We start from the raw sequence: 55,639 nt of genomic DNA, 5'->3' as shown, positions 1-55,639 counted from the left end.
GGTCCAGCTGCGCAAGGCGGGGGCTGCGGCCCGCGCCATGCTGGTCGCGGCGGCGGCGGAGCAATGGAAGGTCCCGGCCTCGGAGATCACGGTCGACTCCGGCACGGTGCGCCACGCAGCCTCGAACCGGCAGGCCCGGTTCGGCGCGCTGGCGGAAGCCGCCGCGGCCCAGCCGGTGCCGAAGGAGCCACGCCTCAAGGAGGCGAGCCAGTTCACCCTCATCGGCAAGAAGGTCCCGCGGACCGATTCGGTCGCCAAGACCGACGGCACGGCGATCTACTCCCTCGACATCCGCCGTCCCGGGCAGCTGACCGCGGTGGTCGCCCATTCGCCGCGCTTCGGCGGCACCGTGAAGAGCGTCGACGACAAGGCCGCCCGCGCGGTGGCGGGCGTGGTCGACGTGGTCACGATCCCCACCGGCGTCGCCGTGCTGGCCAAGGATACCTGGTCGGCCATGAAGGGCCGCGAGGCGCTCAAGGTCACCTGGGACGACAGTGCGGCCGAGACGCGCTCGTCGGACGCGATCCTGGCCGATCACCGGAAGCGCCTCGAGACGCCGGGCCTCGTCGCCTCGAAGAAGGGCGATGCCGCCGGCGCGATCGCCGGGTCGGCCAAGGTCCTGGAGGCCGAGTTCACCTTCCCGTATCTCGCCCACGCGGCGATGGAGCCCCTGAACGCCACCATCGAGAAGGCCTCGGACGGCACCTACGACGTCTTCGCCGGCTGCCAGCTCCAGACGATCGAGCAGGCCGTGGTGGCGGCCAATCTCGGGGTGACCACCGACAAGGTCCGGCTGCACACGCAGTGGGCCGGCGGCTCCTTCGGCCGGCGCGCGACCCCGAGCGCCGACTACTTCGCCGAGACCGCCTCCATCGTGCGCGCCACCGGCGGCAAGGCGCCCATCCATCTCGTCTGGACCCGCGAGGACGACATGGCGGGTGGCTTCTACCGGCCGATGGTGGTCCATCGCCTCCGTGCCGGCCTCGACGCCAAGGGCGGGATCACGGGCTGGGAGCACCGGACCATCGGCAAGTCGATCATGATCGGCACCGCCTTCGAGACCATGATCGTGAAGGACGGCGTCGACGCCACAACGGTGGAGGGCGCTTCGGACACGCCCTACGCGCTGCCCGCCTATCGCTTCGAGGTCCACAACGCCCGCGAAGGCGTGCCGGTGCTGTGGTGGCGCTCGGTGGGCCACACCCACACCGCCCAGGCAATGGAGGTGTTCATCGACGAGCTCGCCCACGCGGCCGGCGCCGATCCCGTCGCCTACCGCCTCGGTCTGCTGGGGGGCGCCCCGCGCCTCTCCGCCACCCTGAAGCTCGCCGCCGAGAAGGCCGGCTGGGATCCGAAGAAAGTCGCTGACAAGAATCGCGGTCTCGGCGTCGCGGCGCACGAATCCTTCGGCTCCTACGTCGCCATGGTGGCGGACGTGACGGCCGAGGACGCCAAGGTGAAGGTGAACCGCATCGTGGCGGCGGTGGATGTCGGCGTCGCGGTCAATCCGGACGTGATCCGCGCCCAGGTCGAGGGGGCCGTGGGCTTCGCCCTGTCCTCGGTCCTGCGCAACAAGATCACGCTCAAGGACGGCGTGGTGCAGGAGAAGAACTTCGACGCCTACGAGCCGACCCGGATGAGCGAGATGCCGGTGGTCGAGGTCCACATCGTGCCCTCCACCGCCGCGCCCACCGGAATCGGCGAACCCGGCGTGCCCGTGATCGCCCCGGCGATCTCGAACGCGATCTTCGCCGCCACCGGCCAGCGCCTGCGCTCGCTGCCCCTCGACCTCAGCGGCCTGAAGGGCGCCTGAGGCGGAGCGACGACACGGCCCCTCGTCCGTCGCGTCCGGTCTGCCTATCTCGGAGGGCATCATGCGCTCCGAGATCAAGCCGGCCGAGACGGCCTTCGACGCCACCGTGTCGCGCCTGCGCGCCTGCCGGATCTGCCGGGACGCGCCCCTCTACGGCGCGCCCCTGCCACAGGAGCCGCGCCCCATCGTCCAGGGCCTGGCCTCGGCCCGGCTCTGCGTCGCCAGCCAGGCGCCCGGCAACCGGGCCGACAAGAGCGGCATCCCCTTCATGGATCCCTCGGGCACCCGCCTGCGCGATTGGCTCGGCCTCGACGCGGCGGCATTCTACGACGCGCGCCGCCTCGCCATCGTGCCCATGAGCGCCTGCTTTCCGGGCTACGACGCCAAGGGGGGCGACAAGCCCCCGCGTCGGGAATGCGCCGAGCGCTGGCGCGACGAGCTGTTCGCCGGCCTGCCGAACCTCGAACTCATCCTGGTGATCGGGCAATACGCGCAGGCCTGGCATCTCGGCCGCTCCAAGGCCGGGCTCACCGACACGGTGCGGCGCTGGCGCGAGATCCTGGCGAGCCCCGGCACGCCGCGGGTTCTGCCGCTGCCCCATCCCTCCTGGCGCAACAGCGGGTGGCTCAAGGCCAATCCCTGGTACGAGGCCGAGCTCCTGCCGGTTCTCAAGGCCGAGGTGGCGCGGGCGATGGCGCCCCGTTGAGGGCGGTCCCGCCGGGCGGCCTCACCCGTTGACAGGAGCGGCCCCGCGCGGGATCGCTCGCCGCGAAACTGGAGAGCCTCATGACCGCATTGCTGGACCCGCGCGACCGCCTGATCGTCGCCCTCGACGTGGGCACCGTGGACGAGGCCGAGCGCTTGGTGGACCGGATCGGCGATGCGGCGACCTTCTACAAGATCGGCTACCGGCTCGCCTATGCGGGGGGCCTCGCCCTGGTGCCGCGCCTCGCCGCCGCCGGCCACAAGGTCTTCCTCGACCTGAAGCTCCATGACATCGGCAATACCGTGGAGGAGGGGGTGCGGGCCCTGACCGATCTCGGCGCCACCTTCCTCACCGTCCACGCCTATCCGCAGACCATGAAGGCGGCGGTCCGGGGCCGCGGTGCCAACGGCCCCCGGATCCTCGCCGTCACGGTCCTGACCTCCTACGACGACGGGGATGCGGCCGAGGCCGGCTATGGCCTCCCGGTGGCCGACCTCGTGGCCCGCCGTGCCGGGCAGGCGGCGGAGGCCGGGATCGACGGGATCGTCTGCAGCGCCGCCGAGGCGCAGGCGGTGCGGGCCCGGATCGGGGCGGACCGCGTCATCGTCACCCCGGGCATCCGCCCGGCCGGCGCCGAGGCCGGCGACCAGAAGCGCGTGATGACGCCCGGCGAGGCCCGCCGGATCGGGATCGATCACGTCGTGGTCGGGCGTCCCATCACCCAGGCGGCAGACCCCCGCGCTGTGGCGCAGGGCATCGTCGCGGAGATGCGATAGGGCTCGGGCCCGTCAGTTCGCGCGGCGCAGGCTTCCGAGCAGGAAGGCGATCATCGCGTCGAGGGGCGGGGCACCCGCATCCGGGTAGTGGCTGACCAGGGCGGGATGGCAGTAACGGATGATGGCGGTGTGGATGCAGGCCGCCGCGATCGACGGGTCGGCGACGTCGAATTCGCCGGCCGCCACGCCTGCCTGCACGAGTTCGCGCAGGACCGAGCCGATCTGGTCCACATGGGCGCGGCAGACATCCCAGCTCTCGGTGATGGCCGCTTCCACCATCTCGTGCAGGCGCGGGTTGGCCTCGCAACGTTCGACGCAGGCCTGGTGCATCACCGTGATGACTCCGGCGATGCGCGCCGCAGCGGTCCGGTTCGGGGCGACGGCGGCCTGCGCCACCCGCTGCTCGGTGTCGTCCATGAGGCGCTTGATGACGGCTTCGTGGATCGCCTTCTTCGATTCGAAGAAGCGGTACACGTTGGCTGGGCTCATCCGCAGCGTCTTGGCGATGTCGGCGACGGTGGTCTTCTGATATCCGACGAGCCGGAACGCCTCTTCCGCCGTCGCGAGAATGCGGCAACGCGTGGTCGGGGCCGCTTCGTCGGGGATGTCGCGGACGATGGCCGCTGCACGGGTCATGGCGATAAACTAGGCTGTTGCCTCGTCGGCGTCAAAAACGGCGCCGCGCCGTGCCGCGCGCCGTCGATGGCCTGACGACGCAGCGCAAAGCCCGGCATCGGACGATGCCGGAATGGTTCGCGTCGGATCTGGATCGGAACGGATCAGGATCCGAACTGGGAGCCGAGCTGCTCCAGGTACTCGGCCAGATCGACGCCGCCGATCCGCTTGCCGTAGTCGAAGCGCATACCCTGGCGGATGTCGACGCTGCTGCTCTTGGTCGTCAGCGTGAAGGGCTTCACGCAGACCCAGGCGCCATCGCGCCGATGTTCGAAGAAATTCAAGATCTCATGCTTGGCCATGAGGGCCTCCCCGGCTGTCTCTGCAGACAACGGGCCGAGGCAGGAACGGTTGCGCTCCCGGTTAACGAAGTTCGAGCTTGGCCGTTAGACTTCGCTGCCCCTGCGCCGCACTGTCCAATGGTGCGACGCAGCGCGTCTGGTCTTGCGGAGATTGCGGCCGCACCCGCGCCCGCGGCCGCCGGAGGGCTTGTCGCCGCCCGGCGCCGGGTGTTGCGCTTGCGCCCGGATCAGGCGGCGCTCTTCAGCGCGCCCGTGCTCTCGTGGAAATCCGGTCCGTTGACGGTCCGGGTCACGTAGCCGTCGCGGATCAGGTAATCGCCGAACCGCTCGCCGGCCTGCTTGTTCCGGGCATAGGCCTTGAAGAGCGGGTCGAGGAGGGTCTTGATCTCGGAGGCACTGACGTCCTCGGCGTAGAGCTTGCCGAGGCGCGAGCCGTCGAAGGCCGCCCCGAGATAGAGGTGGTAGCGCTCGGGGCCGCGGCCGACGAGGCCGATCTCGGCGATGAACGGCCGGGCACAGCCGTTGGGGCAGCCGGTCATCCGGATGGTGATCTCGTCGTCCTGGAGGCCGTGGGAGGCGAGGCTCGCCTCCAGCTCGTCCATCAGGCTCGGCAGGTAGCGCTCGCTCTCGGCCAGCGCCAGGCCGCAGGTGGGCAGGGCGACGCAGGCCATGGAGTTGCGGCGCAGCGCGCTCGCGCCCTTCATCATGCCGTACTGGTCCACCAGGGCCTCGATCTCGGCCCGCTTCGCGGCCGGGACGTTGGCGATGATGACGTTCTGGTTGCCGGTGAGGCGGAAATCGCCCTCGTGGATCTCGGCGATCCGGCGCAGGCCGGTGAGCAGCTGCGGGCCGTTCTCGTAGTCCTTGATCCGGCCCGAGGCGACGTAGAGCGTGAGGTGGTGGCGTCCGTCGTCGCCCTCGGTCCAGCCGTAGCGATCGCCGTTGCCCGTGAAGGCGAAAGGCTTCGGGTCGGCGAGCGGCTTGCCGACGCGCGTCTCCACCTCGGTCCGGAAGGCGGCGAGGCCGTAGCGCTCGATGGTGTACTTCAGGCGGGCGTTCTTGCGGACCTTGCGGTTGCCCCAGTCGCGCTGCACCGTCATCACGGCCTCGGCGACCTTCAGGGCATCCTCCGGCGCGACGAAGCACATCACGTCGGCGGTGCGCGGGAAGGTGTCGGTCTCGCCGTGGGTCATGCCCATGCCGCCGCCGACCGTGACGTTCCAGCCGGTGACCTGGCTCTTCTCGTCCAGGATGGCGATGAAGCCGAGGTCGTGGGCGAAGATGTCCACTTCGTTGGACGGGGGCACCGCCACCACGGTCTTGAACTTCCGAGGCAGGTAGGTCCTGCCGTAGATCGGCTCGATTTCGGCCGCGTCCTCGCCGCCGACCACGCGCTCGCCGTCGAGCCAGATCTCGCGCCAGGCGCTGGTCTTGGGCAGGAGCGAGTCCGAGATGTCCTTGGCGAGCTGGTAGGCGGCCTTGTGGGCCCCGGTCTGGGCCGGGTTCGTGGCCGCCATCACGTTGCGGTTGACGTCGCCGCAGGCCGCGATGGTGTCGAGCAGCGTCGCGTCGATGGCCGCCATCGTGCGCTTCAGGTTGGACTTGATGACGCCGTGGTACTGGAAGGTCTGGCGCGTGGTCGCCCGCAGGGCGCCGCCCGCATAGGTCGTGGCGATGTCGTCGAGGGCCAGCCACTGCTTCGGAGTGACGACGCCGCCGGCGATGCGCAGGCGGATCATGAAGCTGTAGGCCTTCTCGAGCTTCTTCTTGGTGCGCTCGGCCCGGATGTCGCGGTCGTCCTGCAGGTACATCCCGTGGAACTTCACGAGCTGCCCGTCATCCTCCGAGATGGCGCCGGTGGCGTGCTTCAGGAGGCCGTCCGCCAGGGTGCCGCGCAGGTAGCCGCTGGCGATCTTGATGTGTTCGTTGGCGGCAAGACCCGCCGCGCGCGCCGCTTCCGCTTCCGAGATCGGGCGGTCGGTGGGCGGGGTCTCGTAGGTGCGGGGGGTGGTCTTGTCGGCCATGGCGGGATTTCCGGTTCGGGAGCTCTCCTCCCCCCTGTGGGGAGGAGCTGGCGGTGGCGGTGGTGCGGGAGGCGCCGCGAGCGCTCGATCCTGCACCACCCCCACCTTCGGTCCCTCCCCACGCGGGGGAGGGAGGGGTCTCAGTAGACGTCCTGCTGGTAGCGGTGGGCGCGCTCCAGGGCGGCGACGGCGGCCTCGGCCTCGGCGGGGCTGAGCGCCTTCACGTCCTGGTAGGCCTTCACCACGGCGTTGCGCACGTCCTTGGCCATCCGGGTGGCGTCGCCGCAGACGTAGAAGCTGGCACCGCCGTCCAGCCAGGCGACGACCTCCTTGGCGTGCTGGGTGATCCGGTCCTGCACGTAGATCTTCTCGGGCTGGTCCCGCGAGAAGGCCACGTCGATCTGCGACAGCGACCCGTCCTCCAGGGCCTCCTGCCACTCGAGCTGGTACAGGAAGTCGTGGGTGAACTGCCGGTCGCCGAAGAACAGCCACGCGCGGCCGGGGGCCTCGACGGCGCGGCGCTCCTGCACGAAGGCGCGGAACGGGGCGACGCCGGTGCCGGGGCCGACCATGATGATGTCGGTGGCCGGGTCCTGGGGCAGGCGGAAGTGCCGGTTCGGCTTCAGCTTCACCCGCAGCTTGGCGCCGTTCTTGATGCGGTCGGCCACGTGGGTCGAGGCGACGCCGCCGCGTGCCCGGCCGTGGGTCTCGTAGCGCACGGCCGCGATCACGAGGTGGACCTCGTCGCCCACCTCCTTGCGGGAGGAGGCGATCGAGTAGGCCCGCGGCGGCAGGGGCCGCGTGATGGTGGTGAGGTGCTCCGCCGTCAGCGCCGCCGGGTAGGCGGTGATGAGATCGATGAGGTGGCGGCCCTCGATCCAGGCGCGCAGCTCGCCGCTGTCGATCAGCGTTTGCGCCTCGGCATGGCCCGTCGCCTTAACGAAACGCTCCACGGTGGTGGCCGACAGGGTGGTGATGTCGCGCTCGGCCAGCAGGGCCTGGCGCAGGGCCGCGTCGCCGGACAGGCCGGTGGCGTTGAGGATCTCGTCGACGAGGGCCGGGTCGTTTTCCGGATAGATCTCCAGGGAGTCGCCGGGCTCGTAGGCGGGGGCGCCGTCCTCGAATTCCAGGGCGAGGTGGATCGTCTCCTTGTCGGAGCGCGACGAGTTCAGGTTGACGTGGTCGACCACCTCCACGATCCGGGGCTCGCGGCTGGGCTCGGCGTCCTCGTCCTCGTCGCCGGCGGCGCGGGCGGCGAAGTCCACCGCCACGACGTTGTCGGCGCTCGGCGGCGGGGTGAGGGCCTTGAGGGTGTCCTTGATCCAGGCGGCGGCCGGCGTCTCGAAATCGAGGTCGAGGTCGGCGCGTTCGTGGGCCCGGGTCCCGCCCAGGGCCTCGAAGCGGGCGTCGAGCGCCTTCCCGATGGCGCAGAACTCCGCGTAGGAGGTGTCGCCGAGGGACAGCACCCCGAAGGACACGCCGTCGAGGCGCGGCGCGCCATCGGCCATCAGCTCGTTGTAGGCGCGCACGGCCCGGGCCGGCGGTTCGCCCTCGCCCCAGGTCGCCGCGATGGCGACGATGCGCTTCTCCTTGGCGAGGCTGGCGATCTCGAGATCGGCGAAGTCGACGATCTTCGGCTTGAAGCCGTTCTTGCGGGCGAGCTTGGCCATGTCGCCGGCGAGCTTCTCGGAGTTGCCCGACTCGCTCGCGAACAGGATCGTCAGCGGCTCGGCGGCCTTCGGCGGCGCGGCCGGGACGGCGGCGGCCTGCGGCGTGCCGCTGGCGTCGAGGCCGGCGAGGAAGCCCGCCAGCCAGGCGCGCTGAATCGGGGAGGCGGCGCCGAGGACGGCGTCGAGGCTCGCGCGTTCGGTGTCGCCGAAGGGAGCCGTACGGGGGATGATCGCGTGTCGTGCCATGTGGAAAGCCATGTCGTCCTGAGAGGCCGGCTGTCAACGGGGTTGTCCGTTTTACAGAACGACTTCACGGTAGAAGGAGCTGCCTGCGTGTGCAGGGCAAAAGAGAATTCTATTCCCCGGCCACCACCGACAGCGTCGGCGTGAAGCGTCCGTTGGCGGGCGGGACCGGGAGGGGCAGGGCCGTGGTGGATTTGACCTTTTCCATCGCGAACCGGGAGGTGACGTTCTTGAGGGGCAGGGTCGCGATGAGGTGCTTATAGAACGTATCGTAGGCGCGCATATCGGCGACGACGACGCGGAGCATGTAATCCACGTCCCCGGCCATGCGATAGAACTCGAGCACCTCCGGCATTGCCGAGACAGTCTCGGCGAAACGCTCCAGCCATTCACGCGAGTGATCGGCGGTCTCGATCGAGACGAAGACCGTCAGGCCGAGGCCGAGCTTCACCGGGTCGAGGACGGCGACGCGCCGGTCGATGACGCCGTCGGCTTCCAGCCGCTGTATCCGCTTCCAGCACGGCGTCTGCGACAGGCCGACCTTCTCACCGATGGTGGCGATGGACAGGGTGGCGTCCTGCTGCAGCAGCGCCAGGATCTTCAGGTCGATCGAATCCAAGCTGGCCTCGCGGGTTCGTGAGACGCGGGGATGTGCAGGTCAGCACATCGTGACCGCCCGATGAGAAGGAATTTCCTTCGTTGAGCAACAGAATGCCCCTGTGGCCCGTTTCGGCGAAGGGGTCGTCGCACCCGGGGGTTGCCCGGTATCGATAGCCGCCATGCCTTGACAGCGTTCGTTATAGCGAACATTTCAGGTGCCAGACAAGTCACATCGCCACGCTAGTCACATCACCACGCAAGTCCCGTCGCCACATTCGTCGCCACGTCATATCGCGAAGTCTTTCATGAGCTCTCAACTGGAACACGCGGCGCGGGACCTCGCGTCCGCGATGGCGGACCGCGACCTGAAGGGCCGGATCGCCCTGATCGAGGCGCAGGTGCCGGGGCGTCTGGTGTTCACCACCAGCCTCGGAATCGAGGACCAGGTGCTGACGCACGCGGTCGCGCTGCACAAGGGCCGGACCGAGATCGTCACACTCGATACCGGCCGGCTCTATCCGGAGACCTACGATACCTGGACCGAGACCGAATCGGCCTACGGCATTCGCATCCGTGCCTATGCGCCGGAGCGCGAGGCCGAGGAGCGCTTCGTGGCCGAGTCCGGCATCAACGGGTTCCGCCACTCGGTCGCCGCCCGGCAGGCCTGCTGCGGCTTCCGCAAGGTCGAGCCCCTGGGCCGGGCCCTGGCGGGCGCCGCCGGCTGGCTCACCGGCCTGCGGGCCGGGCAGTCGGCCAACCGGGCCGACACGCCGCTGGCCGAGGCCGACGAGGCCCGCGGCCTCATCAAGATCAATCCCCTGGCCGACTGGTCCCGCGCCGACGTCGAGCGCTTCGTCTCGGACAATTACGTGCCCTACAACGTGCTGCACGATCGCGGCTTCCCCTCGATCGGTTGTGCGCCCTGCACCCGGGCGATCCGCGTCGGCGAGGACGAGCGGGCCGGCCGCTGGTGGTGGGAACAGGCGTCCAAGAAAGAGTGCGGGCTGCACGTCCACGCACCCGAAGAGAACGTCGCCCCCGGCCAGGAAGCGGCGGCGTTCGAAACGACACAAACCTCAAACGCCCTGGAGATGGCCCGATGAGCGCCGCCCCCCTCACCACCCGAACGGGCACCAGCCCTGCGGCGAGCCGGTCCGCCCGGCTCACCCATCTCCAGCGGCTGGAGGCCGAGAGCATCCACATCATGCGGGAGACGGTCGCCGAGACCGAGAACCCGGTGATGCTCTACTCCATCGGCAAGGACTCGTCGGTGCTGCTGCACCTGGCGCTGAAGGCGTTCGCGCCGGGCCGCCTGCCGTTCCCGCTGATGCACATCGACACCACCTGGAAGTTCCGGGAGATGATCGCCTTCCGCGACCAGCGCGCGAAGGAGCTCGGTCTCGACCTCATCGTGCACACCAACCAGGACGGTCTCGCCCGCGGCATCGGTCCGGTGAGCCACGGCTCGGAGGTGCACACCGACGTGATGAAGACCCAGGCGCTGCGCCAGGCCCTCGACAAGCACAAGTTCGACGCGGCCTTCGGCGGCGCCCGGCGCGACGAGGAGGCCTCGCGCGCCAAGGAGCGCATCGTCTCCCTGCGCACGGCCCAGCACCGCTGGGACCCGAAGCGCCAGCGCGCCGAGCCCTGGCACCTCTACAACATGAAGAAGAAGCGCGGTGAGTCGCTGCGCGTGTTCCCGCTCTCGAACTGGACCGAGCTCGACGTCTGGCTCTACATCGAGCAGGAGCAGATCCCGATCGTGCCGCTCTACTTCGCCAAGCCTCGTCCGGTGGTGGAGCGCGAGGGCCAGCTCATCATGGTCGACGACGAGCGGCTGCCGCTGAACCCCGGCGAGACCCCCCGGCAGGTGTCGGTCCGTTTCCGCACCCTCGGCGACTATCCCCTGACCGGTGCCGTCGAGAGCGACGCCGCGACCCTGCCGGAGATCATCGGCGAGACCCTGGCCGCCCGCACCTCGGAGCGCCAGGGCCGGGTCATCGACAAGGACGGCGCGGGCGCCATGGAGCGCAAGAAGCAGGAGGGCTATTTCTAAGATGACGATCCATCAGTCACCCGAAGCCTTCGGCTACGACGCCTTCCTGACCGCACACCAGAACAAGGAGGTCCTGCGCTTCATCACCTGCGGCTCCGTCGACGACGGCAAGTCGACGCTGATCGGCCGCCTGCTGCACGACACCAAGCAGATCTTCGATGACCAGGTGACGGCCCTACAGCGCGACTCGCGCAAGCACGGCACGCAGGGCGCCGAGATCGACCTGGCGCTCCTCGTGGACGGCCTGCAGGCCGAGCGCGAGCAGGGCATCACCATCGATGTCGCCTACCGCTTCTTCTCCACGGACAAGCGCTCCTTCATCGTGGCCGACACCCCCGGCCACGAGCAGTACACGCGCAACATGGCCACGGGCGCCTCGACGGCGGACGTGGCGGTGATCCTGGTGGATGCCCGCCAGGGGCTCACCCGGCAGACCCGGCGACACGCGCTCCTGGTCTCCCTGCTAGGGATCAAGCGCGTGGCGCTCGCGGTGAACAAGATGGACCTCGTCGGCTGGTCGCAGACCAAGTTCGAGGAGATCCTGTCGGCCTTCAACGCCTTCGCCGCCCCCCTCGGCTTCAGCGAGATCCGGGCGATCCCGCTCTCGGCCAAGAACGGCGACAACGTCGTGCTGCCGGGCGCCGCCGCCCCCTGGTACACCGGCACCCCGCTGCTCCAGTACCTCGAGGAGGTTCCGGTGCGCGTCGAGGAGCAGGCGGCGCCCTTCCGCATGGCGGTGCAGTGGGTGAACCGGCCGAACTCGGAGTTCCGGGGCTTTGCCGGCCTCATCGCCAGCGGCCGCGTGGCCCCGGGCGACGCCGTCATCGTCGAGCCCTCGGGCCGGACCTCGAAGATCGCCCGCATCTTCACCGCCGACGGCGATCTGCCCCACGCGGTCGAGGGCCAGTCGGTCACCCTGGTGCTCGCCGATGAGATCGACGCCTCCCGCGGCTCGGTGATCGTCACCGCGGATGCGCCGATGCGGGTGACGGACAGCCTGGACGCCCGCCTGTTCTGGGCGGCCGAGACCGAACTGCTGCCGGGCGCCACCCTGCTCGCCAAGATCGGGACCGTGACGGTGAACGCCGTCGTCACCACGATCCGGACCCGGATCGATCCCGAGACCGGCAACCCCGAGCCGGCCGCGCGCCTCACCGCCAACGACATCGCCGACGTGACCCTGACCCTCGACCGGGCCGTGGCGGTGGATGCCTACACCGCCAACCGCGACACCGGCGGCTTCATCCTGATCGACCGCGAGACCACCGACACGGCGGCCCTCGGCCTGATCCAGGCCGATGCGGCGGCGGCCGCGGTCAAGGACGAGCCCGCGGAGGTGGGCGAGACGCCGCGCTCCGGCGGCGGCTTCCTCTCGAAGCTGCGCTGGGTCTTCGGCGGGATCTGACGGGCCCGGACCCGGCCCGAGAGCGCCGGGCAGAAAACCTCCTCGCCGGTCTCACCGCCGCGGCTCCCCCGGAGTCGCGGCGGTTTTCGTTCGTCGCAAGCCTTCCCTGGGTCGCAAGCTTCGCTGGGTTGCAGGGGGGAACGCCGCAGCAACGGCAGGTCTCCCTTGCCCGTGCGCGGCGGCGCGACTAGGGTCCGCGCCGCTCGATCCGACCTTCATACACTATACGGGAGTGACCCCCCATGGGCTTTCTGGCCGACGCCTTGTCCCGCGTGAAGCCGTCCGCGACCATCGCGATGACGCAGAAGGCGCGCGAGCTGAAAGCGCAGGGCATGGACGTGATCAGCCTCTCCGTGGGAGAGCCGGATTTCGACACCCCCCAGCACATCAAGGATGCGGCCATCGAGGCGATCCGGCGCGGCGAGACCAAGTATCCGCCCGTTTCCGGCATCGTGCCGCTGCGCGAGGCCATCGCGAAGAAGTTCAAGCGCGAGAACGGACTCGACTACAAGCCGTCCCAGACCATCGTCGGCACCGGCGGCAAGCACGTCATCTACAACGCCCTCCTCGCCACCCTGAACCCGGGCGACGAGGTGGTGATCCCGCGCCCGTACTGGGTCTCCTACCCGGAGATGGTGGTTTTGTGCGGCGGCACCCCGGTCTTCGCCGAGACCGACATGGCGCATGACTTCAAGCTGCAGCCCGAGGAGCTGGAGCGGGTGATCACGCCCAAGACCAAGTGGATCATCCTCAACTCGCCGTCCAACCCCTCGGGCGCCGCCTATGCCCGGGACGAGCTGAAGAAGATCACCGACGTGCTGATGCGCCACCCGCAGGTCTGGGTGCTTACCGACGACATGTACGAGCACCTGACCTACGGCGACTTCGAATTCGTCACCCCGGCCCAGATCGAGCCGGGCCTGTACGAGCGCACGCTGACCATGAACGGTGTCTCCAAGGCCTACGCCATGACCGGCTGGCGCATCGGCTACGCCGCCGGCCCCGAGCACCTGATCAAGGCGATGGACTTCGTCCAGGGCCAGCAGACCTCCGGCGCCTCGACGATCTCGCAATGGGCCGCGGTCGCCGCCCTCGAGGGGACGCAGGCGCACCTCGCCGAGTTCCGCAAGGCCTTCCACACCCGGCGCGACCTCGTGGTGTCGATGCTGAACCAGACCAAGGGCCTGAAGTGCCCGACGCCCGAGGGCGCCTTCTACGTCTATCCGTCCTGCGCGGAGACGATCGGGCGCAAGACCCCGGCCGGCAAGACCATCGCGACCGACGAGGACTTCGTGGTCGAACTGCTCCAGGCGGAGGGCGTCGCCGCGGTCCACGGCTCGGCCTTCGGCCTCGGCCCCAACCTGCGCATCTCCTACGCCACCTCCAACGCCGCCCTCGAAGAGGCCTGCACCCGGATCCAGCGTTTCTGCGGCTCCCTGAGCTGACAGCACCCCGGGTGACGCCCGTTCTCCGGGCCTGCCCCTTGCATCCCTGAGCGACCGCGCCCCGGCCGAGAGCCGCGGCGCGGTCGTTCGCATTTCGGAAGGCGCGGGCTCATGACGACGATCGCCATCCTGGCTGCCGGCGCGATGGGGAGCGCGCTCGCCGCGCGCCTCACCGTGAACGGCGCCGATGTCCTGACGCTCCTCGACGGCCGCAGCGCCGCGACCCGGGCTCGCGCCGACGCCGCCGGCATGACCGAGACCGACGCCCCCGGCCTGATGCGGGCCGACCTCCTGCTCTCCATCGTCCCGCCCGCCGACGCCGAGGCGCTCGCCGTCTCCCTCGCCCCGGTGCTCGCGGCCGCGACCCACAAGCCCGTCTACGTCGATTGCAACGCGGTGAATGTCGAGACGGTCCGACGCATCGCCGGGATCGTCGCGGCCACCGGTGCGGCCTTCCTCGATGGTGCGATCATCGGCCTGCCGCCGAAGCCCGGCACCCCCGGTCCGCGTCTCCACGTGTCGGGCGACGCGGTCGAATCCGCGCGACCTCTTCGCGACCTCGGTGTCGACCTCAGGCTGAATTCCGGTGGTATCGGCGCGGCCTCGGGCCTGAAGATGGCCTATGCGGGCATCAACAAGGGCCTCACCGCCCTGGCCGCCCTCATGGTGCTGGGGGCCGAACGGGCGGGCGCCGGCGAAGCCCTCCGGGCGGAACTCTCCGAAACTGAGCCGGCTCTCCTCGCGCGCTTCGCCCGCGGCCTGCCCGACATGCTTCCCAAGGCCCAGCGCTGGGTCGCCGAGATGCACGAGATCGCCGATTTCCTCGGGGACGATGCCGCCGGGCGTCAGGTCTTCGCCGGCGCGGCGGACCTCTATGCGCGCCTGTCCGGGGCGGACGAGGCCGGCGACGGCGCCTGCCTGACGGCCTTCGCGGCGGCGTGCGGATCGTCGCAGCCGTCATGACGCGGGCGAAGCCGGTTGCCGGCTCAGTCGCCGCCGCCTACATCGGCGGTCCCTGCTGCCGAGGCGCCCGATGGTTTCGCGAACCCTCTCGGGCTTGGCATGGTGGCGGGGCTTGTCGTGACGGGGCGGTGCGGACCAGTTCTCTGCGCGGTCCCTGTGAGGCCTAGTGGGCCGGGTGGCGACAGGCGTGTCAGGGACGCGGGGAACAGGAACCGCAGCCTTGGCGCAAGGCCCACCTCATCGGCCCCGTCCCATCCCGGGACGGCCTCCCGTTGTATCTAAGTCACGGTCGTTAACGATCCTGGGCAAGTGTGGGCATCGGCCGGGGAACCGGTCGCGTGCCACTGCGTAGTTTCGGGCCTGACCACTATGAGACGCCTCCTGACGGGTGGCATCAAGGCGATCCTCGCGGTCGCTGCGCTCTCCACCGCCGCTCACTGGACCTTGCGCCTGCAGCGCGAGCCGACCCCCTCGCTCCGCGTCCAGGCGGAGCTTCCCGACCCGATCACCACCGGATCGATCACGCTGCGGCCCGCAGACCCGGCCGTGCTTGCCGAGCCGGCTCCGGATTTCGCGAAGACCCTCGATCAGCGCCATCTCTCCGAGCTCTTCGCGGGTGCGACGCCTGAGAAGGCGAAGGTGCAGAAGACGGCCGTCAAGCGCTAGGGCCGCTTCGAAGCCCGCAGCTGCGCCCGCGCTTCGACGGATCGCACGCCCGAGTCCGGGGCGTGCGGCCGTCGGCGACGGGATCGCGGATGGGTCAGGCGGCGGCGCGGCTGCCGTGCTTGCCTTCCTGAATCTCCTCGATGATCTTGGCGCAGAAGGCGTCGAGGTCGCCGGGGTTGCGGCTGGTGATCAGGCCCTTGTCGGTGACGACGGGCTCGTCTCTCCAGTCCGCGCCCGCATTCACCACATCCGTTCGGATCGATGCGAACGAGGTCATCCGGCGTCCCTTTGCGGCGCCAACCTCGATCAGCAGCCAGGGCGCGTGGCAGATGGCGGCGACCACCTTGCCGGAATCCAAGAAGCTGCGGATCAGCGCGAGGGCCTTCGGCTCCAGGCGAAGCTTGTCCGGGTTGATCTGGCCACCGGGAAGCACAAGGGCGTCGTAATCCTGCGGAGACACGGACTCGAGATCCTTGTCGACTGCGACGTTCTTGCCCCAATCAGTCTTATCCCAACCCCGGATGGATTCCCTGGCCGTGCGGGACTGCGGCGCTGCGACGTGAACGGTCGCACCGGCTTCCTTGAGCTTGCTGTGTGGGACGGTGAGTTCGGTCTCCTCGAAACCATCTGTGGCGACGATCAAGACCTTGGCCTGCCTGATGTCAGACATGGATTTTCTCCGAGAGGTTGAGGGTACGGCACTGAACAGGTCCTGTGGGACGCAAGTTCCCCACGGGCTCCCATAGGTCACCGCGGCCGCGGGAACCCAGCCGCGCTCGGCCGTGTTGGTCCGCACATCCCTCAGACAGACAGGAGGCTTCGCATGGCCCATCACGAGATGGCCAATCCCGGCCTGCCGATCCCCGAGCCGCTGCCGGGTGGAATTCCCGGTGACCTGCCGACGCCGCCCCCACCGGATGAGCAGCCCGATATCGGACCGACCGGCCCGCGCACACCCTATCCCGTCAACGATCCGGGGATCGACGAGCCGGCCGGCCCTGGCTCGGAGCCGGATTACCTACCGGGCGGCCCAACCGACCCGGGCGTTCGGATGTAGCGGACTCAGTGATCCCCATGCGACGCGCGCACGTCGCGCGGCGCGCTCAAGATTTCGGAGAGGCTCGTTGCCACGTGACGGGCCTCTTCGTCCGTCAGGCGAAGCTGAAACGGGGGCAGCGCACCGGCCTGCAAGGCTACGACGGCCTGGCCCTGCTCGTCCGTACCGACCTCGATCGCCGACGAGGTGACGTCGAGCATCGCGATCTCTTCGTCAGACATATCCTCGGGCAGGTCGCCGTCGTCGGGTTCATCAATGGCCGTGAGAAGCTGGCCCACCGCCCGCACCAGGGCACGGGCCGCCCGGGCATCCATCACGACTGCCGTGGCCTGATCGTCCTTCTGAAATGAGAGTTGGATGTTCGCCCCTTCGAGGGAAACCGAGATGCCCGCCATGAATCGCCTAACCGCTTGCTCAAGAACTCTTATATGCGGTCGGCCGCGCAAATAACACAGGGGCTGCCCCTGCGGCCGCTGCGAACCAGCGTCGTTTCCGTCGGCCAGAACGCCTTGTTGCGGCCGCATGATCGGACTACATGAGAGATAGCGGGTATCGGTGAGCTGGGATCTTGTACCGCAAGCGTCTCACGTCCTGCTGATTCCGTCAGGCCTACCGAAGAGGATCCGCCGCTTGCGTCGAGCAGACGCAGGCTGTTGATCGACGAACGATACGAGGATCTATTTCGTGAATACCGGCACTGTAAAGTGGTTCAACGAGACCAAGGGCTACGGCTTCATTCAGCCTGACGACGGCGGCAAGGATGTGTTTGTGCACATCTCCGCAGTCGAGCGCGCTGGCATGCGCAACCTCATCGAGGGTCAGAAGATCTCCTATGAGATTCAGACCGACAAGCGCAGCGGCAAGGACTCGGCTGGCAACCTCCAGGCGGCCTGACGCTCCCGGCGCCAGCCCCCGGGCTGGCGTCACCCCGAAGGGCTTCTCACGAAGCCTCCGCCGTCGGCGACCGATACCCTTCTGGGGAGAATGGGTCAGGGATCCGACATCTTCCGCAACACCAACGACGCCCGCGGCCGATTTGGTCCGATGCGTCCGAGACACTGCACGCGAACCTGCACGTTATTGAAAGTACACAAGAAAAATATGTTGTTTGAATATACCCGACGCCGCGGCGTCCGTTCGCCGGTTACTGATGCGGCGACCTTCAAGGTGGGTCACCTGAAGCAGACCATGGCTCATGAAGCCAAGACCGTCGACCTCAGCCACCTGATCGACACCTCCTACAACTACCATTCGCCGCGTGAACTGCGCTGGCATCTCGCCGAGCGGTTCGGTATGGCCCCAGAGGCGATAGCCCTGCGCGAGCATCACTGATCGAAATGCAGCCCTGATTTTTTCGGGGTGGACCACACGTTGCTTCACTAAGCCGACGTTGCGATCGAGCCCAGCGCCCAGGTGCTGGGCTTTCCTGTTTTTAGAACCCTTCCGCAGCCTTCGCCCCGTGCCCTCAGCGGGGCAACAAGGCCGCCACGACTTCGTCTCGCAGAGCTTGGGATACGGCGACGAGTTCCCCGTGAACCGGATCGGGACGGTTGTAGGTCGTCGGACTGCCCTGCAGGTCACTGACCGTGCCGCCTGCCTCGCGCAGGATGAGGTCCGCACCGGCGAGATCCCAATCTCGCGCATGGGGCGAGACCAATCCAACATCGATCGAGCCCTCGGCCACCCGCGCGACGCGCAGGGCCAAGGACGGAATGCGCTCGACGGAGACGAGATCGGCCTGCTGGCCATTCGTCCCAGCGCCTCGGGCTAGGCGGTCCATCATCGGCTTCGGACCGGTGACCCGTGCCCCCTCAACCGCGCTTTGGCCGGAGACGGCGATGGTCTGGCCGTTGCGGGTGGCACCCGCGCCCGCGATGGCCTCATAGAACGTGTCGGTCACGGGCGCGTGAACGAAACCCAGGATCGGTTGTCCGGCCGACAGCAACGCAACGGCAATCGACCAGTCGGGATGCCCAGACATGAAGGCGCGGGTCCCATCGATGGGATCGACGATCCAGACGAGACCGGCATCGAGTCGCACCGGATTGTCGCTGGTCTCCTCCGAGAGCCAGGCGGCCCGGGGCAGCATCGCGCTGAGGCGAACCTTCAGGAAGGTGTCGACCGCCACATCGGCTTCCGTCACCGGTGAGCCGCCTGCCTTCGACCAGACCCGCGCGCCCGTCTGTCCGCCTGCCTTGTAGAAGGGCAACGCGAGGGCGGCCGCTTCGCGGATCGTCTCGCGCAGGGCGGGAACGAGGGCGTGTGCGGCTTCCGGGGCAATCGGATCGGACATGCGTCTCTATACGGTTTTGGAGGTCAGGCTGGGCGCTTGTTGAAGTGCCCGTCGCCCCGGCACGGATGCATGGAGGGCGGTGCTTCCTTCGTTGTAGGGTGCTGCGCGGGTTGTCACAAGCAGAGCGGCGCAGATCTCGATACGGACAAATCTCTCAGATCGAAGCAAGGAAGCGTTGAGCATTCCACCTGCTTCACCCTTGTCCATACTCGCTTAACGCTCACTCTTAAGCTGGTCTGAGGAGGTTAGACGTAAATCTGCTTGTCATAGACGGGTGGCCCATAGAGGTTGCCGGCGCCAACAGGGTGTACGAGCCATGAACACTTTCGCGAACATGAACGACATGTCGGCGGATGCCACCTTTGTCGGCGCTGCTCCGATCCTGACCCAGTCGCGGCTCCCGGTGATCGACCGCTCGGGCCCAAGCCGGCTCGCCGGCGTGGCCCTCGCTTTCGCCGAGGATGATTCGGATGCCTGCGGCGAGGATCGCTTCGACCTTCTCCTCGTCGACGCCGCCGGTCGGGTCGTCACCCGCCTCGGGCCGTTCTGTGAGGACGAGGTGGTGGCGTGCTGGCGCGACGTTGCGGCCAAGTCGGGCCTCCCGCGGATGATCGTCAAGGAAGACGGCGAACTCGCCAGCATCTCGAACCAGCTGGGCCCGGTGGCCCTCGGTCGGACCCGGACCCGGCGCCGTCACGGCCTCCTCAACGGCCGCCGCCCGCGCTTCCTCGTCCGTCGCAAGACCGGCGCGCTGCCGGTTCGCCCCTTGATCCATCGCGGCGAAAGCGAGATCATCTCCGGCGCCCGCTGCTGAGAAGGGGTCGTCGGACTTCGAGCGACGTTCAGAGGAGGTGCGTCACCGTGGCATCCGCCGCGAAACCAAGAAACAGGATCAGACCCGCTTCCCGGTTGGAGCGGAAGAGTGTCAGCGCACCCCGTCCGTCGCGCGTGTCGAGGCGCAGCACCTGTCGCCCGAGATGGGCACCGAACAGGGCGACGCCGAGTAGCCCCACGGGGCCTGCACCCGCCAGGATCGTAGCCAGCGCGATGAATCCGACGCTGGCGCCGTAGCACAGACCGATTGCTCCTCGCATCCGGCGCCCGAAGAAGCGGGCCGAGGAGCGGATACCCGCGATCTCGTCGTCCTCGATATCCTGCACGGCGTAGATCGTGTCGTAGCCGATCACCCAGGCAATGGTGCCCGCGTAGAGAAGCAGGGCCGGTGCATCGAGCCGGCCGAACACCGCGACCCATCCCATCAGCGCGCCCCACGCGAAGGCGAGGCCGAGGACCGCCTGCGGCACCGGCATGACGCGCTTCGTGAACGGATAGATCGCCACCGGGACAAGTGAGGCGATGCCGACGCCGATCGCCGTGCCGTTGAACTGCAGCAGCACCGCGAGGCCGATCAGGGCCTGCACCACGAGGAAGACGGCAGCCTGGCGTGCCCGGACCTGCCCCGAGGGCAGGGGGCGCGAGCGCGTGCGCTCCACCTGTGCGTCAAGGTCCCGATCGGCGATGTCGTTGTAGGTCGAGCCCGCACCCCGCATGGCGACAGCGCCGACGAAGAACAGGACCAGATGGACAGGGTCGGGAAAAGCGGCGCCCGACCGGATGGCCGCGAGCGAGGCCGACCACCAGCATGGCAGTAGCAGGAGCCACCAGCCAATCGGGCGGTCGATGCGCGCAAGACGCAGATAGGGCCGCGCCCAGCGCGGCGCGATCCGGTCGACCCAATGTCCTGCCACCGCATCGGCGACACGGCGGTCCGCCTGGGGGGGGCTCATGCCGTCCATGGAGGCATGGGCGCGCTGGGCCGACTCGTCCGGAAAGTCAGCACAGGATCAGAGGGCACCCTGCGGCATCTTCAGGCTGCCCGTAAGGCCGGGGCCGCCGAGAAGGCCACCGCCGCCGCCGCCGTTCTGGGCCTGCGCGCGGGCTTGAGCTTCCATCTTGGAGGCCTGGGCCGCGACCGTGCACACCTTGGTCTTGATACCCGACACCTTCAGGTGGTCGGCCTTGAAGCCTTCCGCGAAGGAATCGGGGATCGAGCACCACTCCTTGTTGGCGGTGATCCATTTCAGCCCGGCGGTGCCGTTGGCCTGGAGCTTGCCGAACAAGGTGCAGGCCTCGGCCGGCGTCATCTTCTTCTTCGAGTTCGACGCGGCGTTCGCCTTACCGATCAGGTCCTTGCGGGCCTGGAGGGTCTGCTGGATCTCGCCGCACTCGGCAGCGGCCTGTGCGAAGGCGTGTTCGCCGGAAAGCGCGGTCCCGGCGAGGGCGACGGCCAGCGCCGCGATGGTCTTGAACGACATGCCTTGAGATCCTTTCTCCGCCCATCCTCGATCCGGTCGGGGTAAGCCCAGCGACCGGATGCGGAATAGCCTGATGCGTGCCCGGATGCGCGCAAGATTCCGCGTCCTCCGGTCTTGGTTTTGTTTCGGCATAGGAATGTGGCGCCTTTCAAGCCGCAAACGCCGGGCCGCATTCGAAGGTGGATTTAAGACGCAAAATTGCTGCGTGTTGCGGTTTTGCATCGGCCGGTGCGGTCCCGGGACCGCACCGTTGACAGCCGACCCCCCTCACGCGACCACGCCGGGCATGGCCGCATATGACTTCACCGCCCCACGTCTCTTCGTCGAGGCTGATCTCGCTGCCGGCGCGACGCTGCCGCTCGACCGATCGCAGGCGAACTACCTCCTCAACGTCTTGAGGCGCGGGCCCTCCGATCCAGTTCTCTTGTTCAACGGGCGCGACGGCGAATGGCGGGCCGAAATCGCTCCGACCGGACGCAAGAGTGCGGACCTGATCGTGCGGGAGCGCACACGCCAGCAGCCACCACGCGCGGACCTCCATTACCTGTTTGCACCGTTGAAGTCGGCCCGGCTCGATTACATGGCTCAGAAGGCGGTGGAGATGGGTGCTGGAACTCTTCGTCCGGTTTTCACCCGCTACACGCAGGGCGAGCGACTGAACGTCGATCGCCTGCGTGCGAACGCCATTGAGGCGGCCGAGCAATGCGGCATCCTCGACCTGCCCGAGATCCAGGAGGCGGCCAAGCTCCCGGCGGCGCTTTCCGACCTCAACCCCTTGCGCTTGCTGGTGTTCTGCGACGAGGACGCCCCGGTTTCGGATCCGGTTCGGGCTCTGCGCGAGGCGGCGGCCTCAACCGTTGCCCCACCTCTCGCGGTACTGGTTGGACCCGAGGGTGGGTTCGCACCGGAAGAGCGCGCGCTGATTCTGGAACGCCCCAACACGGTCGCCCTCTCCCTCGGTCCGCGTATCCTGCGGGCCGATACGGCGGCGGTGACGGTGCTGGCCCTGGTTCAGGCCGTGCTCGGCGACGCCCGTTGAGGCGTCGCTTGCCCGCGTTGTTCGCGCGGGTCCCCTGGCCTATGAGGCGCGTTGACCCGATCCTAGGGGCCTCGCCGCTGCGGTCCGGCACGCCTCTCCTTTGAACGACCTTCCTGAAGAGGCAGCGCATGGCGCGCGACACGTCCGATACGACGCCCCTGACCACGCGGGACGAGCTCATCGCCTGGTTCGCGGAAGGCGAAAAGCCGCGCGCGCGCTTCGCGATCGGCACCGAACACGAGAAGGTGCCGTTCTACCGCGACGGCAACCGTCCGGTCCCGTATGCGGGTGAGAAGGGCATCCGGGCCCTGCTCGAGGGGCTTGGCCGCGACACGGGCTGGGAGGCGATCGAGGATGCCGGCCACTTGATCGGTCTCGCCGGTGCCGAGGGGGGCGCCATCTCGCTCGAGCCCGGCGGACAGTTCGAACTCTCCGGTGCACCGCTGGCCGACGTGCACGCGACGGCCGCGGAATTGCGGATGCATCTCGAGGCGACGGCGCAGGTCGCAGACGGTCTCGGCATCGGCTTCCTCGATCTCGGCATGAGTCCGAAATGGACGCGGGAGGAGACCCCCGTGATGCCGAAGAGCCGCTACAAGATCATGGCGGGGTACATGCCCAAGGTCGGCAGCCTCGGCCTGGACATGATGCTGCGTACCGCCACCGTGCAGGTAAACCTCGACTTCGCCTCCGAGGCCGACATGGTGGCCAAGATGCGCGTGGCCCTCGCGCTACAGCCGGTGGCGACCGCCCTCTTCGCCAATTCACCCTTCACGGATGGACGCCCCAACGGCTTCCTGTCGCGCCGGTCCGAGATCTGGCGCGACACCGACGGCGACCGTACCGGCATGCTGCCCAGGGCTTTCGAGCCTGGCTTCGGCTACGAGTCCTACGTCGACTGGTTGCTCGACATGCCGATGTACTTCGTCAAGCGGGGCGAGACCTACCATGACGTCTCCGGCGCCTCGTTCCGCGACCTGATGGGCGGCCGCCTCGCGGCGCTGCCAGGGGAGCGCGCTACGGTGTCGGACTGGGCCAACCATGCCTCGACCGCGTTCCCCGAGGTGCGGCTCAAGCGGTTCATCGAGATGCGTGGATCCGATGTGGGCAATCCAGCGATGATCGCCGCGCAGGCGGCTTTCTGGGTCGGCTTGCTCTACGACGAGGCCTCCCTGGCGGCGGCCTGGGACATCGCCAAGAACTGGAACGCCTGCGACCGGGAAGGCCTACGTGCGACGGTCCCCCGCCTGGGTCTGGCCGCCCGCATCGCCGGCCGGTCCTTGGGGGCAGTGGCGGCGGAGGCTCTCACGATCGCCCGCTCGGGCCTCGCTGCACGGGCGCGTCGCGACGCTCAGGGGCGAGACGAGACGCACTTCCTTCAGCCGTTGGAGGCCATCGTCGCCGCCGGACGCTCCCTCGCCGAGGAGCGCCTCGCCGAATACGAGGGGCGCTGGCAGCGCTCCGTGGAGCCCGCCTTCACCGAATGCGTGTTCTGAACAGATCATACCGCGGAAGCAGGGGATACGCGCCTGCGATTTTGCGAATGTGCTTGAGGACACCCACCTGCGCGGCTTGACTGTGGCGATCCTGGAACGGATCGCCAAGTTCATCGTTTCAGGAACATCCAATCCTGTGACGGAGAACGCTCGCATGTCGCGCATCTTGTCCTTCGCCCTCGCGGGCACCACCGCCATCGGTCTCTCGGCGGGTTCGTTCACGGCCGCTCAGGCTGCCCCGATGCCGGCTCTGAGTGCTGCCCAGGTCGGTGGCGGCGCCACGGTCGAGACCGTGCGTTATCGCGGCTACGGCCGGGGTTATTATGGTGGCTATCGCCGTGGGCCCGGCGTCGGCGGCGCGCTGGCGGCCGGTGCAGCCCTCGGCATCATCGGTGGCGCCATCGCGGCCAGCCAGGCACCGCGCTATGGCTATTATGACCGCGGCTACGTCGGCACCGGTTACGGTTATGGCTACGACGCGCCGGCCTATGGCTATTACGCCGCTCCGTCTTACGGCTATGGCTATCCCGCCTACGGCTACGGCTACTGAGGTCTGACCTCGCCGAGCGCCCTCAGCGCCCGGACCGGCCCCCCCTGGTCCCGCCGACGGTCCAAGCCGTCGGCGGGATTTTTCGTATCGAGAATGGTAGAGCGGCTGGGACCAGGAAAGCCGGGGGCAGAGATGTGACGTCGATGACGGACGGAGGCAGCGAGACCAGGCATCTCGACCTCACCGGGTTGAAGTGCCCCCTACCGGCTCTGCGGACCCGGAAGGCCTTGCGCCGGATGCCCTCCGGCGCGTTTCTGGTGGTTACCTGCACCGATCCGATGGCGGTCATCGACATTCCCCACATGGTGAGGGACGAGGGCGACGCCCTCGTCGCGCAGACGCGGGACGCGGATCGGATAACCTTCACGATCCGCCGACGTCTCACAATCCCCGAGACCGTTGCCGAAAACACGCGCTTCACGCCTCATTGATGCGCCAAGCCGCTGTTAGGTCCCTTCCATTCGGTCGCCGCAGCCTCGGCGATCCGACGGGGGGAGAGCAGAATGGCGCCGATTATCCGCGGCACCCGGATCGTGCATGACGGCTGGAGCCGGTTTCTCGTCGCCGAGGTTACGATGGAGGATGGCACACGCCTGGCGCGCGAGATCGAGGATCACGGACGGGCGACCGCAGTACTGCCCTACGATCCGACCCGGCGGGTCGCTCTGCTAGTCGAACAGTTCCGGACCCCGGCCTTCTATGCGGCGGGGGTCACCTCCGTGCTCGAGGTCCCGGCCGGCCTCCTCGATGAGTCCGAGCCCGAGGAAGGGGCACGCCGCGAGGCCTTCGAGGAGACGGGCGTGCGTCTCGGCGCCCTCGAACCGGTCGCCTGCGGCTGGAGCATGCCGGGGATCTCGACCGAGCAGATGGATTTGTTCCTGGCGCCATACGAAGCGCCCGACCGAGTCGGTCCCGGCGGCGGACTGGTCGGCGAGCACGAGGACATCACCGTTCGGGAGCTGGCCTTGAGTGAACTCGCGGCGATGACGGATCGCGGCGAGGTCACCGACATCAAGACCCTGGCGTTGATCCTGACCCTGCGGGTGCGGCATCCGCACCTGTTCGGCGCGGCGTGATCCGTCCGAGACGCTTTAGGGCGTTTCAGGCGCGCGCTGGGCGTTGGGTGCCGGACGCTGCCGGGCGGCTTGGGGAAGCCGACGGGATCTCCGAAACAGCGATCGGCGCAGAGCAATCCCGAACAGTCCCCACGAGCGTACGAAGTAGCGGCGGAACAGCCGATGTGGCGCGTGCCAGAACCGGAAGAACCACTCGAGTCCGAAGCGCTGCATGAGGGCAGGCGCGCGGGGCACAAGCCCGGCCGCGACGTTCAGCGCTTCGCCGACGGCAAGGACGACCGGACTCCCAAGGGCGTTCCCTTGGCGGTCCACCCAGATCTCCGAACGTGGCGCACCGACGCCGAAGACGAGCAAGGTCGTTCCGTGCGCCCGCACGGCTGCACAGAGGTCCGCCCCGTAGGCCTCATCGTTCTCGAAGCCGAAGGGCGGCACGGTGAAGGCGACCGACGCGCGCGGTATACCCGCCATCACCAGGTGCTCAGTGAGGCGAAGTCCGACGGCCTCCGTCGAGCAGACGAGATAGATCTGCCGACCCGCAGGCCACGGTGCGGCAAAGGCGGCCGCGATGAGGTCGTGGCCCGTGACCCGCCGCGCCGATCGTTCCCCACAGAGCCGGGCGAGCCAGACGAGGGGCATGCCATCGAGGGTGTGAGCGACCGCGCCCTCGTAGGCTTTCCGGAAAGCCATGCTCTCCGACAACGTGACGATGTGATCGAGGTTCGCGGTGACGATCATGCGCGGACGGGTCGCCGGCTGGCGGGCCGAGGTCGCGAGGATGTCGATGGCCGATCCAGGCGTGAACGTGATGTCGAATAAGCGAACGCTCATGTCATCGCCTTTGGCACCTGTCCCGTGCTCACCCTGAGGATGAACGACGGGAACCCGGGGCTGCCCCGTTGCGCCACGTGGGAGGGTCGCACGGGGAAGGTTTGCAGAAATCGATCGTGGAGGCAGGGGTGGGCGGAGCTGGACTCAGGCATCGACAGCTCGGAAGCTGCGGGCCCCGGTCGACCCGCTCGTCCGGGGCGGACGGGGCACCCGTCGGTCGCGGCGGGCTCCGAGCCAGAGCGCGCCAGCGGCACCGAGACCGAGGCCCACAAGCAAGGCGAGGGGCAGCACCAGCTTCGGGGAGGGCGGCCAGGTCCGGCTCCGCGGCGGCGTCGCGGTCGAGATGACCCGCACGTTGGAACTGTTCAGACGCTCCTGTTCGTTGGTCTCGCGCGAGCGACGCAGAAAGGCCTCGTAGATCGAGCGCCGGGCATCGAGCTCGCGCTCGAGCTCACGCAGGCCCACATTGGCGCGATCGTTACCGGCCGTCTCGGTCTTGGCGCGCTCCAGGCTCCGACGCACCGCGGCTTCGCTCGCCACGGCCCGATCGTAATCCTTCTGCGAGGTGTCGATGATGCGCTCCTTCTCGCGCTGGATGAGGCGCTGGAGATCGCGTTGCTGCGCGTACTGGTCGGCCATGGCCGGATGGCGGTCGCCGAGGCGTTGGGCGAGTTCCGCGGTGTTGCGCGACAGGGTCGCGTATTGCTGCCGCAGGTTCTGCATTTCGAGCGACTGCAGCATTTCCGGAAGGGCGGTCCCGGCCTCGCCGGTGCGCATGTGCCGTGCCTGATCGAGCCGTGCCTTGGCCTCGGCCGTCTTGAGGGTCGCGGTAACGAGCTGCTGGTTGAGATCGCTGAGCTGCTGGTCGCTGAGGAGACGTCCGCTCGACGTCACCAGCTTGTTCGTCACGCGATACTGCAGGACCTTGCGCTCGGCCTCCTCGACCGATTGGCGCAGCGTCGTCAGACGGCCCGTCAGGGCCTCGGAGGCACGACGCGCCGCATCGGTGCGGGCCGCCGCATCCTCTGCGAAATACGCGTTCGCGATGGCGTTGGCGATCCGGGCCGACTTCTCTGGATCCTGGGTCTGGACATAGACGTCGATGACGAATGTCCGCTCGGCGCGACGCACGCCGAGCTTGAGGCGCAGGTTGTCGAGGGCGAGATTGACCGGCTCGCGGCTCGCCGGCGGCGGATCCATGCCGAGGAGCCCCTTGAGGCTCCGCACCAGCGGGTTTGTCGAGGCCGGGGGAACGAACTCCTCGTCCTCAGTCAGATCGAGGCGGTCGATGACCCGCCGCAGGACGCTGTCGGACTGCATCACCCGCGTCTGGCTCTCGGCGATCGAGACGCCGCTATCCGCCTGGGGTTGCCGGTTGCTGAGGTCGTTCTGGATCACCGGAAGATCGGACGGGTCGACGAGGATCTGCGTCACGGCGGTGTAGGTCGGCGCCACGGCGTTCAGCAGCACCACCGCGAGGATCACGGCGGCGAGCCCGCCGAGCAGGATCACGCCGGTGCCCCGCCACAGGCGACGCAGGATCAGACCGCTGTCGAGCCCGCTCGGAACCCTGGTCTCGAGAATCACCGGCTCGCCACGGACCGGGCTTCCGAAGTCGAACATCTGTCTCGTCTCCCGACCTGGTCGCCGCTCGCGCGGTTCTTCTCGTCCGCCTCGAACAACTCTGTTCCAGTTTTGCCGCCTGTCTGTCTCGAAATGGAACAGGCGCCGACTGAAACGGCATCAACATCGTCGTCTGCGCAGAACATATGCCAGCGGATCTGCTGCGCTGAGCGTCGCGATGGTCGCCCTCGCCGATCTCCTCGTAGAAGCCGTGACCCGCAATGATATTGGTAAGAACAGGTTTGCTGACAGGTTGCGATCTGCGTAGTCCGCCGGACCTTCGTCGCTTATCTGTGTACAACTCCAACCGGCTTCATGCTCGGGCACGATTGTGAGGCTGCACCAGCCGATCTTCCGCGACCTCGTAGGCGGCAGCACCCACCTTCAGAAACGTCGAGAAACACGCCGCGTCCCCAGCGGCGAGGCGGTTCCAGCGCGCCACATTGGCCCGCGCGGCAGCCGGTACGGCCGCGAAGGCGGAGCTCTCGACCCAGGAGAGGATTGCGGCGGCCGCTCCCTTCGGATCGGAGGGGTCGATGTGTAAACCGGAGCCGGCCAGTACCTCGGCGAAGACCGGTCCGTGCGGTGCGGCAACGGGAAGGCCGCCGTGCTGGGCCTCGAGGAGTGGCAATCCCAGCCCTTCGGCCTTCGAGGTGGAGAGCAGGAGATGGCATCGCGCCGCGAGGCCGCGCAGAGCTCCGTCGTCGAGATAGCCGTGCAGGGATAGGAAAGGTGGCGGCGCCGCGAGGAACGCATGGTGGCCCCAGCCGAACCGGCCGACCAGATGGAGTTCCGCAGCGATCCCACTTGCATTCAGGGCCGCAACGATGGCGAGCGCAGACCGGTAGTCCTTCCGCGGCTCGATGGTCCCGATGCAGAGCAGCCGAAGCGGCGTGCCGGGGGCGGGCGGCGGGGCGGCGGGCAGGCCGGTCAGTCCGAACACATCGCGCACGGCCGGCCTCAGCAGGGCGACCAGGGCCTCGCGTGCGCAGTACGCCCGGACTGCTTCCCCGGTGGTGCGCGAGTTGGCGAAGAAGGTGCGCCCGAAGCGTAGGGCGAAGGCGAAGCTCGGCGCCATGTAGAGGCGGCTCTTCCAGCTGAGGTCCTGCGGGCGCGTCAGCAGGAAGGTGTCGTGCACATAGGTGATGCACTGGCGACGACGCAGGACCGAGAGCGGACCCGGGGGGAACCCGGGGAAGAGGAACAGCGCCGCGGGATCGCGCAAGGCCCGCAGGGGCAGGCCGAGATGCTGGGCGGCGATCATGCCGGGGATCCCCCGCGCACGGACCGTGGTCACAGGGTGCGGATGGAGCGTGTCGGGCGTGAACAGGTCGAGGGCGACGCGCTCGATCCCGGTGACATGCCCGCGCAGATGCGTGTGATCGAGATAGAGGCGGCGAGGCCGGTCTGATGGCGCGCTCATCGAACCTCTCCGCGAGTCGCCGGCCGAAGCATCCTGCGCAGCGTCGCGACCGCGTAGAGGATCCGGCGCAGCCACGGCGGCATGTCGCGTCCCACGAGAGCATGCTTGGTCCGCCGAGCGAGGCGGACCACCCGCGAGGCGTCGCTTGGGATCAGGCCGGTCCGTCCGGGCGCGCGATCCTGCGCCATGGCAAAGGTCGACAGCATCTCCGGCGCGAAGCGGATCCGTCCGGTCCCGGCCGCGGCCGGCAGGATACCTCGCGCGACGAACACGTCGTTCAGGCGCATCGCGCAGGCGGCGTGGCTGTTGCGGCTCTCCAGGGCGATCCGTCCCAGGGCTCCCAGGCGTCGGCGCTCGGGAGCATCGGCGATCAGCGCGTGGAGGGCGTCTTCAAGGGCGCCCGCCTCCAGCGGCACGAGGCGGCCCGAGACCCCGTCCAGGACGGCGGTGGCCAGACCGGTGGCGCGATAGGCGATGGTTGGGGTTCCGCACAACCCGGCTTCCACGGGTGTCTGTCCGAACGTCTCCTGGCGGCTCGCGGTGATGTAGAGATCGCAGGCACCATACCAGGCTGCCAGCGTCGCCTCGTCACCGATCGGACCCGCCGCGATCAGATCCGGAATTCCGAGAGAATCCGGATCGTCGAGCCGCCCGACGACGACGAACCGGAGCCCCGGCCGGGCAGCCCCGCGCAGGATCGCGGTCAGCTCGGCCGTTCCCTTGCTGGGCGCGTCCGCGATCACGGCGGCGAACATGACGAGGACGTCATCGGTCGGCAGACCGAGTTCGCGCCGCAGGGCCGCGCGCGCGCGAGGACGGAACACGCCCGTCGGGAAGGCCAGGTCGATGCGATCGACCCGCGTCTCCCTCGGCGCCAAGGCGCGCGCCGCCGATTCCGTCCAGGCGGAGCCGGCGAGCAGGAGGGGTCCGTCGGGTTCGGCCAGGATCGCCTGCTTCTCGGCATAAACGCTGGCAATCCGCTGGGGCAGCAACTGCGGATAGGCGTTGGGCGAGGGACAGCGGGCGTCGCATCCCTCGGGGATGATGGGGCAGCCGGACGGGGAGGCGCAGCGCCCGGTGACGGGGAAGAGGTCGTGCAGCACGGCGGCGACCGGAACGGCTCGGGCGAGCCGCCCCAGGATCGTGGTGCGGCGGGTCGTGCCGTGCAGGTTGCCCGCCAGGACCAGATCGTAGCGCCCCTGCGACAGGGTGCGCTCCGTCCGCGGGAACCGCTCGACCCATTCGGCCGCCACCGGCGGCGATTCCGCCGCGAGGCAGTGATCGCTGACGGTGTGGCCGGCGAGGGCGAGCGCATCGCATAGGCGCCGGTGGGCGATCCCGGCGCCGCCGAGAGGACCCTGGTCGGTCAGGCTGGCTATCGAGAGGCCCGAACCCATTGCGGGCGCCGCGTGGCCCGGCGCAGAGTGCAGGAGCACCGGTCGGCCCACCCGTGCGAGCACCGCACCCTGACGGATGAGCCGCGGCCAGAGGGCGGCAACCGGATGTGCCGCGTCCGGGTCGAGCCCCCCGGCGGCCTGTACGCAGGAGCGCTGAAGCAGAGCCTCGCCGCCGGTGAAGGGGGCGAGCGACCCGTCCGGAGGCGCGGGATCGACGAGCGTCCCCGGGGGCGCTGCCGGTGCGTCGAGACCGAGCGGTCCCGCATCGAAGACGACCCGCAGGCCAACGACGACGTCGGCGCCACTGAGCAGGAGTTGCAGGCCGAGGGCGGCAAGTGCGTCGGGGGCCAGAAGGTCGCCCGGCTGGAGGATCAGGAGAGCCTCGTACCCTTCATCCGCAATGATGAGGGGCAACCGAATCGCGCCGTCTGTCCGCGGGATGATGTCGTGTCGGAGATTCGGATAGGCCTGCGCCTCTACAGAGGCCCGGGTGGCGGCGAGCCCGTCGCACGGCTGCTGGACCAGCGTCACGATGCGCAACCGCGGCCACGCGCCATTCGCCAAAGGTCGATCGACGAGAGCGGAACGGGGTGGTCCGAAGGGCCAATCTGCGATGCCGTGCGCACGGGGTCCGAAGCGATCGGCGTCACCGTCCACCGTCAGTTGCGCGACGGATCCGTCCGATAAATCCGTCACGCTAGTCCGATCACCCTTCGCCGATCACGCTCGCCTGGGCATCGTGAGAATGCCGAGGACCGATCTCACCAAGGATGCGGGGGAGAGCTGAATCTTCCGTATGCGCGATGCCGCAGTCCGGCTGACGATTCCCATCCGGCCCGGCGCGCGATCATGCCAGTCCAGTTGGACACGCACGCGGCGTTTACGCCGACGCGGGAATCGAACCGTCGCAGGGTGAGGGTCGGCGCCCGCCTGAACTCTCGACGTCGCTGGACATGCAGTGGAGCGCTTCGGCCCGGGTGTCCTACGCGAGCGAACAAGATCTCGAAATTTGAGTGATCTCGGGAAAGGACCAAGTCTTGATGAAGCTGGTCGGAGTGGCAGGATTTGAACCTGCGACCCCCACGTCCCGAACGTGGTGCGCTACCAGACTGCGCTACACTCCGACAACGCCGGCTGTGTGGGCCGGCGAGCGGACGTATAGCGAGCCCTCCTCGGAGCCGCAAGCGCTTCCTTGCGGGAAATCGTCAGTCGGTGCCGTTCTCAGCCCTGAAGGCCCCAGTCCTCCGGGAGGCGATACCGGTGGCAGGACTGACCGGGCAGCGGAAAGGCAACGGCGCCGGCAGCCTCCGGTCCGAGGTCGAAATCGGACAGCGACCACCCGCACCCCGTGGGGTCCGCGCCCTCCCAGGCAACGGTCGGCGCCGAGGGGGCACTGGTGCTGACGTCGAAGCCGTCAAGCGCGAGCATCAGGCCCGTGCCCAGTGCCTTCACGACGGCCTCCTTTCGCGTCCAAAGTCGAAAGAACGCATGATTCCGGAGGGCCTTCGGCGTCTGCGTCAGAACTTCGACTTCGTTGCGATGGAAGTGGGCGCGCGCGATCGGGAGCGGATCGTCAATCGGCCTGATCGCTTCTACGTCGACACCGATCGGAGCGGCGCAGGAGATGCCGACCAGGGCAAGGGATCCCGAATGGGACAGGTTGAAGTGCAGGCCTGCGCGTTGATGGGTTGCCAGAACGGGTTTTCCGCCAGCGTCCTGTCCGAAGATCAGATCCTGGGGCTGCCAGCCCCCGTATCGCGCCAAGATCAAGCGAAGCGCGACGTGGCTTTCGATGAAGCGCGAACGATCTTCGGCGCGGAGGAAGCGGTCAGCTCGAGCACGCTCTTCGTTCGAGAGCCAAGCGGTCCGTCCGGGCGGGAGGGCCGTACTGAGAGACAGATCGACGCGCCAGACCGCGTTGCCGGCATTGGCGCCAGGCACAGCACGATCCCAGCGGTGGGGTGCAGGCGTCGCAGCGGGCATGAGGCTGGACGCCAAATCTTCCGGAAAGCGCCGATCCATCCTGACGCGTACAAAGCCCTTGTCAGACCCGTCGCATGGCGGGCGCCGAGAGGGCTGTACGCCCATCACCACAACCCACGAAAGCCCATGTCGCGCGGGTCGACGCTCCGACGCGCCGTGGTTTCCTCAGGCGTAGACGTTACCACCCGTCTGGGGAAAACGCTCGGCCAGGGCACGCCGCAGCTTCTCGAGCGCACGGTTCTCGATCTGCCGAACCCGCTCCTTCGAGATACCAAGGCGATGACCAAGCGCCTCGAGAGTCGCCTGGTCCTCGGCGAGACGGCGCTCCTTGAGGATGCGCAGTTCACGCTCCGACAGAACCGTCAGGGCTTCGTTGAGCCAGATCAGCCGGCGTTCACCATCCACCGTCGCCGAGACGGTCTCATCCGGGAGTGCAGCACCGTCCACCAAGAAATCCATGCGCTCAGAGGAGGCTTCGCTCTCCTCGCCCACCGGCGCGTTTAGGGACATGTCGGGGCCGGACAGCCGGGCGTCCATCAAGGCCACATCTTCCCGAGACACACCGATAGCCGTGGCGATACGGCGATGGATCTCGTCGCCGACGTGCTCCTCGGTCGACTGCATCAGCCGAGCGCGCAGGCGACGCAGGTTGAAGAACAAGGCCTTCTGGGCCGAGCTCGTGCCACCGCGAACGATTGACCAGTTGCGCAGGATATAGTCCTGGATCGAGGCTCGGATCCACCATGTGGCATAAGTGGAAAAGCGAACTTCCCGCTCGGGCTCGAAGCGGGCTGCCGCCTCCATCAAGCCGACATGTCCCTCCTGGACGAGGTCGGCCATGGGCAGACCGTAGTGGCGAAAGCGTCCGGCAATGGCGATGACGAGCCGCATATGCGCCGAGATCAGCCCGTGCAGGGCGCGCTCGTCGCGCTCGTCCTTCCAGCGCACGGCGAGACCGCGTTCCTCATCCCGCGCAAGGAAGGGCGCCTCCATCGCCGTGCGTATGAATTGCCGCCGTATCCCTGCGATATCCGCCATCCCCGCCTCCGCCTCGATGAAACGTGTGCATCTGACCACAGGGCGTCACCGCCGATCGAAACCGAATGGTGGACCTGTGACTGGCAACGCGACAACACGAGGTCTGTGGGATGGTTCCGCGGCCAGGGTGCTTCACACGGTCTCGTGAGCGCGTGACCCGGAGCGGATGGGGCCAAGAAAAAAGCCCGGCGCGTGAACGCCGAGCTTTGAAAGCTGTTGGTTTCGAAAGATCCGGGACGCTGGAAGCTGCCGATCAGGCCGCCTCTTCCTGCAGATCGTCGCCTTCGGCTTCACCTTCCGCCTCAGCCTCGCCCTTGGCGCGCCGCGGGGACTTGGCAAGGCTCTGCTCGATCAGCTTCAAGGCTTCGGTCTCAGTGATGCGATTCACCGACGAGATTTCCCGCACGACCCGGTCGAGGGCCGACTCGTACAGCTGGCGCTCGCTGTAGGACTGCTCGGGCTGCGCCTCGGAGCGGTAGAGGTCGCGCACCACTTCGGTTACCGACAGGAGGTCGCCCGAATTGATCTTGGCCTCGTATTCCTGCGCGCGGCGCGACCACATGGTCCGCTTGATCCGGGCGCGGCCGGTAAGCAGATCCAGAGCCTTCTTCACGAGATCCGGCTCTGCGAGCTTGCGCATGCCAACGCTGTTGGCCTTGGCGGTCGGGACGCGCAGAACCATCTTGTCCTTCTCGAAGGAAACCACGAACAGCTCAAGCTTGTAGCCGGCGATCTCCTGCTCCTCGATGGCGGTGATGCGACCGACACCATGAGCTGGGTACACGACCGCTTCGCCGGTCTTGAAGCCTTGGCGGCCTGCCGTCGTCTTCTTGGCTGTGGTCATGCGAGAAGCGCCTCCAGAACATTGCGCGGCCTTGAACGCCGCGCCGAACCCTGTAATCCGGGGTGGGTCACCCGGCTCCAGCCCCTTGTCCGAAGGATCTGCATCAGCGACGCACATCCTGCCGGTTCCCAGGCAAACCGATGATCGCACAACGAGAGAGCGTTCGCCGAAAGCAACTGAGCCTTCAGCGATCGATCGCATGCGCCCCCAGTCCACAGCTGAGTGTGAGACCCATCAGGTGATGGCTGGAGGCAGCACGTCGGGCACGAACGACGGCAGGCATCTGTAATAACATAAACCCGCCGACGAATCAAAGGATTGCCGGCGCCGGGCCGTGGGAATGGCGAACGCTCGCCAGCGCTCCACAGCCTCTTCGTCATGCTTCGGGAGGGGCTCGGTGTCGGCGATAGGCCGCACCGAACGCACTTCGCGGCGATCAGTCGCCGGTGCCGGGATTGGCTGAGAAGTGCGCTTCGAACTTACCGGCGACGCCGTCCCAGGTCTTGGCGTCCGCTGGGGCGTCCTTCTTCTGCGTGATGTTCGGCCAAGTCCGCGCGTAATCCGCGTTCACCTTGAGCCAGGTCTCGAGGCTCGGCTCGGTGTCAGGCTTGATCGCCTCGGCGGGGCATTCCGGCTCGCAGACGCCACAATCGATGCACTCGTCGGGGTGGATGACGAGCATATTCTCGCCTTCGTAGAAGCAGTCCACCGGACAGACCTCGACGCAGTCCATGTACTTGCACTTGATGCAGTTGTCGGTGACGACGTAGGTCATGGGGCCTTCAGTCCTTGATCCGTCCAGCGCCGGGAGCGTCTCGATGCCGATGCATGGTCGCTCGCGCAGATCGTTGCACGGATGCCTTAATGTGGGGTGGCGGTGATGCCGGGTCGCATGGGCAAGAGTGAGTCGCGCTGGCTCTAGACCCTGTCCGTGGGACTGACAAGCGCGCTGGCGGACCTCCTGCACGACCGTTCACCTGGTGTCGCGCGGGTGACACGGGCCGGCCGCCTATTCTGGAGCATTCCCCACGACCTCGTAGAGCTGCTGGGCCTCCGGCGCCGGACCCCGCCGCTCGCCGAGATCGAGGATTCGGGCGATCACCGTGGCGTGCGCTGCCGCGACCGTCACGACATCTCCGAGGGCGACGGCCGTGGCGGAGGTGTCGACACGCTTTCCATTCACCCGGACATAGCCGTCGGTGACGAGGCGTGCCGCCAGCGATCGGGTCCGCGCGAAACGCGCGAACCACAGCCATTTGTCGAGCCGCTGACGTCCCGGCTTCATTCCACCTCAGCGCTTGCGGTCGTTCCCGGCTTCGAGCTGCGCCTTCAGCGCGGCGAGCTTGGCGAACGGCGAATCCGGATCCGGAGCCCGCTCGCGTCGCTGCGGACGCGGCTCGTCCCGGGGCGCAGCCCGCGGTTCGTCTCGACGCTCGGGTCGCGTACGGCCTGGCTCGAAGCGTTCGCGGCGCTGCGGCCGCCCCCCATCCGGACGTCCCTCGCCGGGACCACCGCGGCGTCCCCCCTCGGGCCGGTCGCCGGCCAGGCCACCGCGCGGACGGTCACGGCCCTCGCCAGTCCCACCGCCCGGGCGGCGTTGGTCGGGGCGTGCCTCACCCGCGGCACGATTCGGGGCGCCGCCGTCACGGCCCTGGCTGCGCGGACGATTCTGGCGCGGGTTGGCATGGCGCTGGTGACGCTGAAGCCGCCAGACTTCGACCGTCGCGACCTCGGCCGTAGGAGCTTCCGACGGCGTTTCGCCGTCAGTAGACTCGGCCGAAACCTCCGTGGCGGTCGCTTCCGGCTGAGCAGCTACGGCCTCCTCCGGCGGATGCTCCGTCGCCTCGGCGACGGCTGCAGCGTCGGCCACGGGCTGCGGTGCGACCTCCTCTGCTGAGTCGACCGCACTTTCCTGGGTGGAGCTCTCCTCGGGCAAGTTCGCCGGCGTGGCGCTGTCCTCGACGGCATCCTCGGGTGCACCGGCGGCGACGGAATCCTCAGTCGAGCCCGGCGCGAGCGCCGGCTCGGTCATCTCGGCGGATGCCGCGCTCTCGTCGGCCGGAGCCGTGTCGGTCACGCTGTCGGATGCCGTCTCGCCTGCGGCCTCGGCCGGGGCATTCTCGGCGGTCGCCGGATCGGCGTCGGCCGCCGTCTCGGAAATGGTGGGGTCGGTGCTCGCAGCGGCGGGCACGATGGGCTGGGTTGGTGCCGCCGGGAGCAGCGGCACGGTGATCGCCGGGCCCGGGCGCGTCTCCGAGGCGTAACCGAGGGATTTGAGGATCGAGGCGAAATCCTCGCCGGAGCAGCCGACCAGGGAGGTCATGCCCACCGTCGCCACGAAGGCGTCTCCGTCGGCGGTGCCTACCGGAGCCTCACCCGGCGTGGTGCCGGGGCGATAGGCGATGGCCGGCCGGATCAGGTCGGCGAGACGCTCGAGGATGTCGACGCGCACGGCGCGCTCGCCGCAGACCCGGAAGCCGGCGGCGCGGTACAGACCCTTGGCGATCTCGGGATCGACCTTGATCGAGGTGCGGCCGGAGCTCGCCAGATGGGCAATCTCGTCGAGGCCGCGCTGGTCGAGGCCGCCATTCTTCAGGGCCCAGAGCTGGGCCGCGAGGGTGCGGGGCGCGGGCTTCAACAGGGCCGGCAGGAAGATGTGGTAGGCGCCGAAGCGGACACCGTGACGGCGCAACGCGCCGCGGCCCTCCTGGTCGAGGGTGCGCATCTCCTGCATCACCTTGGCGCGCTCCAGCACGCCCAGGGCTTCCACCACCTGGAAGCCGATGCCCTTGGCCAGACCGGTGAGGTCCGCCGCGGTTTCGATTTCCATGAGCGGCCCGAGGAGGCGCACCACGTAGGCCTTGAGCCAGGCGACGAGCCGGGCTTCGACCTTGTCGCGCGCCGGGCCGGTCAGCTGCTCGTCGGCCAGCAGGCGGACATGCGGCTCGAACAGCTTGTCGCCGGGCGTCAGCTTGGCGACCGGGTCGCCCGTCCAGCGGATGACGCCGTCATGGCTCAGCACCAGGGAGGCGTCGGCAGCCGACGAGAACCGCTCGGCGCGGGCCTCGATCTCGCCGCCGAGTGCCTTTTCGGCCGCGGAGCGCAGGGTCTTGGCCTCATGTCCTTCCGCACCGGGATCCGGAACGAACTGGAAGCCATGCAGATGGCCGACATGCTGGCCCTCGACGGTGACGTCCCCGCCGGCGGTGATCTCAGCTTCCAACATCGTATTCTCTCTCAGGCGCCGCATCAGGACGCTGGTGCGCCGATCGACGAAACGGCTCGCGAGGCGTTCGTGCAGGGCGTCGGACAACCTGTCCTCTACCCGACGCGTCTCGCCCTGCCAATGCACCGGATCAATCAGCCAGTCCGGACGGTTCGCCACGAAGGTCCAGGTCCGTCCCTGCGCGATGCGCTGGGAGAGCGCGTCGATGTCGCCGTCGGTGCGGTCGATCATGGCGACGTGCTTCGCGAACCAGTCGTCGGGGATGCGCCCCGCCATCCCGCGCATGAGGAAGCGGTAGAGCTGGGCGACGAGGTCGGCATGGGTCTGCGGATGCACCTTGCGGTAGTCCGGCACGCCGCAGACGTCCCAGAGCCGGCGGACATGGGCCGGCCGGTTCGCGAGGTCGCGGATATCGTCCTCGCGCATCAGAATTTCGAGAGCGGACTGGTCCTCGCCCATGGGAGCGCGGGTCAGGCCCTTCTCCCGCGGGTGCTCGTCCAGACTCTCCTGCAGCGCCTTCAGGGAGGAGAAGTCGAGGTCGGGATTACGCCATTGCAGGACGCGCAGGGGCTCGAAGTCGTGGGTCTCCAGCGCCTCGATCATCTCGGGCTCGAAGGGCGCGCACCGGCCGGTGGAGCCGAAGGTACCGTCCGACAGGTGGCGCCCGGCGCGGCCGGCGATCTGCCCCATCTCGGGCGGGGTCAGCTTGCGGAAGCGGGTGCCGTCGTATTTCCAGTTCGCCGCGAAGGCGACGTGGTCCACGTCGAGGTTAAGGCCCATGCCGACTGCGTCGGTGGCGATGAGGTAATCGACGTCGCCGGACTGGTAGAGCTCCACCTGCGCGTTGCGGGTCCTGGGCGAGAGTGCGCCGAGCACCACCGCCGCGCCGCCGCGCTGGCGCCGGATCAGCTCCGCGATCGCGTAGACCTCCTCGGCCGAGAAGGCGACAATGGCCGAGCGTCGGGGCAGGCGACCGAGCTTCTTCTCGCCCGCGAAGGTGAGTTGCGACAGGCGCGGCCGCGTCGTGGTGTGGACGCCGGGAATCAACGACTGCACCAGGGGCAGCATGGTCGAGGAGCCGATGAGCAGGGTCTCTTCGCGCCCACGCTGGTGCAGCAGGCGATCCGTGAAGACATGGCCGCGGTCCATGTCGGCGGCGAGCTGAATCTCGTCGATCGCCACGAAGGCGACGTCGAGGTCGCGCGGCATCGCCTCGATGGTGGAGATCCAGTAGCGCGGCCGGTCCGGCTTGATCTTCTCCTCGCCGGTGACGAGGGCGACCTTGTCGACCCCGACCTTCGCGACGACGCGCAGGTAGACCTCCCGCGCGAGCAGCCGGAGGGGCAGGCCGATCATGCCCGTCGGATGGGCGAGCATGCGCTCGATGGCCAGATGGGTCTTGCCGGTATTGGTCGGCCCGAGCACCGCCGTGACGCCGCGTGCGCGGGCCTGCGGGGAGAGGGAAGGGCGGATCATGAGGTGGGGGCGGTCCCTTCGGCGAGGCCGGCAGGCTCAGGAACGGGGGAGACCGCCGCGGCGCCGTCAGGGTCGGCGCTGCCGTGGCGGCTGCGCCTCATATGGGTCGCCATAGCCCCGCCTGCCATCCCGCGGCGGCATGCCGGGTACGCCGAGGCTCGGGTAAATTCCGATCTCCACGGGGGGCTGGCCCCCCTGCGGTGCGACATCGGCGCAGAGGGTGTCGGGCACCGCCGTGAGGGGGCCGCGGCGGGGTGGACGGTTCTCGATCACCTGGGCCGACGAATAGGCGTCGCCGCCACAATCCGGGCCCGTGGAGAGGCTCGACTGGGCCCTGGCCGCACCGCCCGTGAGGACGATCAGAGCGGCCAGCGCGCAGGGGCGGGTGATTCGCGTGCGTGCGAAGGGTCTCACTGGGCCAAGCTGGCCTGCGTGACGGGGGTGCCCGGCGCCGATGCGGTGGTGCTGCCCTGCTGTCCGCCGGTCTGGGTCCAGCGCGTCGCCTCGATGATGTTGGTGCCCACGGTGGTCCGGACCGCGATGCGCACCGGCAGCAGCACGCGGGTGCCCTCGACCGGCGCGAGCCAGACCGACATTTCGCGATTGTCTTCCATGAACTTCACGCCCGGCCGGTCCGGACGGTGGCCCGCGATCGGCGTGTAGCGTGCGTTGCAGACGAGGACGGGACCGCTGTAGCCGGGCTTGGCCACGCTACGGGTCTCGCCGTAGCTCAGCACGACGTCGAATCGGGTCGCGCCGTCGAAGATCGGCAGGGTCCGGTTGCAGTTGGCCGGGTCCATGGGGTCGGCGCGGCCCTGCACGGGCATCATCAGGGCGCTCGCGGGATCGATGACGCCGCGCTTGTTGGCGGGCGTGATCGGCACCCGATCGCCCATGTCGATGAGGGGCGGGGTGATCTCCGCCTGAGTGACGGTGCCGCGCGCCAGGGCCATGCGCACGGCGATGCCGGAATTGGTGGTCTTGGTGGCGATCGCGAAGGTGCTGGGCTGCGGCGCCGCCGCGATGGCACCGCTGGCGCGGGCGGAGCCCATGCCGCCCGTGACCACGCCGGCGAGGCCCGTGAGGCGCGCCGAGACATCCACCCGATAGCCGGACCCTTCGAAGGCGCCGGCCACCTGCGCGTTGCCGATGGTGAGGCCGGCCAGGGCGATGTCGTAGTCCACGGTGACGGCGGCAGCCGTCTTGGAGGCCGTCCGGGCCGTCTTGGAACGTGCCTCCACCGAAGGCGCGGTCAGCAGGGCCGCGAGCGTCAGCAGGCTGGCGCCGAGGAGGGAGAACGGGGCGGGGCGCTTGCGGGTGCCGCACATGTTTGGGGACTCGGGGTTGGCTGTCGATCGCCGGTCGAACGGGCCGGAGACATCTCGCCGGCATCGTCCGTCCTCATGGTTAACACATCGTTTGGGGCCGGACAGTCAGGCTTGCTTGCCCCTTGCCTGCCACTGGTCCGCCGGCCCGCGAAACGGCGCAAAAGATCGCCTCGGACCTTGACGCCACGGGGTACAGTCCCCTATAGGCTCGCGCCTTCAATGAGAACGCCGCTCCACCGGGCCTGGCGTGCGAGAAGCCGTTTGCCGCGACGCGGTTCTGGTTTCCCGCCAGCCTGTCGGACACGCGGAACGAGACGGGAAATAGAACAATGTCGCGCCGTTGCGAACTCACGGGCAAAGCCGTGCAGACCGGCCACCTCGTGAGCCACTCGAACCGCAAGACCAAGTGCCGGTTCCTGCCGAACCTGTGCCAGGTCACGCTGCAGTCGGACGCGCTGAAGCGCCGGGTCCGCCTGCGCGTCACCGCGCACGCCCTGCGCTCGGTCGAGCACCGCGGTGGCCTCGACGCGTTCCTGATCAAGGCCCGCGAGATCGAGCTGTCGCAGACGGCCCGCCTCCTCAAGCGCGAGCTGCACAAGAAGCTCGCCGAGGTCGAGACCCCCGCCGCCGCCTGAGGCCTCCGCGGGATCGAATCGCTCCGGTACGTACCGCCGCCGATCCCCCGCAACGCCTTCATCCAGGTTCCCGAACGGTCGCCGCACGCTTAGCGCGTACGGCGACCGTTCGCGTTGGAGCACCGGTCCGCCGTCGATGACCGTCCTGTCGCTCGTTACCCCGATCTTCGGGCTGATCCTGGTCGGCTGGATCGCGGCCCTGGCTGGCTTCCTGTCCGACAAGGTCAGCGACGGCTTGTCGGAATACGTCTTCTCCATCGCCGTCCCGGCCCTCATCCTGGCGACGCTGACGCGCCCGGGTTTGACCGGCGAGATCACGCCGTCCTACTGGTTCAGCTACTTCGGTGGCGCCGGGCTGTCCTGGCTGATCGGCTCGCTTCTCAGCCTGCGCCGCGAGGGCGTGGAGCGGCGCGGTGCGATCCTGCACGGCTTCGCCGCCAGCCAATCGAACACCGTCTTCATCGGCGTGCCCATGATCCTCCAGGCCTATGGTGAGGAGGGGGCCTTCCCGCTCTTCATGCTGCTGGCGGTGCATCTGCCCCTGATGATGGGCTGTGCCACCTTCCTGATCGAGGCGGATGGGCAGGCGTCGATCCTCAGGCGCCTGCGCGGACTGGCGCTGGTTCTCCTGCGCAACCCCATCTTCCTGGCGCTCATCGCCGGCCTCGCCCTCAAAGGGCTCGGGCTCGCCCCCACCGGTGTGGTCAAGTCCCTGGTCGATGCCCTGGCGGGGACCGCTTCGACCTGCGCGCTCATCGCTCTCGGAGCCGGGCTCGTCCGCTACCGGGTCCTGCACGACCTGCCCAGTGCCATGGTGATCACTGGCCTGAAGCTCGTGATCCATCCCCTCGCGGTCTGGGTCCTGGCCTTCCACGTCTTCACCATGCCGCCGGCCTATGCCGGCGTGGCGACCCTGTTTGCGGCCATGCCCGTGGGGATCAATGCCTATCTGCTGGCCTCGCGCTACAAGACCGAGACCGGGGTGGTCGCCGCCGCAGTGATGCTCTCGACCCTGCTGGCGATCGTCACCACCATCGTCTGGCTCACGATCCTCGGGCACGCTTGACGATTCGGATGGGCGTTTGTACCGATCGGTACAGGTGCTGCAGCGTCCAGCGTGAACCAGGGAAATGCCGCCATGTCCGAATCGCGTCCGCCACTGCCGCCCTTCACCCGGGAGACCGCGATCCAGAAGGTGCGGGCTGCCGAGAATGGTTGGAATGGGTGTGACCCCGAGAAGGTCGCGCTGGCCTACACGCCGGACAGCCGCTGGCGGAACCGGGCCGAGTTCTTCTCCGGTCGGCCCGCCATCGTGGCCTTCCTGCAGCGCAAGTGGGCTCGCGAACTGGATTATCGCCTGATCAAGGAGATCTGGGCGCACAGCGACGATCGGATCGCGGTGCGGTTCGCCTACGAATTCCACGATGCATCCGGGCAGTGGTTTCGCGCCTACGGCAACGAGAATTGGGCCTTCGACGCGAACGGACTGATGCGCGAGCGCCATGCCAGCATCAATGATCTCGTCATCACTGAGTCCGAGCGCAGGTTTCGGTGGAACCGCGCCGCGCCGCGTCCGGAAGATCATCCGGGCCTGACGGAGCTCGGCCTCTAGGAGTCTCGGCGTGGGACAGGGCGCGGGCGCCCGGACCGCAGCCATCCCAATCCTGGCCGAGGTCTTCCGGGAGCACGGCTACGAGGGCGCCAGTCTCGCGCTCCTCGGCGCACGCACCGGCCTCGGCAAGGGAAGCCTCTATCACGCCTTCCCGGGGGGCAAGGCGGAGATGGCGGAGGCTGTCCTCACGGCGATCGCAGCGTGGTTCGAGACCCGGATCTACGCGCCGCTTCGGGAGGAGGCCGATCCCCGTGCGGGGATCACCCGGATGCTGTCGGAAACCGACGCCTATTTTCGCTCCGGCGGACGGGCCTGCCTCGTCGGCGCCTTCGCCCTCACCGAGGGACGCGATCGATTCGCTGCGCGCATCGCCGGATACTTCGTGGCCTGGCGTACCGCCCTGGCCATTGCCCTGAGGCAGGTCGGTCACGGCCCGGAGGCAGCGGCTGACCTCGCCGAGGAGGCCGTCGCGGCGATCCAGGGGGGGCTCGTCTTGGCGCGGGCCCTGGACGAGCCTGCGGCCTTCGGTCGAACCCTGGAGCGTCTGCGGCGGCGCCTGATCCCCGACCCCTGAATCCGGCGGCCCTGCTGTCGGGCCGCCGGCCGGGATTGCGGATCAGTTGCCGGGGGTCAGTTTCAGGATCTTGCCGTCCGCGCCCTCGGTCACGGCATAGACCGCACCGTCGCTGCCGACCCGAACGTCCCGGATGCGGGCCTGCAGGGGAATGCGCTCCTCGGTCACGACCTTGTCGCCGTCGAGCTTCACCGCGACGATGCCCTCGCTGACGAGTCCACCGATGAGGAAGGCATCCTTCCAGGCCGGGAAGGCGTCGCCGGTGTAGAGGGCCATTCCCGAAGGCCCGATCACCGGGTCCCAGTAATAGACCGGCTGTGCGGTTCCGCCCGCCTGTGTCTTGCCCTCGCCGATCTTCTCGCCGCTGTATTCCAGGCCGTAGGTGACCTCGGGCCAGCCGTAATTGACGCCCGGGCGGGGCCGGTTGAGTTCATCGCCGCCCTTCGGGCCGTGCTCGGCGGTCCAGAGCCGGCCCTGCGGGTCGAGGGCGGCCGCCTGGACGTTCCGGTGTCCGTAGGACCAGATCTCGGGCTTGGCCTTCTCGCCGCCCGAGAACGGGTTATCCTTGGGCGCATTCCCGTCGGTGTCGATGCGGAACACCTTGCCGAGGCCGCTGGAGAGATCCTGCGCCTGGACGCGGGTGACCTTGTCGGAGCGCTCGCCCACCGTGACGAACAGCTTGCCGTCGGGCGCGAACACGAGGCGTGAGCCGAAATGCTTGTCGCCGTCATAGGTGGGCATCTGTCGGAAGATCACCTTGACCTCGTCGAGCCGAGCGACGCCGTTCTCCTCGATCAGCTTGGCACGGAGCACGCTGGTGCCGTTGCCCTTCTCGCGCGGCTCCGAATAGCTGAGATAGATTCGCCGGTCCGCCGGGAAGCTCGGGCTGAGGGCGACATCGAGCAGACCGCCCTGACCCCGTGCGTCGACCTTCGGCACCCCCGGAATCGCCGGACCGGGAGTCCCGTCCTTGGCGACGATCCGCAGCTTGCCGGCCTTCTCGGTCACGAGCATCCGGCCGTCCGGCAGGAACTCCATCGCCCAGGGACTGTCGAGGCCCTTGGCCACCACCTCGGTCTTCACCTGCGTGGCGACTTCGGGCTTCGGAGCCCGAGTCTGGTTCGGCAGGAGCGGTTTGTAAGGCGCGTTCGGCGCTTCCGTCTCCGCCGGGCTGTTGCCGGCGGCTGCGCTCGTGGGGGCCGCGAAGGCATCGCCGCCCACCCGGGGCTGCCTGGGTTCGGTCCCTGCCGATTCCTGCGCATGGACGGCCGTGCCGAGGCTGAGGAGGGCTGCGGTGGCGAGCAGGCGATAGGGGGTGCGCTTCACGTCGGGTGTTCCTCCATGCCGGTCGCGGGACCGGCTTCGGATCGAGCCCCGTCGGCCGGCCGAGCGGCCCGCCGGGGCAGGGACGAGAGGGACATGGGGCGACGGACACGCTTTGACGAGGGTTGGGTCAATGGGGATCACCCGAGCGGGACCGGCGAGGGGCCGTGGACAATGCTTGTTCCGGAGGGAGGTCAGCCCCGCTTACGGTGCAGGATGCCTTGACCGTTCCCCATGGCATCGCCAAGTCTGGTCGACAGCGCACAGTCTCGCGGTGCGATGACGGCGAAGAGGTGGTTCCGCAGGCGCGGTACCGGAAAGGAAGTTTCCCCATGGCGACGGTGAAAGTGACCGACGCGAGCTTCGAGCAGGACGTTCTCCAGTCCGCGGAGCCGGTCGTAGTGGATTTCTGGGCCGAGTGGTGCGGTCCCTGCCGCCAGATCGGCCCGGCTCTCGAGGAGATCTCGGCCGATCTCCAGGGCAAGGTGAAGATCGCGAAGGTCAACGTCGACGAGAACCCGGGAATCGCCGCCCAGTACGGCATCCGGTCGATCCCCACGCTGCTGATCTTCAAGGACGGCCAGCTCGCGAGCCAGAAGGTCGGCGCAGCGCCCAAGGGCGATCTGTCCCGCTGGATCCAGGCCAGCGCCTGAGTCACCCGGCTTGCGAGGTCGCCGACACGGCGGTCTCGGTTTGGGTCTGAGAAGGAAAAAGCCCGGCGTGATGCCGGGCTTTTTCGTGGGCGGAGATTCCGCCTGCATGTGCGTTCGCGCCTTGCCGCATGAGGCACCAAACGGAAGAAGCCCGGCCTGGCGGCCGGGCTTCTCCGTTTCGAGACCCGTAATGTCGGCTTAGTACGAGCCGAACTTGTAGTTCAGGCCGGCGCGGACGACGGCGAACTCGGTGTTGCGCACCTGGGTGCCGCCGCTGACCAGGACGACGCCCGGGCTGGCGGTGGTGATGACGGCGCCGGCGTTGTTGATGGCGAAGGCGCCGTTGTTGCGGTTGCCCTGGTCGAGGTTCACGTACAGACCTTCGACCTTCAGCGTGACAGCCGAAGAGCGGAAGAAGTTCAGGAACGAGTCGGTGGGGAGCGCGTACTCGATACCACCGCCAGCGGCCCAGCCGGTCTGGAAGTCGTCACGGCTGCGGTTCGGCAGACCGAAGTCGCGGCCGCCGCCCGAACCGTAGGCGAAGCCGCCGGTGCCGTAGAACAGGACGCGGTCGAAGGCGTAGCCGAGACGACCACGGACGGTGCCGAAGTAGTCGAGGCCCGAGATGCCGGCCGGGTTGAAGACCTGCTGGGCAGCCAGCGGGCCGGTGGCCGCGAAGCGGTTCCGCTCACGACCGAAGTCGACGTACTGGGCGTCGGCTTCGATACCGACGACCACGCCCGAGCCCGGGGTGAACTGGTAGTTGTAGCCGACCTGGCCGCCGCCGACGAAGCCGTCGTTGCTCTGGCCGTTGCTGAAGGCGATGGCGGCCGTGGTGCCCGGCAGGACCAGGGTGCTGGCGCCGTTGACGCCGATGACGGTCGGCTGGCTGTTGCTGGAGGCGTCGAAGCCGTAACCGGCGTTGAAACCGGCGTAGAAGCCGGTCCAGGTGAACACCGGCACCGGCACGAACACCGGCGGCGCAGCGCGACGCGGAAGGTCAGCGGCCGAGGCAGCTGCAGTGAGGGCCGTGAAGGCCGCGAAAGACGTAAGAAGCTTTTTCATTATTTGATCCCCAGCGATATGCCCGATCGATGGAGAACCTACTGCAGTTTCCACAGCCAAGATGTAGCGCCAGGGTCACACAGCAGAGCTGACGTGGTCGTGATCGAACCCCGAAAAGTGAAGGAAAATCAGATGGGAGAAATCAGATGGGAGGAGTCCCGTTCGCGGTGAGGACAGCACCCACCAAGTAGAGCGAACCGCAGATGAGGATGCGTGGCGGCTGCTCGAACGCGATATCGGCCAAGCTCTCGAGCGCGGCCTCCACGCTCGGCGCCGTCTGCGCGTTCAGACCGACATCCGTCGCGATGCTTGCGACCTCGTCCGCGGGTCTGGCCGCCATCTGCCCGGCGATCGGAACCGCGATGAGCACCCGCGTCAGACCGATGAAATTGCGCAGGAAGCCTTCCGCGTCCTTGGTGCCCAGCAGCCCGACGATGAGGACCAGCGGCACGTCCGAGCGCTCGCCGAGATCCGCCATGGCGGCGGCAAGGATGCGCCCGCCGTCGATGTTGTGGCCGCCGTCGAGCCAGAGCTCGGCGCCCTGCGGCACGAGGTCGGACAGGCGCCCGCGGTTCAAGCGCTGCAGGCGCCCGGGCCACTCGACGGTGTTGAGACCGGCCTCGATGGCCGCGGTGCCGATATCGCCGAAGCCGGCCGCGCGCAGGGCCGCGATCGCCGTGCTCGCGTTGGTGAACTGATGCCGGCCGTTCAGGCGCGGCTTCGGCAGGTCGAACAGGTCGAGATCGTCCTGATAGACGAGGCGCCCGCGCTCGGCATGCACCGAGAAGTCCTGGTTGCCGACGCGGATCGGCGTGGCCCCGGCGGCCTCGGCGAGGCGGCAGAGCACCGAATCGGCCTCGGCGTAGTCCTGTGCGGCGATGATCGCCGGGCAGCCCTTCTTGAAGATCCCGGCCTTCTCCGTGGCCACGGCCTCGACGGTGTCGCCGAGGTATTCCGCGTGGTCGCGCCCGATCGGCGTCACCACCGCGGCTGCGGGATTGTCGATCACGTTCGTGGCGTCCACCCGGCCGCCGAGGCCGACCTCCAGGAGCAACACGTCCGCGGGCTGCTCGGAGAACAGCAACAGGGCGGCCGCCGTCGTGATCTCGAACACCGTGATCGGCTCGCCCTCGTTGGCGGCCTCGCAGCGGGCGAAGGCATCGGCGAGCTGGTCCTCGGGCACGAAGTGCCCGCCGCCGATCGCGCCGATGCGGATGCGCTCATGGAAGCGCACGAGATGGGGCGAGGTGTAGACGTGGGCCGCCAGCCCCGCCGCCTCGAGGATCGCCCGCATGAAGGCGATGGTCGAGCCCTTCCCGTTGGTCCCGGCGACGTGGATCACCGGCGGAAGCTTGTGCTCGGGATGTCCGAGCCGGGCAAGCAGGCGCTCGATCCGCCCGAGCGACAGGTCGATCGTGCGCGGGTGGAGGGCGAGGAAGCGCGCCATCAGCGCGTCGGAGGAATCCATGATCGAACGTCGTGTCGCGAAGGGGAGGGGGCGGGGTGTGGCGCCTCAGGCGGGCTCCGGGACCGGAGCGGCCGTCCGGGTCGGCTGTGCTCCGGGCTCCTGGTTCATGAGCAGACCGCACAGGTTGGCGATCGTGTCCTTGAGGGCGTGCCGGTGCACGACCTGATCGACCATGCCGTGGTCGCGCAGGTATTCCGCGCGCTGGAAGCCGTCGGGCAGCTTTTCGCGGATCGTCTGCTCGATGACGCGGGGGCCGGCAAAGCAGATCAGCGCACCGGGCTCGGCGAGATGGACGTCGCCCAGCATGGCGTAGGAGGCGGTGACGCCGCCGGTCGTCGGATTGGAGAGCACGACGATGTACGGGAGCTTGGCCGCGTTGAGCCGGCGCACCGCCACGGTGGTGCGGGGCATCTGCATCAGCGAGAGAATGCCCTCCTGCATGCGGGCGCCGCCGGAGGCGGAGAACAGGACGTAGGGGGTCCGCTTGTCGAGCGCCGTCTCGGCGCCGCGCACGAAGGCTTCGCCGGCCGCCATGCCGAGTGACCCGGCCATGAAGGCGAAGTCCTGCACCGCCAGCGTCATCGGCAGGCCGGAGACCCGGCCGAAGCCGACCTTGAAGGCGTCGGCCATTCCGGTCTTGGCCCGGGCGTCCTTCAGCCGATCGACGTAGCGCTTCTCGTCGCGGAACTTGAGGGGGTCCGCGGCGACCTCCGGCAGGGGAACGTCGATCCAGGTGCCCTCGTCGAACATCATCTTGAGGCGCGCCTGGGCGCTCATCTTCAGATGGTGCTCGGAACCCGGGATGACCCAATGGTTGCTCTCCACCTCCTTGTGGAAGACCATCTGACCCGTGTCGGGACATTTGACCCAGAGGTTTTCCGGGGTCTCGCGCTTGAACAGGGTCTTGATCTTGGGGCGAACAACCTCCGAGATCCAGTTCATCGGTTCAACCATCATGCGACGGCGTCCTTGTGCGGGTTCGAAGCGAGCGAGCCGGAAGGTCTCTGCAAATTGCGTCAGGCGCGGGGCGAGGAGCGAACGCCCTCGGCCAACTCGCGCACTAGGGCGCTGACGGCCTCGACCGTGCCGCCCTTCGACGCGCCCTCTGCGTCGAGGGTCGCCCGCATGGCATCGACCAGGGCCGAGCCGACCACCACTCCGTCGGCGCCGCGCGCGATCGCGGCGGCATCCGCGCCGGTGCGCACGCCGAAGCCCACCACGATCGGCAGGTCGGTGTGGCGGCGGATCCGGCCCACGGCTTCGGCAACCCGGTCGAAGTTCGGCTTGGCCGTTCCGGTGATACCCGTGATCGAGACGTAGTAGACGAAGCCCGCCGTGTTCGCGAGGACGGCCGGGAGGCGCTTCTCGTCGGTGGTCGGTGTGGCGAGCCGGATAAAGGCCAATCCCTTGTCGAGCGTCGGCAGGCAGAGCTCGTCGTCCTCCTCCGGCGGAAGGTCGACGATGATCAGACCATCGATGCCGGCCGCGAGGGCATCGTCCAGGAAGCGCACGACACCGTAGGCATGGATGGGGTTGTAGTATCCCATCAGGATCACCGGCGTCTCGGCATTGCCTTCGCGGAAGCGCCGGACGAGGTCGAGAGTCCGCACCACGCCCTGTCCGTGCCTGAGCGCGCGCAGGCCGGCCGCCTGGATCGCCGGACCGTCGGCCATGGGATCGGTGAAGGGCAGTCCGAACTCGACGATGTCGGCCCCCGAGGCCGGCAGGGCCTGAAGCACCTTCAGGGAGGTCTCGGCATCCGGGTCGCCGGCCATGACGTAGGTGACCAGCGCCGCGCGCTTCTCGGCGCGGCAGCGCGCGAAGGTGGCGGCGATCCGCGCCTGACCGGGATTTGCCGAACTCGTAGCCGTCATGACACTCACGTCTCGCGTTCCTCGGAGCCGCCGGGGGCGCGGCCCGGGATCAAGCCGCCGCGCCTACACCATCGCGACCGGCCCGTGAAGCGTGCGGCACGTCGCGTCAATCCCAGGGGCGTCCGGCAACGAACCTTTAACAGCCTTTCGAAAGCCGGCCTTCAACCTCGGGCGGCATGGTCGAAGCCCAGCGGGGTCCCGACCCGCCAGGGGCTGGCTGTATGACTCTGCCCGACATCGTCCTCGTCGTCCTCCCGGCCGGCCTCGCGTTCCTGGCAGGCTGGCTCCTGCGCGCGCGCACCCGTCAGCCCATGGTCGGCCTCCAGCCGATGGGGAAGGAGGGGGCGCGCACCGAGCAGCTGGAGGACCGGATCTGGCGCCTCTCCGAGAGCGAGGAGCGCTACCGGGCCCTGGTGGAAGCCACGACGGAGATCATCGTCCAGCAGGATTCCCAGGGCCGGATCACCTTCGCCAACGAGGGCTTCGGTCGCCTCGTCGGAGCCGCGCCCCTGTCGCTTCTCGGCACGGCCCGCCAGCCGGAGGTGCTGGAGACCGGTGAGATCGTGCGGCAGGCGAACGGCGTCCGCCGGATCGAGATGCGGCTCGCCCCGGCTTCGGGGACGCCACGCTGGTACGCCTTCATCGAGATGCCGGTGCCGGGCAGCAATGGCGAAACCCAGTGGCTGCGCGCCGGCGCCGACATCACCGAGCGGGTCGAATCCGCCCGCTCCCTGGACGAGGCTCTCAACCGGGCCGAGGCGGCCAACGTCGCCAAGTCGCGCTTCCTCGCCACCGTGAGCCACGAGTTCCGTACGCCGCTGAACGGGATTCTCGGCATGGCCGACCTCGTCCTCGAGACCGGGCTCGATCCGGAGCAGCGCACCTACGTCGAGGCCATCGGCACCTCGGGCAAGGCGTTGCTGACCCTGATCGACGGCATTCTCGACTTCTCGCGGATCGAGGCCGGACGCCTCGACCTCGCCGCCGAACCCTTCGATCCGGCCGAGATCGCCGAGGGCGTCGTGGAATTGCTGGCGCCCCGGGCCCAGGACAAGGGGATCGAGATCGCGGTCGACGTCGCCGACGATGTCCCGCGTTTCGTGATCGGTGATGCGGACCGGGTCCGGCAGATCCTCGTGAACCTCGCCGGCAACGCCATCAAGTTCACGGGGACCGGTGGCGTCGGGGTCGAACTGACCCACGGTGACGGTCATCTGCGCATCGCCATCTCGGATACGGGTCCGGGCATCCCGGAGGATCGCATCCCGCGCCTGTTCGAGGAATTCGAGCAAGGCGACGACAGTGCGAGCCGCCGGCACGAGGGGACCGGGCTCGGCCTCGCCATCACGCGCCGACTCGTCACCCGAATGGGTGGCCATGTCGCGGCGACGTCGCGCCTCGGCACGGGCAGCACCTTCACCGTCGCCCTCCCGCTCGGCATCGCCGAGGCGGAGCGGGAGCGCCCGCCCAGCCTCGCTGGGCGTAGAGTTCTCATCGTTGCGGCTTCGCCGTTCCAGGCGCCCTACCTCGCGCGCCGGCTGACGCGGTCCGGGGCCTCCGCCCTGGTGGTGCCGGACCTCGCGGCGGGGCTCGCGGCGCTGCCGGGGGCAGCCTTCGACGCCCTGCTGGCGGATCGCACGCTCGGGGACGCCGCCGTGCGAAGCCTCTCCGGGGAGGCGCGGCGTCACGGCGTGCGCTGCTGCCTGGTGCTGCTCTCACCCTTCGATCGACGCGATTTCGGCGCGCCAGCCGCGTCCGGGTTCGACAGCTACCTCGTGAAGCCGGTACGCGCGCGTTCGCTGTTCGATCGACTGCTCGCGCCGTCCTCTCCCCGGAGCGAGCGCCCGGCGCCGTTGGAGGCGATCCCGCATCCGGATCTTCTTCGCGCGGAGCCGCAGACGCCGCGCACCGCGATCGCCACCGGACCGCGCGTGCTCCTGGCCGAGGACAACCCGATCAACGCCTTGCTGGCGACCAAGGCCCTGGAGCGCCTCGGAGCGATCGTCGTCCTGGCGCGGGATGGGGAGGAAGCGCTCGCCCGCATCCGCGAGGCGTCCGACGCGGTGCCCTTCGACCTCGCCCTCCTGGACATCCGCATGCCCGGCCTCGACGGGCTCGAGACCGCCCGACGGATTCGGGCCGGCGAGAGCGGAGTGCACGCGTCCGCCCTCCGGCTCGTCGCGCTCACCGCCAATGCGGGCCGCGACGACGAGCGTGAGGCCCGAGCGGCCGGCTTCGATCATTTTCTCGCCAAGCCCCTGGATCTGCAGGCCCTACCGGACTTGCTGGCCCGTCGTGCGGCGGCCGCATGAGCGTTGACACGCCGGTTCTCCCGCGCGAACACCGCGCCATGGCCGATGACCTGATTTCCGATGCGCCGACGCGCAACCATGACCGCCGCGTCGCCTGGGGCGTGGTCGCCCTCACGGCCGCGACGGTGCTGATCGGAGCCGCCATACCGGCGCCGTCGCACCCCAAGGCGCGCGTCGCGCCGAGCGAGGACACGGCCTGCGCCGAGTGGGGCGACGGCTGTCGCGTCTGCCAGCGCGGCGAGGGGGGCATCCATTGCTCCCTGCCGGGGATCGCCTGCGTGGCGAAGGAACAGAGTTGCCTGCGCCGCGTCGGCGGCTGATCGAACGACGGTCTGGAGGGGTCCGTCGGTGAAGGCCCCGATATTCCGCTTCGCCCCCAGCCCGAACGGCCGCCTGCATCTCGGACATGCGGCCTGCGTCCTCCTGAACGACGCCCTCGCGCGGGGTACCGGCGGCCGCTTGCTGCTGCGGATCGAGGATATCGATCCGGTCCGGTCGCGCCCGGAGCTGATCCAGGGGCTCCGCGATGACCTCACCTGGTTGGGCTTGCGGTTCGCGTCCCCGGAGCGCCGCCAATCCGAGCATTTCGACGCCTACTGGCGTCAGGTCTCCGCCTTGGCCCAGCGCGGCCTGGCTTATCCATGCTTCTGCTCGCGCGGCGTGATCGCCGCGGCGGTGGGGGCCGGGTCTGCCGACGGCGGCACGCCGGTACACCGTGACCCCGATGGAGTGCCGCTCTATCCGGGCACCTGCCGGGCCCTGCCCAGGGGCGTCGCCGATGCGCGACGGGCCGCCGGAGAACCGCACACCTGGCGGCTCGATACGGCCAGGGCCCTGGCCGCAGCGCCCGGCCCGCACAGGGTGCGCGCCTTCGCCGTCGCGGCGGGGGAGGGGAGGGGGCCTGTCCGCAAAATCGAGACCGAATGGGACGAGGCTGCCGATCCAGCACGCTGGGGGGATCCGGTTATCGCCCGTCGCGACGTGCCGACGAGCTATCACCTCGCCGTCGTGATGGACGATGCCCTCCAGGGCATCACCCACGTGGTCCGCGGCGCGGACCTGCGCGCCAGCACCGACCTGCACGTCCTTCTGCAGGCCCTGATCGAGGCGCCGTCACCGCGCTACCATCACCATGACCTGCTGCTGGACGCCTCGGGCGAGAAGCTCGCGAAATCCCGCGGCTCGCAATCCCTCGCCGACCTGCGCGCGTCCGGCGAGAGCCCGGCGGACATACGGACCCGCCTCGGACTCGCCTGAACGTCGGCGATCAGCCCAGGGACGCAGCCGGCATCGAGAACCCGAACGCAGGGGCGCGGATCAGCGCATCGCGTCGCGCTGGGCCATGGCGGAGGCCGTGCGCGACTTCTGCATCGTGCCCTCGATCTGCTCGCGTTGGCGGGTGAATTCCGCGAGCATCCGCCCGTCGAGTTCGCGCCCGCGAGGGACGCGGATCTTCATCGGGTCGACGAAGTGCCCGTTGATGATGACCTCGTAGTGGAGGTGGGCGCCGGTGGAGAGGCCGGTCGAGCCGACATAGCCGATCACCTGGCCTTGGCGCACCTTGGCGCCGGCGGTGACGCCGCGGGCGAAGCGGGACATGTGGTTGTAGGTCGTGACGTAGCCGTTGATGTGCTGCAGTTCCACCCGGCGGCCATAGCCGGAATCCCAATCCGCCTTCAGCACCGTCGCGTTGCCGGCCGCCACGATGGGCGTGCCGATCGGGTTCGCCCAGTCGACGCCGGTATGCAGCTTCGCGTAGCCGAGGACCGGGTGGCGCCGATAGCCGAAGCCCGAGCGCATGATGCCGTCGGCGATGGGCTTGCGGATGAGGAACTTCTTGAGCGATCGGCCCTGCTCGTCGAGGTAGTCGATCGTTCCGTCGTCGGGGGACTGGAAACGGAAGACCTTGCGGGCCTCGCCACCGAGATTGAGCGAGGCGTAGAGCAGTTCCGGACGCTCTGTGGAGCCCTGCGCACCCTCGTCGTCGAAGGTATAGAAGACGTCGAGGCTGTCGCCCTGCGAGATCCGGCGCTGGAAATCCACGTCGTAGCCGAAGATCTTGACCAGGTCGTCGACGGCACCGCGGGGCAGGTCGTGCCGGGCCGCCGTCTCGTAGAGGCTCTGATACAGGCGCGGACCCGTGCCTCCCTCCTCCTCGCCGTCCTCGGAGGCGTCCGCCACGGCCGGTGCCGTCCGCGAGGGGGCGTCCTCGGTCGGCGGCGCGACGGAGACGAAGGTGCCGCGATCGTTGATCGCCGCGATCCCCTCGATGCCGCTCTCGCCGTAGAGCACCACGCGGGTGACCTGACGCGGATCGCCGGGCCGCGGCCCTGGCGCGACCTGGACCCGGAACTGCTGACCTTCGGAGAGGTCTGCCGTCCGTGTGCGCCCGCCGAGGGCGGCCACGATCCCGCGAATCTGTTCGTCGCTGGCGCGGGCCGTGTTCTTGAGGGCGGCCTCCAGCGTCTCGCCGCGCTTGAGGGCGAGGTCGCGCTCCTCGACGAGAGGCGGCTCGGCCCCGACACCGCTCTTGGCCAGGCTGGTGACGTTCTCGGGCACCACCAGGACGTCGATGGACTTGAAGGGCGAGCCCTCGTCGCCGAGGCGCGACGCCGGATCGAAGCGCGACGCCGCCATTCCCTGCTGCAGGGTCCGCGACAGCATGATCTGGGGCGCGATCGGGATCGCGGCGCGGCGGCCCGCCTCGGCCGAGAGGCGGCGCTCCTCCTCGATCTGCGCCGCCACGTCGTCGTCGGAGAGGGCAGGGGCGCCGGGCTCGACGTCGATGCCGGCGAGATCGCGCTTGATCACGGAGACCTCGGCGCCCGGCGCATCCGCCAGGCCCGGCTCGGGTGCGCGCTCCAGGGGTTCGTCCGTGCTGAGCTTCATGGGATCGAAGCGCGGCATCTCGGTCGCGAACACGCCCGTCGTCATCGACAATGCGGTCGAGACGCGCATGAAGGGACGCACCTTGATGATCTCGCGGTCGCCCAGTCGCACCGTCACGGGCGAACGGAAGCTCTGCTTGGCCGAGGCGATCATCAGGTTCCGGACCAGCCGGTCGCTCTTGCGTGCGACATTGGCCGTGCCGTCGCTGAGGGCGGGCCGGACCGCGGTCGAGGCCCGTTCCGGAATCGCCGCGAAGGAGGCCTCGCTCTGCAGCGAGACATGGATCGCCGCGCCGATCAGGGCCGCACCGGTCAGGCCCGTGAGCGCGCTGGCACAGAGCCAGCGCAGGTTGACGTCACGCCGGTCGATCCGCGCCGCATCGGGCCCGAGAAGGTCGAGGGCCGGAAGACTGCCGTTCGGCGAACGCCCCGGGACGCGTCCCTCCGCTGGGCCGTCCCGTTCCCCGATCTTCAGACGGCCGCGCTTCACGATGAGGTTCCTGTTCTCTGACAACCGCCCGCGCGGGTTTCGCGCGCAGGGCGCCGCACAGCGGCCGGTCACGGATGTCGTGGCCCAGCATGTCGAGATTGAGGCACGTCTCGGCGCGCCTGTCACCGCAGGAGGGGAGGGCGCCCGTGACACTCGCAGCAAAGTTTTCCGCGCGCCGTCCGCGGTGAATTTTTTTCGTTTCCGGCGGTTGACGGGTTAGGGTGAGATCCGTATACCCCGGTTCATCGGCGGGCGGCCAACGGGGTTGGCGGCTTGCTTTTGCATCTCCTGACGATTTGGCGGGGTTTGGCCTGGTATTCTGGGCGGGCTTTGCTGTTTTGTTTGTGTGAATGTTGTTCTTTGACAAGTGAATCTGAGAAAGAGAAGCGTGGGCGGCGATTTTGCTCTT

54 protein-coding genes and 1 tRNA gene (1 of these 55 cut by a window edge) are annotated in these 55,639 nt (G+C 68.7%); 26 read left to right on the top strand and 29 right to left on the bottom strand.

The genetic code is table 11. The features are described from left to right. From CRT23_RS14790 to pyrF, 3 genes are all read left to right on the top strand, one after another. Positions 1-1,813, top strand: partial view of a xanthine dehydrogenase family protein molybdopterin-binding subunit gene (locus CRT23_RS14790; protein WP_103710303.1) — the 3' portion only. The gene continues 395 nt to the left of window position 1, outside the view; the window shows 1,813 of its 2,208 coding nt (coding positions 396-2,208); its start codon lies beyond the left edge, outside the window; it ends in the stop codon at positions 1,811-1,813. A gap of 61 nt (positions 1,814-1,874) precedes the next feature. Continuing rightward, on the top strand, positions 1,875-2,519 hold the full coding sequence (locus tag CRT23_RS14785) for a uracil-DNA glycosylase family protein (RefSeq protein WP_103710302.1): 645 nt from the start codon (positions 1,875-1,877) through the stop codon (positions 2,517-2,519). A gap of 80 nt (positions 2,520-2,599) precedes the next feature. Continuing rightward, positions 2,600-3,295: an orotidine-5'-phosphate decarboxylase gene (gene pyrF / locus CRT23_RS14780; protein WP_103710301.1), complete on the top strand. Its 696-nt coding sequence runs from the start codon at positions 2,600-2,602 to the stop codon at positions 3,293-3,295. Positions 3,296-3,307: 12 nt separating this feature from the next. Here the strand turns inward: pyrF and CRT23_RS14775 are convergent, their stop codons facing one another. The 5 genes from CRT23_RS14775 to CRT23_RS14755 form a co-directional block, all read right to left on the bottom strand. Further along, the gene (locus CRT23_RS14775) at positions 3,308-3,931 is read right to left on the bottom strand and encodes a TetR/AcrR family transcriptional regulator (protein ID WP_103710300.1); all 624 of its coding nucleotides are present in this window, start codon (positions 3,929-3,931) and stop codon (positions 3,308-3,310) included. A gap of 143 nt (positions 3,932-4,074) precedes the next feature. Beyond that, positions 4,075-4,272: a hypothetical protein gene (locus CRT23_RS14770; RefSeq protein WP_055956893.1), complete on the bottom strand. Its 198-nt coding sequence runs from the start codon at positions 4,270-4,272 to the stop codon at positions 4,075-4,077. A 227-nt stretch (positions 4,273-4,499) separates the two neighbouring features. Continuing rightward, positions 4,500-6,296 (bottom strand): NADPH-dependent assimilatory sulfite reductase hemoprotein subunit, encoded by a 1,797-nt coding sequence (locus CRT23_RS14765; RefSeq protein WP_103710299.1) that lies wholly within the window; start codon positions 6,294-6,296, stop codon positions 4,500-4,502. A gap of 140 nt (positions 6,297-6,436) precedes the next feature. Next, on the bottom strand, positions 6,437-8,212 hold the full coding sequence (locus CRT23_RS14760) for a flavodoxin domain-containing protein (RefSeq protein WP_103710368.1): 1,776 nt from the start codon (positions 8,210-8,212) through the stop codon (positions 6,437-6,439). 109 nt (positions 8,213-8,321) lie between these two features. Then, the gene (locus tag CRT23_RS14755; RefSeq protein ID WP_055956884.1) at positions 8,322-8,828 is read right to left on the bottom strand and encodes an Lrp/AsnC family transcriptional regulator; all 507 of its coding nucleotides are present in this window, start codon (positions 8,826-8,828) and stop codon (positions 8,322-8,324) included. A gap of 286 nt (positions 8,829-9,114) precedes the next feature. Here CRT23_RS14755 and CRT23_RS14750 point away from each other — a divergent pair, with 286 nt between their 5' ends. The 6 genes from CRT23_RS14750 to CRT23_RS14725 all read left to right on the top strand — a co-directional run bounded on the left by CRT23_RS14750 (position 9,115) and on the right by CRT23_RS14725 (position 15,344). Beyond that, complete coding sequence (locus tag CRT23_RS14750) at positions 9,115-9,912, top strand: phosphoadenylyl-sulfate reductase (RefSeq protein WP_055956880.1); 798 nt, start codon at positions 9,115-9,117, stop codon at positions 9,910-9,912. Continuing rightward, entirely contained in the window at positions 9,909-10,865 is a 957-nt protein-coding gene (gene cysD / locus CRT23_RS14745) for a sulfate adenylyltransferase subunit CysD (RefSeq protein WP_103710298.1), read from the top strand. Before CRT23_RS14750 ends, cysD begins: the two co-directional genes overlap by 4 nt. 1 nt (position 10,866) lies before the next feature. Then, on the top strand, positions 10,867-12,270 hold the full coding sequence (cysN, locus tag CRT23_RS14740) for a sulfate adenylyltransferase subunit CysN (RefSeq protein WP_103710297.1): 1,404 nt from the start codon (positions 10,867-10,869) through the stop codon (positions 12,268-12,270). 242 nt (positions 12,271-12,512) lie between these two features. Then, entirely contained in the window at positions 12,513-13,715 is a 1,203-nt protein-coding gene (locus CRT23_RS14735) for a pyridoxal phosphate-dependent aminotransferase (RefSeq protein ID WP_056212186.1), read from the top strand. A gap of 111 nt (positions 13,716-13,826) precedes the next feature. Further along, positions 13,827-14,678 carry an NAD(P)-dependent oxidoreductase gene (locus tag CRT23_RS14730; protein WP_103710296.1) on the top strand — a complete coding sequence of 284 codons (852 nt, stop codon included), beginning with the start codon at positions 13,827-13,829 and terminating at the stop codon, positions 14,676-14,678. Between the two features lie 369 nt (positions 14,679-15,047). Beyond that, positions 15,048-15,344: a hypothetical protein gene (locus CRT23_RS14725; RefSeq protein ID WP_103710295.1), complete on the top strand. Its 297-nt coding sequence runs from the start codon at positions 15,048-15,050 to the stop codon at positions 15,342-15,344. A gap of 94 nt (positions 15,345-15,438) precedes the next feature. Here the strand turns inward: CRT23_RS14725 and CRT23_RS14720 are convergent, their stop codons facing one another. Further along, entirely contained in the window at positions 15,439-16,014 is a 576-nt protein-coding gene (locus CRT23_RS14720; protein ID WP_103710294.1) for a type 1 glutamine amidotransferase domain-containing protein, read from the bottom strand. Between the two features lie 168 nt (positions 16,015-16,182). Here CRT23_RS14720 and CRT23_RS14715 point away from each other — a divergent pair, with 168 nt between their 5' ends. After that, the gene (locus tag CRT23_RS14715; RefSeq protein ID WP_055957152.1) at positions 16,183-16,401 is read left to right on the top strand and encodes a hypothetical protein; all 219 of its coding nucleotides are present in this window, start codon (positions 16,183-16,185) and stop codon (positions 16,399-16,401) included. 5 nt (positions 16,402-16,406) lie between these two features. On the opposite strand, the gene CRT23_RS14710 is transcribed toward CRT23_RS14715, so the two are convergent. Then, on the bottom strand, positions 16,407-16,796 hold the full coding sequence (locus CRT23_RS14710; protein ID WP_103710293.1) for a hypothetical protein: 390 nt from the start codon (positions 16,794-16,796) through the stop codon (positions 16,407-16,409). A 289-nt stretch (positions 16,797-17,085) separates the two neighbouring features. On the opposite strand from CRT23_RS14710, the gene CRT23_RS14705 reads away from it, so the two are divergent. Then, positions 17,086-17,295, top strand: coding sequence for a cold-shock protein (locus CRT23_RS14705; protein ID WP_055956856.1), 210 nt, complete (start codon positions 17,086-17,088; stop codon positions 17,293-17,295). A gap of 207 nt (positions 17,296-17,502) precedes the next feature. Beyond that, a complete protein-coding gene (locus CRT23_RS14700; RefSeq protein ID WP_055956852.1) occupies positions 17,503-17,733 on the top strand; it encodes a hypothetical protein in 231 nt (76 codons plus the stop codon). Positions 17,734-17,866: 133 nt separating this feature from the next. Here CRT23_RS14700 and CRT23_RS14695 read toward each other — a convergent pair whose 3' ends face one another. After that, a complete protein-coding gene (locus CRT23_RS14695) occupies positions 17,867-18,694 on the bottom strand; it encodes a 3'(2'),5'-bisphosphate nucleotidase CysQ (protein ID WP_055956848.1) in 828 nt (275 codons plus the stop codon). 316 nt (positions 18,695-19,010) lie between these two features. Between CRT23_RS14695 and CRT23_RS14690 the strand changes: the two genes are divergently transcribed. Next, positions 19,011-19,508 carry a DUF6101 family protein gene (locus CRT23_RS14690; RefSeq protein ID WP_244477420.1) on the top strand — a complete coding sequence of 166 codons (498 nt, stop codon included), beginning with the start codon at positions 19,011-19,013 and terminating at the stop codon, positions 19,506-19,508. A 28-nt stretch (positions 19,509-19,536) separates the two neighbouring features. Here CRT23_RS14690 and ubiA read toward each other — a convergent pair whose 3' ends face one another. Both ubiA and CRT23_RS14680 read right to left on the bottom strand, forming a co-directional pair. Then, complete coding sequence (gene ubiA, locus CRT23_RS14685; protein WP_103710292.1) at positions 19,537-20,490, bottom strand: 4-hydroxybenzoate octaprenyltransferase; 954 nt, start codon at positions 20,488-20,490, stop codon at positions 19,537-19,539. A 48-nt stretch (positions 20,491-20,538) separates the two neighbouring features. Continuing rightward, a complete protein-coding gene (locus tag CRT23_RS14680) occupies positions 20,539-21,009 on the bottom strand; it encodes a hypothetical protein (RefSeq protein WP_103710291.1) in 471 nt (156 codons plus the stop codon). 286 nt (positions 21,010-21,295) lie between these two features. Here CRT23_RS14680 and CRT23_RS14675 point away from each other — a divergent pair, with 286 nt between their 5' ends. The 5 genes from CRT23_RS14675 to CRT23_RS14655 all read left to right on the top strand — a co-directional run bounded on the left by CRT23_RS14675 (position 21,296) and on the right by CRT23_RS14655 (position 25,170). After that, positions 21,296-22,048: a 16S rRNA (uracil(1498)-N(3))-methyltransferase gene (locus CRT23_RS14675; protein ID WP_103710290.1), complete on the top strand. Its 753-nt coding sequence runs from the start codon at positions 21,296-21,298 to the stop codon at positions 22,046-22,048. A gap of 128 nt (positions 22,049-22,176) precedes the next feature. After that, the gene (locus CRT23_RS14670; RefSeq protein WP_103710289.1) at positions 22,177-23,544 is read left to right on the top strand and encodes a glutamate--cysteine ligase; all 1,368 of its coding nucleotides are present in this window, start codon (positions 22,177-22,179) and stop codon (positions 23,542-23,544) included. A 154-nt stretch (positions 23,545-23,698) separates the two neighbouring features. Then, positions 23,699-24,094 carry a hypothetical protein gene (locus CRT23_RS14665; protein WP_055956835.1) on the top strand — a complete coding sequence of 132 codons (396 nt, stop codon included), beginning with the start codon at positions 23,699-23,701 and terminating at the stop codon, positions 24,092-24,094. Between the two features lie 143 nt (positions 24,095-24,237). Beyond that, positions 24,238-24,525 (top strand): sulfurtransferase TusA family protein, encoded by a 288-nt coding sequence (locus CRT23_RS14660; RefSeq protein WP_103710288.1) that lies wholly within the window; start codon positions 24,238-24,240, stop codon positions 24,523-24,525. A 72-nt stretch (positions 24,526-24,597) separates the two neighbouring features. Continuing rightward, on the top strand, positions 24,598-25,170 hold the full coding sequence (locus CRT23_RS14655; RefSeq protein WP_103710287.1) for an NUDIX hydrolase: 573 nt from the start codon (positions 24,598-24,600) through the stop codon (positions 25,168-25,170). A 15-nt stretch (positions 25,171-25,185) separates the two neighbouring features. Here the strand turns inward: CRT23_RS14655 and CRT23_RS14650 are convergent, their stop codons facing one another. From CRT23_RS14650 to CRT23_RS14590, 13 genes are all read right to left on the bottom strand, one after another. After that, entirely contained in the window at positions 25,186-25,998 is an 813-nt protein-coding gene (locus CRT23_RS14650; RefSeq protein WP_103710286.1) for a WecB/TagA/CpsF family glycosyltransferase, read from the bottom strand. A 144-nt stretch (positions 25,999-26,142) separates the two neighbouring features. Further along, the gene (locus CRT23_RS14645) at positions 26,143-27,621 is read right to left on the bottom strand and encodes a GumC family protein (protein ID WP_103710285.1); all 1,479 of its coding nucleotides are present in this window, start codon (positions 27,619-27,621) and stop codon (positions 26,143-26,145) included. Positions 27,622-27,934: 313 nt separating this feature from the next. Continuing rightward, positions 27,935-29,044: a glycosyltransferase gene (locus tag CRT23_RS14640; RefSeq protein ID WP_103710284.1), complete on the bottom strand. Its 1,110-nt coding sequence runs from the start codon at positions 29,042-29,044 to the stop codon at positions 27,935-27,937. Continuing rightward, positions 29,041-30,972 (bottom strand): glycosyltransferase, encoded by a 1,932-nt coding sequence (locus CRT23_RS14635; RefSeq protein WP_245436244.1) that lies wholly within the window; start codon positions 30,970-30,972, stop codon positions 29,041-29,043. Before CRT23_RS14635 ends, CRT23_RS14640 begins: the two co-directional genes overlap by 4 nt. Positions 30,973-31,488: 516 nt before the next feature. Next, a tRNA-Pro gene (locus tag CRT23_RS14630) sits at positions 31,489-31,565 on the bottom strand. A 97-nt stretch (positions 31,566-31,662) separates the two neighbouring features. Next, positions 31,663-32,382 carry a 4'-phosphopantetheinyl transferase superfamily protein gene (locus CRT23_RS14625; protein WP_181017357.1) on the bottom strand — a complete coding sequence of 240 codons (720 nt, stop codon included), beginning with the start codon at positions 32,380-32,382 and terminating at the stop codon, positions 31,663-31,665. 207 nt (positions 32,383-32,589) lie between these two features. After that, entirely contained in the window at positions 32,590-33,462 is an 873-nt protein-coding gene (locus CRT23_RS14620; protein ID WP_055956812.1) for an RNA polymerase factor sigma-32, read from the bottom strand. Positions 33,463-33,715: 253 nt separating this feature from the next. Beyond that, the gene (locus tag CRT23_RS14615; protein ID WP_103710281.1) at positions 33,716-34,306 is read right to left on the bottom strand and encodes a CarD family transcriptional regulator; all 591 of its coding nucleotides are present in this window, start codon (positions 34,304-34,306) and stop codon (positions 33,716-33,718) included. Between the two features lie 436 nt (positions 34,307-34,742). After that, positions 34,743-35,081 carry a ferredoxin FdxA gene (gene fdxA, locus CRT23_RS14610; protein ID WP_055956805.1) on the bottom strand — a complete coding sequence of 113 codons (339 nt, stop codon included), beginning with the start codon at positions 35,079-35,081 and terminating at the stop codon, positions 34,743-34,745. A 234-nt stretch (positions 35,082-35,315) separates the two neighbouring features. After that, positions 35,316-35,591: an RNA-binding S4 domain-containing protein gene (locus CRT23_RS14605; RefSeq protein WP_103710280.1), complete on the bottom strand. Its 276-nt coding sequence runs from the start codon at positions 35,589-35,591 to the stop codon at positions 35,316-35,318. A 6-nt stretch (positions 35,592-35,597) separates the two neighbouring features. Further along, positions 35,598-39,008, bottom strand: a complete 3,411-nt coding sequence (locus CRT23_RS14600) for a helicase-related protein (protein WP_103710279.1) — start codon at positions 39,006-39,008, stop codon at positions 35,598-35,600. Positions 39,009-39,074: 66 nt separating this feature from the next. Continuing rightward, the gene (locus CRT23_RS14595) at positions 39,075-39,371 is read right to left on the bottom strand and encodes a hypothetical protein (protein WP_244477429.1); all 297 of its coding nucleotides are present in this window, start codon (positions 39,369-39,371) and stop codon (positions 39,075-39,077) included. Positions 39,372-39,418: 47 nt separating this feature from the next. After that, complete coding sequence (locus tag CRT23_RS14590; RefSeq protein ID WP_103710278.1) at positions 39,419-40,336, bottom strand: DUF3108 domain-containing protein; 918 nt, start codon at positions 40,334-40,336, stop codon at positions 39,419-39,421. 329 nt (positions 40,337-40,665) lie between these two features. On the opposite strand from CRT23_RS14590, the gene rpmB reads away from it, so the two are divergent. From rpmB to CRT23_RS14570, 4 genes are all read left to right on the top strand, one after another. Further along, positions 40,666-40,971, top strand: a complete 306-nt coding sequence (gene rpmB / locus CRT23_RS14585; protein WP_055956796.1) for a 50S ribosomal protein L28 — start codon at positions 40,666-40,668, stop codon at positions 40,969-40,971. A 136-nt stretch (positions 40,972-41,107) separates the two neighbouring features. Beyond that, positions 41,108-42,037 carry an AEC family transporter gene (locus tag CRT23_RS14580; RefSeq protein WP_103710277.1) on the top strand — a complete coding sequence of 310 codons (930 nt, stop codon included), beginning with the start codon at positions 41,108-41,110 and terminating at the stop codon, positions 42,035-42,037. Between the two features lie 72 nt (positions 42,038-42,109). Further along, positions 42,110-42,583, top strand: coding sequence for a nuclear transport factor 2 family protein (locus CRT23_RS14575; protein WP_103710276.1), 474 nt, complete (start codon positions 42,110-42,112; stop codon positions 42,581-42,583). 10 nt (positions 42,584-42,593) lie between these two features. Continuing rightward, positions 42,594-43,157, top strand: a complete 564-nt coding sequence (locus CRT23_RS14570) for a TetR/AcrR family transcriptional regulator (RefSeq protein WP_103710275.1) — start codon at positions 42,594-42,596, stop codon at positions 43,155-43,157. Between the two features lie 42 nt (positions 43,158-43,199). Here CRT23_RS14570 and CRT23_RS14565 read toward each other — a convergent pair whose 3' ends face one another. Further along, positions 43,200-44,462: a PQQ-dependent sugar dehydrogenase gene (locus tag CRT23_RS14565; protein WP_245436259.1), complete on the bottom strand. Its 1,263-nt coding sequence runs from the start codon at positions 44,460-44,462 to the stop codon at positions 43,200-43,202. Between the two features lie 350 nt (positions 44,463-44,812). On the opposite strand from CRT23_RS14565, the gene trxA reads away from it, so the two are divergent. Beyond that, positions 44,813-45,133 (top strand): thioredoxin, encoded by a 321-nt coding sequence (gene trxA / locus CRT23_RS14560; RefSeq protein WP_055956782.1) that lies wholly within the window; start codon positions 44,813-44,815, stop codon positions 45,131-45,133. A 198-nt stretch (positions 45,134-45,331) separates the two neighbouring features. On the opposite strand, the gene CRT23_RS14555 is transcribed toward trxA, so the two are convergent. From CRT23_RS14555 to trpA, 4 genes are all read right to left on the bottom strand, one after another. Continuing rightward, complete coding sequence (locus CRT23_RS14555; RefSeq protein WP_103710273.1) at positions 45,332-46,198, bottom strand: outer membrane beta-barrel protein; 867 nt, start codon at positions 46,196-46,198, stop codon at positions 45,332-45,334. Positions 46,199-46,340: 142 nt separating this feature from the next. Beyond that, the gene (locus tag CRT23_RS14550) at positions 46,341-47,666 is read right to left on the bottom strand and encodes a folylpolyglutamate synthase/dihydrofolate synthase family protein (protein ID WP_103710272.1); all 1,326 of its coding nucleotides are present in this window, start codon (positions 47,664-47,666) and stop codon (positions 46,341-46,343) included. Positions 47,667-47,711: 45 nt separating this feature from the next. After that, positions 47,712-48,620, bottom strand: a complete 909-nt coding sequence (gene accD, locus CRT23_RS14545; RefSeq protein WP_055957143.1) for an acetyl-CoA carboxylase, carboxyltransferase subunit beta — start codon at positions 48,618-48,620, stop codon at positions 47,712-47,714. Between the two features lie 62 nt (positions 48,621-48,682). Continuing rightward, positions 48,683-49,540, bottom strand: a complete 858-nt coding sequence (gene trpA / locus CRT23_RS14540) for a tryptophan synthase subunit alpha (RefSeq protein WP_103710271.1) — start codon at positions 49,538-49,540, stop codon at positions 48,683-48,685. A gap of 311 nt (positions 49,541-49,851) precedes the next feature. On the opposite strand from trpA, the gene CRT23_RS14535 reads away from it, so the two are divergent. The 3 genes from CRT23_RS14535 to gluQRS are packed head-to-tail and all read left to right on the top strand — an operon-like array spanning position 49,852 to position 53,109. Beyond that, entirely contained in the window at positions 49,852-51,852 is a 2,001-nt protein-coding gene (locus tag CRT23_RS14535) for an ATP-binding protein (RefSeq protein ID WP_245436258.1), read from the top strand. Next, on the top strand, positions 51,849-52,172 hold the full coding sequence (locus CRT23_RS14530; protein WP_245436242.1) for a hypothetical protein: 324 nt from the start codon (positions 51,849-51,851) through the stop codon (positions 52,170-52,172). The genes CRT23_RS14535 and CRT23_RS14530 overlap by 4 nt, the downstream gene beginning before the upstream one ends. A 28-nt stretch (positions 52,173-52,200) precedes the next feature. Continuing rightward, complete coding sequence (gene gluQRS / locus CRT23_RS14525; RefSeq protein WP_245436240.1) at positions 52,201-53,109, top strand: tRNA glutamyl-Q(34) synthetase GluQRS; 909 nt, start codon at positions 52,201-52,203, stop codon at positions 53,107-53,109. A gap of 60 nt (positions 53,110-53,169) precedes the next feature. Here gluQRS and CRT23_RS14520 read toward each other — a convergent pair whose 3' ends face one another. Continuing rightward, on the bottom strand, positions 53,170-55,110 hold the full coding sequence (locus CRT23_RS14520; protein WP_245436256.1) for a M23 family metallopeptidase: 1,941 nt from the start codon (positions 55,108-55,110) through the stop codon (positions 53,170-53,172). Positions 55,111-55,639 lie beyond the last annotated feature (529 nt).

Origin of the sequence: Methylobacterium sp. V23, from assembly GCF_002917135.1 — a bacterium.
Lineage (GTDB): Bacteria > Pseudomonadota > Alphaproteobacteria > Rhizobiales > Beijerinckiaceae > Methylobacterium.
This window is presented reverse-complemented; position numbering and strand designations above follow the sequence as displayed.

What these genes read in the sequence shown, in the direction of transcription:
- CRT23_RS14785 (WP_103710302.1), top strand. Translation starts at nt 1,875, where the DNA reads ATGCGCTCCGAGATCAAGCCGGCCGAGACGGCCTTCGACGCCACCGTG.
- pyrF (WP_103710301.1), top strand. Translation starts at nt 2,600, where the DNA reads ATGACCGCATTGCTGGACCCGCGCGACCGCCTGATCGTCGCCCTCGAC.
- CRT23_RS14775 (WP_103710300.1), bottom strand. Translation starts at nt 3,931, where the DNA reads ATGACCCGTGCAGCGGCCATCGTCCGCGACATCCCCGACGAAGCGGCC.
- CRT23_RS14770 (WP_055956893.1), bottom strand. Translation starts at nt 4,272, where the DNA reads ATGGCCAAGCATGAGATCTTGAATTTCTTCGAACATCGGCGCGATGGC.
- CRT23_RS14765 (WP_103710299.1), bottom strand. Translation starts at nt 6,296, where the DNA reads ATGGCCGACAAGACCACCCCCCGCACCTACGAGACCCCGCCCACCGAC.
- CRT23_RS14760 (WP_103710368.1), bottom strand. Translation starts at nt 8,212, where the DNA reads ATGGCACGACACGCGATCATCCCCCGTACGGCTCCCTTCGGCGACACC.
- CRT23_RS14750 (WP_055956880.1), top strand. Translation starts at nt 9,115, where the DNA reads ATGAGCTCTCAACTGGAACACGCGGCGCGGGACCTCGCGTCCGCGATG.
- cysD (WP_103710298.1), top strand. Translation starts at nt 9,909, where the DNA reads ATGAGCGCCGCCCCCCTCACCACCCGAACGGGCACCAGCCCTGCGGCG.
- cysN (WP_103710297.1), top strand. Translation starts at nt 10,867, where the DNA reads ATGACGATCCATCAGTCACCCGAAGCCTTCGGCTACGACGCCTTCCTG.
- CRT23_RS14735 (WP_056212186.1), top strand. Translation starts at nt 12,513, where the DNA reads ATGGGCTTTCTGGCCGACGCCTTGTCCCGCGTGAAGCCGTCCGCGACC.
- CRT23_RS14730 (WP_103710296.1), top strand. Translation starts at nt 13,827, where the DNA reads ATGACGACGATCGCCATCCTGGCTGCCGGCGCGATGGGGAGCGCGCTC.
- CRT23_RS14725 (WP_103710295.1), top strand. Translation starts at nt 15,048, where the DNA reads ATGAGACGCCTCCTGACGGGTGGCATCAAGGCGATCCTCGCGGTCGCT.
- CRT23_RS14720 (WP_103710294.1), bottom strand. Translation starts at nt 16,014, where the DNA reads ATGTCTGACATCAGGCAGGCCAAGGTCTTGATCGTCGCCACAGATGGT.
- CRT23_RS14715 (WP_055957152.1), top strand. Translation starts at nt 16,183, where the DNA reads ATGGCCAATCCCGGCCTGCCGATCCCCGAGCCGCTGCCGGGTGGAATT.
- CRT23_RS14710 (WP_103710293.1), bottom strand. Translation starts at nt 16,796, where the DNA reads ATGGCGGGCATCTCGGTTTCCCTCGAAGGGGCGAACATCCAACTCTCA.
- CRT23_RS14700 (WP_055956852.1), top strand. Translation starts at nt 17,503, where the DNA reads ATGTTGTTTGAATATACCCGACGCCGCGGCGTCCGTTCGCCGGTTACT.
- CRT23_RS14695 (WP_055956848.1), bottom strand. Translation starts at nt 18,694, where the DNA reads ATGTCCGATCCGATTGCCCCGGAAGCCGCACACGCCCTCGTTCCCGCC.
- CRT23_RS14690 (WP_244477420.1), top strand. Translation starts at nt 19,011, where the DNA reads ATGAACACTTTCGCGAACATGAACGACATGTCGGCGGATGCCACCTTT.
- ubiA (WP_103710292.1), bottom strand. Translation starts at nt 20,490, where the DNA reads ATGGACGGCATGAGCCCCCCCCAGGCGGACCGCCGTGTCGCCGATGCG.
- CRT23_RS14680 (WP_103710291.1), bottom strand. Translation starts at nt 21,009, where the DNA reads ATGTCGTTCAAGACCATCGCGGCGCTGGCCGTCGCCCTCGCCGGGACC.
- CRT23_RS14675 (WP_103710290.1), top strand. Translation starts at nt 21,296, where the DNA reads ATGGCCGCATATGACTTCACCGCCCCACGTCTCTTCGTCGAGGCTGAT.
- CRT23_RS14670 (WP_103710289.1), top strand. Translation starts at nt 22,177, where the DNA reads ATGGCGCGCGACACGTCCGATACGACGCCCCTGACCACGCGGGACGAG.
- CRT23_RS14665 (WP_055956835.1), top strand. Translation starts at nt 23,699, where the DNA reads ATGTCGCGCATCTTGTCCTTCGCCCTCGCGGGCACCACCGCCATCGGT.
- CRT23_RS14660 (WP_103710288.1), top strand. Translation starts at nt 24,238, where the DNA reads ATGACGGACGGAGGCAGCGAGACCAGGCATCTCGACCTCACCGGGTTG.
- CRT23_RS14655 (WP_103710287.1), top strand. Translation starts at nt 24,598, where the DNA reads ATGGCGCCGATTATCCGCGGCACCCGGATCGTGCATGACGGCTGGAGC.
- CRT23_RS14650 (WP_103710286.1), bottom strand. Translation starts at nt 25,998, where the DNA reads ATGAGCGTTCGCTTATTCGACATCACGTTCACGCCTGGATCGGCCATC.
- CRT23_RS14645 (WP_103710285.1), bottom strand. Translation starts at nt 27,621, where the DNA reads ATGTTCGACTTCGGAAGCCCGGTCCGTGGCGAGCCGGTGATTCTCGAG.
- CRT23_RS14640 (WP_103710284.1), bottom strand. Translation starts at nt 29,044, where the DNA reads ATGAGCGCGCCATCAGACCGGCCTCGCCGCCTCTATCTCGATCACACG.
- CRT23_RS14620 (WP_055956812.1), bottom strand. Translation starts at nt 33,462, where the DNA reads ATGGCGGATATCGCAGGGATACGGCGGCAATTCATACGCACGGCGATG.
- CRT23_RS14615 (WP_103710281.1), bottom strand. Translation starts at nt 34,306, where the DNA reads ATGACCACAGCCAAGAAGACGACGGCAGGCCGCCAAGGCTTCAAGACC.
- fdxA (WP_055956805.1), bottom strand. Translation starts at nt 35,081, where the DNA reads ATGACCTACGTCGTCACCGACAACTGCATCAAGTGCAAGTACATGGAC.
- CRT23_RS14605 (WP_103710280.1), bottom strand. Translation starts at nt 35,591, where the DNA reads ATGAAGCCGGGACGTCAGCGGCTCGACAAATGGCTGTGGTTCGCGCGT.
- CRT23_RS14600 (WP_103710279.1), bottom strand. Translation starts at nt 39,008, where the DNA reads ATGATCCGCCCTTCCCTCTCCCCGCAGGCCCGCGCACGCGGCGTCACG.
- CRT23_RS14590 (WP_103710278.1), bottom strand. Translation starts at nt 40,336, where the DNA reads ATGTGCGGCACCCGCAAGCGCCCCGCCCCGTTCTCCCTCCTCGGCGCC.
- rpmB (WP_055956796.1), top strand. Translation starts at nt 40,666, where the DNA reads ATGTCGCGCCGTTGCGAACTCACGGGCAAAGCCGTGCAGACCGGCCAC.
- CRT23_RS14580 (WP_103710277.1), top strand. Translation starts at nt 41,108, where the DNA reads ATGACCGTCCTGTCGCTCGTTACCCCGATCTTCGGGCTGATCCTGGTC.
- CRT23_RS14575 (WP_103710276.1), top strand. Translation starts at nt 42,110, where the DNA reads ATGTCCGAATCGCGTCCGCCACTGCCGCCCTTCACCCGGGAGACCGCG.
- trxA (WP_055956782.1), top strand. Translation starts at nt 44,813, where the DNA reads ATGGCGACGGTGAAAGTGACCGACGCGAGCTTCGAGCAGGACGTTCTC.
- CRT23_RS14555 (WP_103710273.1), bottom strand. Translation starts at nt 46,198, where the DNA reads ATGAAAAAGCTTCTTACGTCTTTCGCGGCCTTCACGGCCCTCACTGCA.
- CRT23_RS14550 (WP_103710272.1), bottom strand. Translation starts at nt 47,666, where the DNA reads ATGGATTCCTCCGACGCGCTGATGGCGCGCTTCCTCGCCCTCCACCCG.
- accD (WP_055957143.1), bottom strand. Translation starts at nt 48,620, where the DNA reads ATGGTTGAACCGATGAACTGGATCTCGGAGGTTGTTCGCCCCAAGATC.
- trpA (WP_103710271.1), bottom strand. Translation starts at nt 49,540, where the DNA reads ATGACGGCTACGAGTTCGGCAAATCCCGGTCAGGCGCGGATCGCCGCC.
- CRT23_RS14535 (WP_245436258.1), top strand. Translation starts at nt 49,852, where the DNA reads ATGGTCGGCCTCCAGCCGATGGGGAAGGAGGGGGCGCGCACCGAGCAG.
- CRT23_RS14530 (WP_245436242.1), top strand. Translation starts at nt 51,849, where the DNA reads ATGAGCGTTGACACGCCGGTTCTCCCGCGCGAACACCGCGCCATGGCC.